The organism is Pseudomonas crudilactis, from assembly GCF_013433315.1.
Classification (GTDB): Bacteria; Pseudomonadota; Gammaproteobacteria; order Pseudomonadales; family Pseudomonadaceae; genus Aquipseudomonas; species Aquipseudomonas crudilactis.
Genome location: NZ_WXVV01000014.1, coordinates 1 through 56,165, shown reverse-complemented (window position 1 = coordinate 56,165; position 56,165 = coordinate 1). Strand labels below are relative to the sequence as shown.

Sequence of the window (56,165 nt, the reverse complement as noted above, 5' to 3'; positions counted from 1 at the left end):
GCACCTCCGGCCGCTCGACATCGACCCAGACAAATTTATGCGGATCCAGACGGGTTTCCTGATCCAGACGATAGGCGACCAGCTTGCCGTAGAGCACCGCGCTGTAATCCAGGCACGCGAGGTTCGGGCGGATCGGCGCCGGTTTGCCGCTGCGCCAGTAATGGCCTACGAACAGCAACGGCTCGTCGACGCCGTAGCGCAGCAGGTTGTTTTTTTCGCTGGACGTGAGCGGCTTCTGCGCCACCGGGTCTGGCAGTGCATCCGGCTGGAAAACGATATCGCCGTAGGTTTTCGGATCGTCTTCCCAGAACTTGGTGCGGAAGAACGAACGCACCAGACCGTCGCCGCTGGTCATGGTCAGACCATCCGGCAGGCGCATGTCGGTGCCGCGCAGCAAGCGGTCGAACACGGTGCAGGCAAAGCTGTCCGGTACAGCTGAAGCCTGCAGGAAGTGTTCGTCGATGCAGCCATTGGGGAACAACGCGCGCAATGGCTCGATCAGGCCGGCATCCCAACAGGCATGCACGACACGGAAACGTCCGGCATCGACAAACAACGGCAATTCGTAGAACCAGCGCTGGAAATCGTGCCAGTCGCCGGGATGGTCTTCGAATTGAGTCAGGGTCTCGTGCAGCAGGCGCGCATGGCGCGGCGTGTGTTCGCGGACGAACTGCTTGCCGCTACCTGGCGGCGCCGGCGTGCTCCAGCCCAGCGCGTTGAATTCATGGTTGCCCATGATGCACAAGGCCTGACCGGCCTCGACCATGTCATGGACGATGTGCAGCGCCTCGCGAATCCGTGGGCCACGGTCGATGATGTCGCCGACGAACACGGCCATGCGCGATGGATGCCGCCAGACCCCGCCCTGCTTGTGATAACCGAGGCGGTCAAGCAAGTGTTCGAGGGTCAGGGCGCATCCGTGCACGTCACCAATCAGGTCATAACTGCGCGCGGGATCGAGCATCAGTCGCCTCCACCGCCCAGCTTGCTGCCCCAGCCGAGCTTGGTGCGGCAGACTTCGTAATAGTTGTGATCCAGAGGATGAATCAGCCGCAGCTTCTGCGCTTTTTTGCTGACGGTGATGGTGTCGCCCGGCGCGCAGGTGAAATGGTTCTGCCCGTCGCAGGAGACTTGCGGGTAAATCTGCATGTTTTTCGACACGACGATTTTCAGCTCACTGTTGCCATCGACCACAATTGGCCTGCTCGACAACATATGGGGGTACATCGGCACGATCACAATGGCATCGAGCTTGGGATGCATGATCGGCCCGCCGGCAGACAGCGCGTACGCGGTTGAACCGGTCGGCGTCGCGACGATCAGGCCGTCGGCCTTCTGGCTGCAAACGAACTGGCCGTCGATGTACAACTCGAACTCAATCATCCGCGTCGATTTGCCGGGGTGCAGCACCACGTCATTGAGCGCATCGCCCTGGCCGATGGCCTCGGCATGCCGGCGCACTTCGGCTTGCAGCAGGAAGCGGTTTTCCACCAGATAGTGGCCGTCGAGCACCTTGGCGACTTCGACTTCCAGCTCGTCCGGGCGAATATCGGTGAGGAAGCCGAGGCTGCCACGGTTGATCCCCAGCACCGGAATATTGTGTTTGGCCAGCGCCCGCGCGGCGCCGAGCAGGCTGCCGTCACCGCCGACGACGATGACCATGTCGCAGACTTCACCGAGCATCTTGCGCGACGAAGTTTGCAGGCCGTGGCCCGGCAGGACTTCGGCGATGGTGTCTTCGAGGATCACATGCAGGTGACGATCGAGCAGAAACCGTTTCAGTCGGCGGACGGTATCCAGCACCTGGGAACTGCCCAGGCGACCGATGATGCCGATATTGCGAAATTGCTCCATGAGACCTCTGCGGACAATCGAAAACGCGAAAAACCCGATTATGGGCGAAAGCGCCGGTTAGACAAAATCCTTTCAGCCTCAAGGGTGCGCTCGTGTTTACGGCTATGCTCGCAAGATGATCCTATTTCCCGACTTGCTCCAGTTGCCCCACCAATTACGCCACCCGGAAGTGCGCGATCTGGCGTGGGTGATCCTCGCCCCGCCGATGCTCGCCAGCACGCCGTGGCCGGAGCGCCATCCGCTGGCCGGCAGCGATTGGGTGCACGATCCCGAACGCCTGGAACACTGGTTGCGCCAGCTCGACCGCGACAGTTATGGCCTGCTGCATTGGTTGTCGCAGGCGCGCACGCGGCGCCTGGGTCTGTATTACGAGCGGCTGTGGCAGTTTGCCGTGGAGCATGCGCCGGGGATTGAACTGATCGCGGCCAATCTGCCTATCCGCCGCGAGGGCCACACCCTCGGTGAACTGGACATGTTGCTGCGTGACCGCGATGGCGTGCATCACCTCGAACTGGCGATCAAGCTTTACCTCGGCCCGCAGAATGGCGATGGCCGTGATTCGGCGCAGTGGCTGGGGCCGGGTTGTCATGATCGGCTCGATCGTAAACTGGCGCACCTGGCCGAGCATCAGTTGCCGATCTCGGCGCGTCCGGAAAGTCGCGAAGTGCTCGCGGCGCTGGATATCGAGGTGTTCAGCGCGCAGCTGTGGCTGGGCGGATATCTGCTCTACCCGTGGCCGGGGCAGTCCGAGTCACCGAGCGGTGCGCATCCGCAGCATTTGCGCGGTAGCTGGTTGCATCAAAAGGATTGGCAGGCGTTTGTCGCGCAACGCCCGGCCGGACGCTGGCAACCCCTGCCCCGCCACGCCTGGCTGGCGCCGGCGCATTATCCGGCGGATCAGACGTGGACTTTGGAGCATTTACGGATGTGGCTGGAAGACCTGGAGCCGCTGGCACCGGCACAGCTGATGGTGCGCCTGATCGAGAATGCGCAGGGGGAATGGGAAGAGGCTGAGCGGTTGTTTCTGGTCTCGGACCTTTGGCCGAATGTGCCCGGCCAGGCCTGAGATTTTTGGCGTTTGATATGACCCCTTCGCGAGCAAGCTCGCTCCCACATTTGGACTGCATTTCAAATGTAGGGAGATGAGATGCATTCCCCTGTGGGAGCGAGCTTGCTCGCGAAGGGGGCGACTCGGTTTAAAGTGAAAGCCGCACAGCCAATGCCGCCAACGTCACCAACAACACCGGCACCGTCAACACAATCCCGACCCGGAAGTAATACCCCCAGCCAATGTGAATGCCCTTGCGCTCCAGCACATGCAGCCACAACAAAGTGGCCAGACTGCCAATCGGCGTAATCTTCGGCCCCAGATCACTGCCAATCACGTTGGCATAGATCATCGCCTCCTTGACCACTCCGCTGGCCTGACTGGCATCGATCGACAACAAGCCGATCAACACCGTCGGCAAGTTATTCATGATCGACGACAGCAACGCCGTCAGCACCCCGGTGCCCATCGCAGCGCCCCACACACCATGACCGGCGAAGACATCCAGCCAACCGGCCAGATACCCGGTCAGCCCGGCATTGCGCAGGCCATAGACCACCAGGTACATGCCCAGCGAGAAAATCACGATCTGCCACGGCGCTTCTTTCATCACCTTGCGCGTGGAAATCTTGTGGCCACGGGCGGCGATGCCCAGCAGCAGCGCGGCGCACACGGCGGAAATCGCACTGATCGGAATGCCCAATGGTTCCAGCGCAAAGCAACCGATCAGCAGGATCACCAGCACCGCCCAACCGGCATAAAACGTGGCTTTGTCGTGGATCGCCGTCTCTGGATGTTCGAGTTGTTCGGGGTCGTAAGCCGCCGGAATGTCACGGCGGAAAAACCATAGCAACATGCCCAGCGTCGCCGCCACGCTGACGAAGTTCACCGGCACCATCACCGCCGCGTAGCGGTTGAAGCCGATGTGAAAGAAATCCGCCGAGACGATGTTGACCAGGTTCGACACCACCAGCGGCAGGCTCGCGGTATCGGCGATGAAGCCTGCGCCCATGACGAAGGCCAATGTCGCCGCCGGAGAAAAGCGCAGTGCCAGCAGCATCGAAATCACGATCGGCGTGAGAATCAATGCCGCGCCGTCGTTGGCAAACAGTGCCGACACCAGCGCGCCGAGCAGCACCATAAAGGCAAACAGCTTGCGCCCACTGCCCCGTCCCCAGCGCGCCACGTGCAGCGCGGCCCAGTTGAAGAACCCGGCTTCGTCAAGCAGCAGGCTGATGATGATCAGCGCGACAAAGGTGCCGGTGGCGTTCCAGATGATTTGCCATACCAGCGGGATATCGCTGAGATGAACGACGCCGAAAATCAGCGCCAATACGGCGCCAAGCGTCGCACTCCAGCCGACGCCAAGGCCTTTGGGTTGCCAGATGACAAGGGTGATGGTCAGCAGGAAAATCAGTGACGCAGCGAGCATCCGCGACAGCCTTAAATTAAGTAGAAGAGATAAACACTAAAACCTGTGGGAGCGAGCTTGCTCGCGAAGGCGGACTGTCAGTCACCCATGATGTGTGACTGATGGCCCCTTCGCGAGCAAGCTCGCTCCCACAGGATCTCTGTTGTGCCAGGGATTTGGGTGAGCTTACTTCTTGTGTTGCTCTACGAATTGTCCGTAAGCATTGATAAAACTCTGCAGAAAAGGTTTCACCGACTCACTCAACTTGCCCGCCTCATCAAACGCCGAACCCGCCCCGCCCAGATACGCCTCCGGCTGCTGCATGCACGGCACATTGAGAAACACGAACGACTGCCGCAGATGCTGATTCGCGCCGAAACCACCGATGGCGCCGGGCGATACACTGATCACCGCCCCCGGTTTGCCACTCCAGACAGCTTTGCCGTAAGGCCGCGAGCCGACATCGATGGCATTCTTCAACGGCGCCGGCACCGAACGGTTGTATTCGGGCGTGACAAACAGCACCGCGTCGGATGAACCCACTTTTTCCCGGAAAGTGCTGTAGGCTGCCGGCGGTGAATCACCGTCGATATCTTCGTTATAAAGTGGCAGATCGCCAATTTCGACAATCTCAAGCTTGAGGTTCGCCGGCGCCAGCTCCGCCAGTGCCAGGGCGACTTTGCGATTGATCGATGCTTTACGCAGGCTACCGACCACTACAGCGACGTTGTAGACATTGCTCATGGAAGACTCTCGATGGTCCGTGGGAGGAGCCCGTAGTTATAGATGATCCGGTGACGATTCCACCAGCACACAATGGGAAATTCCCGCGCGCTGATTATTTTTTTCCTGTAGGAAAACTTACAGGCCTTGATGGCGGTCTACCAAGCCGCAAATCAAGCGTTTTATCTCCAGAGGTTCTAAGCAGATGGCAGCAGTACTGGTCGGTCAGTTCCATGCAAGAGATGCGGAAGGCCGCGTTTATTCCGTGCATGAGTTCCAGGAATCCAACCCGTCGGCAGACGGTTCCACTGGCTCGGAGCCCATTTACAAACTGGCCATTGGCGATCGCGTCAACAAGGTCAACGACAACGAGTTTCTTCTGGTTCAGTCAGGCATCACCCTGATCCGCGAGCCTGAGCCAACCGTCGCTTCATAACTGACCGTTATGAGCAGAAGTCATATGCGCAGACTTGGGGTAGGATTCAGCCACTGACCCCACCTGCTGAACATGGACTTCACGCATGCGTTTACGTCATATCGAAGTGATTCAGGCGCTCTTGCAGACCGGTCACCTGGGCACCGCCGCCGAATGGTTGCAGTTGCCGGTGGCCGAGGTCGAAGAGCGTTTGCGCGAAGCCGAGAGTCAGTTGGGGTTCATGCTGTTCGCCAGCGTGCGCGGACGCCTGCAATCGACGCCGGAAGCACGAGCGTTGCAGGTGGAAATCGCCCACGTTTATGAAGCGCTGGAGCCGGTGCAACGCCTGGCCAGCAGCCTCAAGCAATACCTCGCCCCGCCACTGCGCATCATCGGCACACCGCCGCTGGCGCAACAATTACTCCCGCAAAGTCTCGCCGCCCTGCGCCGACGCCTGCCCGATGCACCGTGCAGCCTGCTCAGCGCGCCGACCCGCGATATCGTCCGCAGCCTGTTGTTGCGCGAAAGCGATCTGGGCTTGAGCCTGCACGATCCCGAACACCCCGACATTGATTGCCGGCCACTTTCCCAGGGCAAGCTGCAACTGCTCGCACCCCACGGCTGGCTGCAACCAAAACAGAAATACATTTCCCTGCAGGACCTGGCCGGTCAGACGATGGTCGGCCTCGAAGGCCAGGACCCGCTGAGCCCGGCGCTGGAAAACAAACTCCAGGCGTTGCGCCCGGCAGCGAGCATCCAGACTCGCGTGCAAACCCATCAGATGATGCGCAGCATGGTCGAGGCCGGCGAAGGCCTGGCCATCGTCGACCCGTTCACCGCACTGGGCGCACGCTCTGCCGGGCTGGATGTCTGCCCGCTGTCACCGGCCGTACCGATCAGCCTCTACGCCCTGACCTTCAAGCACGCCGCGCCGTCAGCGGCGATTCAGACTCTGCTCACCATCGTCACGGAACAAGCCGAGGCGATGCTGGCGAGCTGAGCGAATTCTCCAGCGGATTATCGAACAATCGATACCAGAACAGCGCTACTTCGGCGGTGTTCGGATCAATGCCGCGATAACGCAACTGGTCCACGCCACCAATCACGTAGCCGCAACGCTCATACAACCGACAAGCGCCAAGGTTGTTGTTCTGGGTTTCGAGCATGATCCCCGGCAGTTTTTTCTTGCGGCTCCAGAACTGCGCGACATCCAGCAACGCCTTGGCCACACCATGGCGCCGGGCCGGCGCATGCACCGCCAGCTCATCGATATGCGCGAAGCCGTTCCAGTTGGTGCTGATCACCAGATGGCCAACCGGCTCATCGTCGAGATAGGCCATGAAAATCGCGCTGTCCGGCGCGTTGTGGAAAGCGCTGAATTCCTCCGGATCGATGCCGTAGCACTTGCGGTACGGCACGATCGGCGTCACCCGCCATTGCTCGACAGGCTGGCCGATCACGGCGGCGCCATAGGCGGCAACCTCGAAACTGAAGTCGCTGCCCCAGATATACGGCGCAAAGCCTTCATCGGCAACCCGCACCGACAGCCCTGGGTATTTCGGATTCATGACCGGTTGCATACTGGGAAAAGTCCTCATTCCTTGACGCAATCGACGGTGTATTGCCGTCCATTGCCCTCGTCTTCGTGCTGCAATCCATGCACATCCGCGACAAAACCGGGGAAGCTGCTATCGAACGTGCGAGCGAATTTCAGATAATCAATGATCGAGCGGGTCGATTCGGTAAAGCGTTCGCCGGGCATGATCAGCGGAATCCCCGGCGGATACGGCACCAGCATCACCGCGGCGATGCGTCCTTCCAGATCATCGATCGGCACCGCTTCGACTTCGCCGCGCACCAGATGATCGTAGGCGTGGGCCGGTTTCATGGCAATTTCCGGCAGCACGGTGTACATGCGCTTGAGGTGTTTGGCCGTGGCATTGCTGCGGTAACAGGTGTGCAGTTGATCGCACAAATCACGCAGGCCCATGCCGCGATAACGCGCGGTGTCTTGCTGGGCGACGCACGGCAGGCAACTGTCGAGGCGCACGTTGGCGTCGTAACTGCGCTTGAACTCCAGCAGTTCAGTGAGCAGCGTGCTCCACTTGCCTTTGGTGATGCCCATCGAAAACAACACCAGAAAGGAATACAAGCCTGTTTTTTCGACGACCAACCCACGCTCCCAGAGAAACTTGCTGACCACCGCCGCCGGAATGCCCTTCTCGCTCAGCGCACCGCCAGCGTTCAGCCCTGGCATCACCAGCGTGACCTTGATCGGATCGAGCAAAACGTAATCGTCACTGACCTCACCAAAGCCGTGCCATTCGGCATCCGGTTGCAATAACCAGTCTGCGGTCTGCACGCGGTCGATGCCTTCGACACCCGGCGGCTGCCAGATCGAAAACCACCAGTCATCGGCGGCAATGTGCTGGCGCAGATTGGCCAGCGCGCGGCGAAAGCTCAGGGCTTCATCAAAGGTTTCCTGCAACAGCGAACGACCGGCCGGGCCTTCCATCATCGCCGACGCGACGTCCAGCGAGGCGATGATGCTGTACTGCGGCGACGTCGAGATGTGCATCATGAACGCTTCGTTGAAACGGTCGCGATCCAGCTGCCGCGCACCGCCATCCTGCACATGAATCATCGACGCCTGACTGAACGCAGCGAGCAGCTTGTGCGTGGAATGGGTGGTGAATACCAGCGGGCTGTCTTCGCTACGCGAAGTGGCCATGCCATAGCGCCCGGCGAAAAACTCATGAAACGCCGCGTAGGCGTACCAGGCTTCGTCGAAATGCAGGACCTCGACGCTGTTGCCGAGGCTCTGCTTGATCAGTTCGGCGTTGTAGCAGAGGCCGTCGTAGGTCGAGTTAGTCACCACGGCGAGTTTGACTTTCGGCGCACGGCCCTTGGTCAACGGACTGGCGTCGATCTTCGCTTGAATCGATTCGCGGCTGAATTCGCTCAGCGGAATCGGCCCGATAATGCCCAGCTCATTGCGCTCCGGGCACAGGTACAGCGGAATCGCCCCGGTCATGATGATCGCGTGCAACACCGACTTGTGGCAGTTGCGATCGACCAGCACCAGATCATCGCGCCCGACCATCGAGTGCCAGACAATCTTGTTGGCGGTCGAGGTGCCATTGATCACGAAAAAGGTGTGATCGGCGCCGAAATTGCGCGCAGCACGTGCTTCTGCTTCGGCGAGTGGCCCGGTGTGATCGAGCAGCGAGCCGAGTTCCGGCACCGACACCGACAAATCCGAACGCAGGGTGTTTTCGCCAAAAAACTGGTGAAACGCCTGCCCCACCGGACTCTTGTGATAGGCCACACCGCCTCCATGACCGGGGGTGTGCCAAGAATAATTGGAATCGGCGGTGTGCTGCACCAGCGCCTTGAAAAACGGTGGCAACAAACCATTCAGATACTTGCGCGCGGCCCGTGCTACTTGCCGGGCCAGAAACGGCACGGTGTCTTCGAACAGATAGAGGATGCCACGCAGTTGATTGAGCTCGGCCATGGCATCGGCCGGCGCGTTTTCCAGGGTGACTTGCTCGCCAAGGGCGAAGATCGGCAGATCCGGCGCCCGCACCCGCGCCAGTCCGATCAATTCGGCCATGTTCTGCAAAAGATGCGAGTTGGTGCTGGCGTCCTCGGCGGCGATCAGCATGCACGCGAGGCCATGATGGGTCGACGCCACCAACCGCCCTTCGGCGTAGTCGATGGCCGAAACGATATTGAACCCTTCCTGCTCCAACTCCCGGGCGATGCCACGGATACGGTCACCGGCGACCGTGTCGGCCTTGATGTCGCGATGGACGATCAACACCGGAAACTTCAAATCTTTGTACATGAGGCTCAGTGTCCTGAGGCGGCAGGTTTGCAGCTGCCAATGCACTCAGGGTAGAGGGTTGCAGCGAAAGTGGCGAGGGTGGCCACTTGGCTTCATGCCGCCAAAAGCAAAGATCGCAGCCTGGGCTGCGATCTTTTGATCTTCAGGCTTGGGCGTCGGCTTCGGCGATCTGCGTCCATAACGCCGGGCCACCGGCAGACTTGGCGATAATCTCCAGCCGCACCAGATGCGCCGCCAATTCATCTTCAGTCGCACGAATGATCCGCGCAGGCTGGCGATCGGCCGGCAAGCGACGAATCTCGGTCGCGGAGTTGTCTGCGCCCTCGCCCGAGCCATTACCATCCGACGCATTGCCCGCCAGCGACAGACTCGTCTGGCCACCGGTCATGGTCAGGTAGACGTCGGCGAGAATCTCCGAGTCGAGCAAGGCGCCGTGCAATTCACGGCCGGAGTTGTCGACACCATAACGTTTGCACAACGCATCGAGGCTGTTGCGCTGCCCCGGGTGACGTTCCCGGGCCATCATCAGGGTGTCGAGAATCGAGCAGTGCTGGGTGATGTCGGCGCGATCCTGCCGACCCATCAAGGCGAATTCGTTGTTGATGAAGCCAACGTCGAACGCCGCGTTGTGGATGATCAGCTGCGCGCCTTTGATGAACTCGAAGAACTCATCGGCGACTTCGGCGAAACGCGGCTTGCCGACGAGGAATTCGTTGGTGATGCCGTGAACGCCGATGGCGCCTTCATCACTCTCGCGATCCGGTTGCAGGTAAACGTGAAAATGCCGGCCGGTCAGGCGCCGACCGATCAGTTCGACACAACCAATTTCAATGATCCGGTGACCATCGGTCACCGGCATGCCGGTGGTTTCGGTATCGAGTACAACGGATCTGGTGGCCATCAGTGTTCAGCTCTCAACGGGTCGATCTTGCAAAAAACGCGGATGTTAACACGCTCGGCGGGGTGTTTCAGGCAGACCGTGGCGTCCCATTCGCGAGCAAGCTCGCTCCCACAGTGGATGTGTGTTGTGAACACTATCCAGTGTGGGAGCGAGCTTGCTCGCGAATGGCCGCACCACGGTTCAGAAGCGAAATCAGGACTGCTTGTAACCGCGAACCTCATCTACCCCACGATTCGCCAACTGGTCCGCCCGCTCGTTACCGTGATGGCCAATGTGCCCACGCACCCATTTCCAGGTGACCTTGTGGCGGTTGACCTGCTCGTCCAGCTCTTTCCACAGATCAGCGTTTTTCACCGGCTCTTTCGCTGCGGTTTTCCAGCCACGCTTTTTCCAGTTGGCCATCCACTCGTTGATGCCCTTCATCACGTACTGCGAGTCGGTCACCAACAGCACTTCACACGGTCGCTTCAAGGCTTCGAGGCCGCGAATCGCGCCGAGCAGTTCCATGCGGTTATTGGTGGTGTTGGCTTCGCCACCCCACAGTTCCTTCTCGACGCCCTTGCACACCAGCAAGGCGCCCCAGCCGCCCGGGCCGGGGTTGCCCTTGCAGGCGCCGTCAGTAAACAGCTCTACGGTGTCGACGCTTTCAACGCTTTCGCTCATGCCACTCTATCCAGAATAAATGCCTGTCTTGCCGATCACGGACCGACAATGACCGAGGCCGGGACAAGCCCGGCCACGAATAAAAGAAGGTTTACGGTTCGATGCGCCGACGATTGACCTTGGCCATCGGCAGCGGAATCAGCTTGCCCATCGGCTCGCGACGCTCCTGACGCAGCGGCCGCAGCCCGACCACAATCTTTCGCGCGACCAGTAAATAGAAGCCGCCGCCCGACAGTTGCCAGTCACCAGCCTTGCGTTCCCAGCCGGCCAGTCGGGCCTGCCACTTGGCTGACGCGAGCGGCGGACGATAGCACCCGAAGCGGCGTTTCTCCAGCGCGAAGCCCAGCAGATTGAGCCAGTCGGCGACCCGTGACGGCGAGATGCAGCGCGCCTGACGCAAGGCGTCGTGAGCAAAAACATGGCGCAAGCCCCAAGTGCTCCACGGGTTGATGCCAATGATCAGCAAATGCCCGCCGGGGCGCACGCTGCTTGCCGCTTCACGCAACAAACCGTGGGGTGACAGGCAGAAATCCAGACCGTGCTGCATCACCACCACGTCGGCGGCGTGCTCGCTCAGCGGCCAGGCCTGCTCTTCGCAGACGATCTCGACGCCGGGCAACGGCGCACCAAGACGCACATTGCGCTGCACCTGCGGCGCTGCCGGCGGGGTTTCGGCCGATGGCCCGTAATGCACCAGATAACCGCCAAAGAAGCGGCCCAACTCGTCTTCGAGCATGCGCCGCTCTTCATCGAGCAGAAATTGCCCGAGCGGGCCGGACAGCCATTCACGGGCTGCACCGATCAGGGCCAGCCAGTCAGGATCAGCCTGTGCGAACGCTTTATCACTCATCGCATTCTCCAAAGCGCCAGGAACTACTAAGATGCGCCAATGTTTTCCGCTTGGCGAATTCCGACGATGATACAGATCAGTGCCCTGCCCGCGTTCACCGACAACTACATCTGGTTGTTACAGGATCACCGCACCCAGCGCTGCGCGGTGGTCGACCCGGGCGATGCCGCGCCGGTGCAGGCGTGGCTCGAAGCGCATCCGGGCTGGGTGTTGAGCGATATTCTGATCACTCACCACCATCATGATCACGTCGGCGGCGTCGAACGCCTGAAAGCGCTGAGCGGTGCGAAAGTCTACGGTCCGGCCAGCGAAAGCATTCCGGGGCGCGATGTGGCGCTCAAGGACAACGACACGGTCAGCGTGCTCGGCTGGGATTTCGATGTCTACGCGGTGCCCGGTCACACTTTGGGCCACATTGCCTATTACCACCACGGCCTGCTGTTCTGCGGCGACACGCTGTTCGCTGCCGGTTGCGGACGTTTGTTTGAAGGTACGCCGGAGCAAATGCACCACTCGCTCAGCCGCCTCGCCGCTTTGCCCGAAGATACGCTGGTCTACTGCACCCATGAATACACCCTGAGCAACCTTAAGTTTGCCGCCGCCGTCGAACCGACGAACCCGGACATTGCCGCCCGTCTGGAAAAAGTCAGCCAGCAACGGCAAAACGGTGTGATGACCCTGCCCTCGACTTTGGCCCTGGAAAAGCTCACAAACCCGTTTTTGCGTACCACTGAAACATTAGTTACACAAAAAGTGGACGAACGGGCAGGCGCTCAAAACCGGGCGCCGAGTGAGGTATTTGCGGCTCTGCGGGCCTGGAAAGATACGTTCTAAGTGACCCGCCACTTGGTACAAAAATTCTGAATGGTTGACCTAGGGGGGTGCGCTTTCTAGAATCGCCCGACATTTTTGCCCGGAACTTACTTCCAGCCAATGTCGTCATCCATACGTAAGTCCGTCAATTCAGACGCATTGACCCGCTTGGCGCAAGCCATCGCGGTGGCTGTGTCCGCCACGCTGGCGGGCTGCTCCAGCCATGCTCCGCAGACTGAAGCGACCCATACGCCGAACATTGCTGCGCGAGCCAAGCAGAAGCCGATCTGGCTGACCGAAAAGCCCAGCCCACAGGTTCCTCAGGACATCTGGGAACGCATGCGCCAGGGCTTTCAGCTGCAGGAAGGTCTCGGCGTCAACCCGCGCATCGAGCAACAGCGCCTGTGGTTCGCCAGCAATCCCTCTTTCCTCGAGAACGCCGGTGAACGCGGCAGTCTCTATATTCACTACATCGTCGAACGGCTCGAAGAACGCAACATGCCGCTGGAACTGGCCCTGCTGCCAGTGATTGAAAGCGCCTACAACCCGATGGCCTACTCGCGGGCCGATGCTGTCGGACTGTGGCAATTCATTCCGTCCACCGGGCGTTACTTCAACCTGCGTCAGACCCGCTTTTACGATGGCCGTCGCGATATCACCGCGTCGACCACGGCAGCGATGGACTACCTGACCCGTCTGCACGACATGTTCAACGGTGACTGGCTGCTGGCACTGGCGGCGTACAACGCCGGCGAAGGCACGGTCAGCCGCGCCATCGAGCGTAACGAAAAGCTCGGCCTGCCCACCGACTACTGGAACCTGCCGCTGCCGGCGGAAACCCAAGCGTACGTGCCGAAGCTGCTGGCATTGTCGCAAGTGGTGCTAGCGCCGGAAGCTTACGGGGTGAACCTCAACCCGATCGCCAACGAACCGTACTTCCAGGTTGTCGAAATCAACCAGCGCATGGACCTGTCCAAGGTTGCAGCGGTGGCCAATATCGACGAAGACGAACTGTTCCAGCTCAACCCGGCGTTCAAGCAACGCACCACCATCGACGGCCCCCAGCATTTGCTGGTGCCAACGTCTAAGGCGCAATTGCTGACCGCCAGTTTGCAGACCATGCGACCTGACGAACTGATCAGCCCGCGTTCGCTGAAACCGGTGTTCGAAGGCGCTGACCCATCGGAAGTGGCCAAGCTCAAGCGTGCTTATCGCGTGAAGCGTGGCGACAACCTTGGTTCCATCGCCAAGGCCAACAAGGTCGAAGTCAAGGATCTGCAACGCTGGAACAAGCTGACCGGCAAGAACCTCAAGGTTGGCCAGACGCTGGTGATGCAAGACACCACCAAGCGCGCGCCGGCTCGCAAGTCTGGGCGCGTCAATACAGTGATTGCGGCCAACAGCAAGACCAAAGGCAAGGACGACAGCGCGCAGCAGACTCAGTACAAGGTCAAACGCGGCGACACGCTGTATGTAGTGGCCAAGCGATTCAACGTTGAGATGCAGCATCTCAAGCGCTGGAATCCGGGTGCGGGCAAGGCACTCAAGCCTGGGCAGATGCTCACGGTTTATCAGCCGCACTGACAGAAGAGCCCCTGAGATTTCGGGGGCTTTTTTTTGATCACGTTTTTGTGGTGTGCTTTAGATCCATCCCCCTCACCCCAGCCCTCTCCCCAAGGGGCGAGGGGGAAAGGGAGCCGATCGGGGGCTTTTCAAAATCTGAATTCGACTCGGTAACGCACGTCGGTGCATCCCTCCAATGCACCGCGTTCAGTCCCCTCGCCCTCCGGGAGAGGGTTAGGGTGAGGGGCTTTTCAAAACGTAAGTTCGGCTCGACAGTTCAGGTCGGCGTAGCTCGAAGAAACAACTCGGTCAGTCCCCTCTCCCTCTGGGAGAGGGTTAGGGTGAGGGGCTCTTCGCGCAAACGATTAACCCCGCATTAACCCGCATCTTTTTCCTGTCCAGACAAGCTGTTACTGTACGGCCCACAAAGCCCAAGCCGCCTGGATCAGATCTGACTTGAAGCGTCCCCTCCTCCTGCTCCTGATCAGCCTGGCCTTGAGCTCAACCGCAAGCGCGACGATTACCGAAAGTCACGGTTATGCGCAGTTCGGCACGCTCAAGTACCCGGCCAGATTTACCCACTTCGACTGGGTCAACCCGCAAGCGCCCAAGGGCGGTACGTTGCGGGTGATGGCGTTCGGCACCTTCGATACGGTCAACCCGTACACCTTCAAGGGCACCAGCCCGGTGACCACGGCGAACTTCCTCCAGTACGGCATCAATGAGCTGAACGAGCCGTTGATGGTCGGCACCGGCCAGTATTCGCCGTCCGGCGACGAACCGGCGTCGAGTTACGGCTTGATCGCGCAATCGGTGGAGTACAGCGAAGATCGCAGCTGGGTGGTGTTCAATTTGCGCCCGGAAGCGCGTTTCCACGACGGCACACCGATCACAGCCTATGACGTAGCGTTCTCCTATCGAACGCTGCTCAAGGACGGTCATCCGTTGTACCGCACCGCCCTGCAGGAAGTGCTGCGCGTCGACATTCTCAACAAACAGCGCATTCGCTTCGTGCTCAAGCGCTCGGGCAATCCGCTGTTGATCCTGCGCCTCGGTGAACTGCCGGTGCTGCCGCAGCATTACTGGAAAGACCGCGATTTCAAGGCCACCACCTTCGAACCGCCACTGGGCAGCGGCCCCTATCGCATCACTTCGGTGACGCCGGGCCGGCAGTTGATCTTCGAACGGGTCAAGGATTACTGGGGCAAGGACCTGGCGGTCAATCGCGGCAAGTACAACTTCGATCGCATGGAAGTCGAATTCTATCGCGACAGCGATGTCGCCTTCGAAGCGTTCAAGGCTGGCGAATTCGACATCTACATCGAGCATCAGGCGAAGAACTGGGCCAACGGCTACAACTTCCCCGCCGTGCGCCGTGGCGACGTGATCAAGGCGCAGATCCCGCACCAGATCCCGACTCAGACTCAGGGCCTGTTCATGAACACCCGCCGCGCCACCTTCGCCGACGTGAAGACCCGCGAAGCGCTGGGTCTGATGTTCGACTTCGAGTGGACCAACCGCGCACTGTTCAGCGATGCCTACAAGCGCACCACCAGTTACTACCCCAACAGTGAATTCACAACCACCGGCCTGCCGGTCGGGCATGAATGGCTGATGCTCAAGCCGTACAAGGAGCAACTGCCGGCCAAGCTGTTCACCGAACCGTTCACGTTGCCGCAAACCGACGGTCGCGGCATCCCCCGGGAAACCATGCGCAAGGCACTGGCGCTGCTCGCCGAAGCCGGCTGGAAGCTCAACGGCCAACGCCTGCAAAACGCTGACGGCCAACCGCTGCGGTTCGAGCTGCTGCTGGTCAATCCGAACCTGGAGCGCCTGTACCAGCCTTACATCGAGAACCTCAACAGCATCGGCATCGACGCGCGCCTGCGTACCGTGGATCGTGCGCAGTACAAGCAGCGCCTCGATCAATTTGATTTCGACATGATCTCGATGACGCTCAACCAGACCCTTAGCCCGGGCCTTGAGCAGTGGCAGTACTTCCACTCCAGCCAGGTCGGAGTCAAGGGCAGCAAGAATTACGCGGGCATCGCCAATCCGGTGGTCGATCACCTGCTTGAACAATTGCTCGCCGCACGCACTCGCGACGAGCAGGTCGCCGCCGGCAAGGCGCTCGACCGCGTGCTGCTCTGGCAGCACTACAGCATTCCCAACTGGTACCTCAATTATCACCGTCTGGCCTACCGCAACCGGTTGGCCTTCGTCACCACGCCGCCCTACACCCTGGGCCTGAGCGCGTGGTGGCTGAAGTCTTCGGAGAAAGATCGATGAAACCTATCCGCGCCCTGCTCGTCCAGGCCAGCGGCTTGCTGTTCGCCGGGCTGGCCTTTGCCGCCCCGCAACACGCCGTGACCCTGTACAACGAGCCGCCGAAATACCCTGCCGATTTCAAGCATTTCGATTACGTGAACCCCGACGCGCCCAAGGGCGGCGTGTTCCGTCAGGCCGGATTCGGCGGCTTCGACAGCCTCAACCCGTTTATCAGCAAAGGCGTGCCTGCCGATGACGTCGGGCAAATCTACGACACCCTGACCAAGCACAGCCTCGACGAGCCGTTTACCGAATACGGCCTGATCGCCGGCAAAATCGAAAAAGCCCCGGACAACAGCTGGGTGCGTTTCTACCTGCGTCCCGAAGCTCGCTTTCATGACGGCCACCCGGTGCGCGCCGACGACGTGGTGTTCAGCTTCAATACCCTGACCAAGGAAGGCTCGCCACTGTTTCGCGGCTACTACAACGATGTCGCCGAAGTCGTCGCCGAAGACCCTCTCAAAGTGCTGTTCAAGTTCAAACACACCAACAACCGCGAGTTGCCGCTGATCCTCGGCCAATTGCCGGTGCTGCCGAAACACTGGTGGGCCGATCGCGATTTCAACAAGGGCAATCTCGAGATTCCTTTGGGCAGCGGCCCGTACAAAGTTGCCGAAGTGAAGGCCGGTCGTTCGGTGCGTTACGAGCGGGTCAAGGATTACTGGGGCAAGGACCTGCCGGTCAATCGCGGTTTCTACAACTTCGACACGATGACCACCGATTACTACCGCGACAACACCGTCGCCCTCGAAGCCCTGAAAGCCGGCCAGTTCGATTACTGGCTGGAGATGGCCGCAAAAAACTGGGCCAACGCCTACAACATTCCGGCCGTCACTGAAGGCCGCCTGATCAAGGAACAGATCGCCAACAGCAACCCGACCGGCATGCAGGGGTTCGTCTTCAACCTGCGCCGCCCGGTGTTTCAGGATGTGCGCGTGCGTCAGGCACTGGGCCTGCTGTTCGATTTCGAATGGACCAACAAACAACTGTTCAACGGCGCCTACTTCCGCACCCGCAGCTATTTCGAGAACTCGGAAATGGCCGCCACCGGCCTGCCCGATGCCGATCAACGGGCTATCCTCGACCCGTTTCGCAGCAAGCTGCCGGCGCAAGTGTTCAGCGAAGCGTTCGAAAACCCCAAGACCGACGCCAGCGGCATGATCCGCACCCAGCAGCGCGAGGCCTATCAACTGCTGCAAGAGGCTGGCTGGAAGATCGTCGACGATAAAATGGTCGACGCCACGGGCAAGCCTGTAGTGATTGAATTCCTGCTCGCGCAGACCGAGTTCGAACGGGTTTTGCTGCCGTTCAAGCGCAACCTCAGCGACCTCGGCATCGAACTGGTGATCCGTCGCGTCGACGTCTCGCAGTACATCAACCGCGTGCGTTCGCGGGACTTCGACATGATGGTCGGCAGCTTCCCGCAGTCCAACTCGCCAGGCAACGAGCAGCGCGAATACTGGATGAGCGCCGCTGCCGACAAGGCCAGCAGCCGTAACACCATGGGTCTGAAGGAGCCGATCGTCGATCAACTGGTCGAGAACCTGATCAACGCCGACTCGCGCAAAAGCCTGGTGGCCCACGCCCGCGCCCTGGATCGTGTGCTGCAATGGGGCTATTACGTGATCCCCAACTGGCACATCAAGACTTGGCGCGTGGCTTATTGGAATCACATCGGCCACCCGAAGGTCTCACCGAAATACGACATCGGCATCAACACCTGGTGGGTCAAGCCTGACGCGAAACCGGCGGTAGAAGTCGAAACCAAATTGCAAGCCGACCCTGCGGGCACGGAGTAATCAGATGCTGGCGTATATTTTTCGGCGACTGCTGCTGATCATCCCGACCCTGTTCGGCATCTTGCTGATCAACTTCGTGATCATCCAGGCCGCGCCCGGTGGCCCGGTGGAACAGATGATCGCCAAGCTCGAAGGCTTCGAAGGCGCCACCAGCCGCATTGCCGGCGGCGGTGCCGAAGTGTCGGTGGCCGGCTCCTCCTATCGCGGCGCGCAGGGGCTGGACCCGGCGCTGATCAAGGAAATCGAGCACATGTACGGGTTCGACAAATCGGCCCCGGAACGCCTGTGGATCATGGTCAAGAACTACGCGACCCTGGATTTCGGCGACAGCTTTTTCCGCGACGCCAAGGTCATCGACCTGATCAAGGAAAAGATGCCGGTGTCGATCTCGCTGGGGCTGTGGAGCACGCTGATCATGTACCTGGTGTCGATCCCGCTGGGGATCGCCAAGGCCACGCGGCATGGCAGCCACTTCGACGTCTGGACCAGTTCGGCGATCATCGTCGGCTATGCGATCCCGGCGTTCCTCTTTGCGATCCTGCTGATCGTGGTGTTTGCCGGCGGCAGTTATCTCGACTGGTTCCCGCTGAGAGGACTGACCTCGAACAACTTCGATGAGCTGAGTTTCGGCGGCAAGATTCTTGACTACTTCTGGCACCTCGCGCTGCCAGTGACGGCACTGGTGATCGGTAACTTCGCGACCATGACCCTGCTGACCAAAAACAGCTTCCTCGACGAGATCAACAAACAGTACGTGGTCACCGCCAAAGCCAAAGGCCTGACGCGTCATCGTGTGCTCTACGGCCATGTGTTCCGCAACGCCATGCTGCTGGTGATTGCCGGTTTCCCGTCGGCGTTCATCGGCATCTTCTTCACCGGCTCCTTGCTGGTGGAAGTGATCTTCTCCCTCGACGGTTTGGGCCTGATGAGTTTCGAAGCGGCGATCAACCGCGATTACCCGGTGGTGTTCGGCACCCTGTTCATCTTCACCCTGCTGGGGTTGGTGGTGAAACTGATCGGCGACCTCACCTACACCCTGGTCGATCCGCGCATCGACTTCGAAAGCCGGGAGCATTGAGATGAACCTGTCCCCTCTCAACCGCCGCCGCTTCGAACTGTTCAAGGCCAACAAACGTGGCTGGTGGTCGCTGTGGCTGTTTCTGATTCTGTTCGGCGCAAGCCTCGGCGCCGAGCTGATCGCCAACGACAAGCCGTTGGTGGTGCATTACGACAACAACTGGTACTTCCCGGCGATCAAGCGTTACCCGGAAACCGCTTTCGGCGGCGAATTCCCGCTGGAAGCCAACTACAAGAGCCCGTACATCCGCGAACTGCTCAAGGCCAAGGATGCCTGGGTGCTGTGGGCGCCGATTCCCTACAGCTATCAAAGCATCAACTACGACCTGAAAGTCCCGGCCCCGGCGCCACCGTCGGCGGACAACCTGCTGGGCACAGATGATCAGGGTCGCGATGTGCTGGCGCGGGTGATTTATGGCTTCCGTATTTCGGTGCTGTTCGCGCTGACGCTGACCGTATTGAGTTCGATCATCGGCGTGATTGCCGGCGCCCTTCAAGGCTTCTATGGCGGCTGGGTCGATCTGGCCGGGCAGCGTTTTCTGGAGATCTGGTCGGGTTTGCCGGTGCTGTATCTGCTGATCATCCTCGCCAGTTTCGTCCAGCCGAACTTCTGGTGGCTGCTGGGGATCATGCTGCTGTTCTCGTGGATGAGCCTGGTCGACGTGGTGCGCGCCGAGTTCCTCCGTGGACGTAACCTTGAATACGTGCGTGCGGCGCGGGCGCTGGGCATGCAGAACGGCGCGATCATGTTCCGCCACATCCTGCCCAATGCGATGGTCTCGACCATGACGTTTATGCCGTTCATCCTCACCGGCGCCATCGGCACCCTCACCGCGCTGGACTTCCTCGGTTTCGGTTTGCCGGCCGGCAGTCCGTCGCTGGGCGAACTGGTCGCCCAAGGCAAATCCAACCTGCAAGCGCCGTGGCTGGGCATGAGTGCCTTCGCCGTGCTGGCGTTGATGTTGAGTTTGCTGGTGTTTATCGGCGAGTCCGCTCGCGATGCCTTCGACCCGAGGAAGTGAAATGAATCAGGACAATCTGATCGAAGTGCGTGACCTCGCCGTCGAATTCGGTTTTGGCGAGCGCGTGCACCGGGTCGTCGAAGGCGTGAGTTTCGACATCAAGCGTGGTGAAACCCTCGCGCTGGTCGGCGAATCCGGCTCGGGCAAATCGGTGACCGCGCACTCGATCCTGCGTTTGCTGCCCTACCCGATGGCTCGCCATCCGACCGGAAGCATCAACTATGCCGGGCAAAACCTGCTGGGCCTGAGCGAAAAAACCATTCGCCATATTCGCGGTAACCGCATCGCGATGATTTTTCAGGAGCCGATGACCTCGCTGAATCCGCTGCACTCGATCGAGAAGCAGATCAACGAAGTCCTCGGCATCCACAAAGGCCTGACCGGCAAAGTGGCGACCAAACGCACGCTGGAGCTGCTGGAGATGGTTGGCATCCCTGAGCCGCACAAGCGCCTCAAGGCCCTGCCCCACGAACTCTCTGGCGGTCAGCGCCAGCGCGTGATGATCGCCATGGCCTTGGCCAACGAGCCGGAATTGCTGATTGCCGACGAGCCGACCACCGCGCTGGACGTGACCGTTCAGCTGAAAATTCTCGATTTGCTCAAGGAATTGCAGGCCCGATTGGGCATGTCGCTGTTACTGATCAGTCACGATTTGAACCTGGTGCGAAGAATTGCGCATCGTGTATGTGTCATGCAGCGCGGTTGCATCGTCGAACAGGCATCGTGCGCAGAGCTGTTCCGTTCGCCGCAGCATCCGTACACTCGGGAATTGCTCGGCGCGGAGCCCAGCGGAGGCCCGGCGAGTAATAAAATCGGCGCGCCGCTGCTTGAAGTCGAGGACCTGAAAGTCTGGTTCCCGATCAAGAAAGGCCTGCTCAAACGCACGGTGGATCACGTCAAGGCAGTGGACGGCATCAATTTCAGCCTGCCTCAGGGTCAGACCTTGGGGATTGTGGGGGAAAGCGGTTCCGGCAAATCCACGCTGGGTCTGGCGATTTTGCGGCTGATTGGCAGCAAAGGCGCGATCCGCTTTGAAGGCAAGCAGCTAGACTGCCTGACGCAGAACGAGGTTCGCCCGTTGCGTCGGGAGATGCAGGTGGTGTTTCAGGACCCGTTTGGCAGCCTGAGCCCGCGCATGTGCGTCAGCGATATCGTTGGCGAAGGCCTGCGAATTCACAAGATGGGCACCGCCGAGGAGCAACAGGCGGCGATTATTGCGGCATTGAAGGAGGTAGGTCTGGATCCGGAAACCCGGCACCGCTACCCCCACGAATTTTCCGGTGGGCAACGGCAACGAATCGCCATTGCCCGGGCCTTGGTGCTGAAACCGGCGCTGATCCTGCTGGACGAGCCGACTTCGGCGCTCGACCGGACGGTGCAGCGGCAAGTGGTGGAGCTGTTGCGTTCACTGCAAGCCAAGTACAACCTGACGTATTTGTTTATCAGCCATGACCTGGCTGTCGTCAAAGCGCTGAGCCACCAGTTGATGGTGGTCAAGCATGGCCAAGTGGTCGAACAGGGAGACGCGCAAAGTATTTTTGCCGCCCCCCAACATCCGTATACACAGCAGTTGCTGGAAGCCGCTTTTTTGGCACCAGCCACTGCGCAATAACCTGAAAGAGGAGCAACACATGGGTTTTCTCGCCGGTAAGCGCGTACTGATCGTCGGTGTCGCCAGCAAGCTGTCCATCGCATCCGGCATCGCTGCCGCCATGCATCGCGAGGGCGCTGAGCTTGCCTTCACTTATCAGAACGACAAACTGAAAGGTCGTGTTGAAGAATTCGCCCAAGGCTGGGGTTCGAGCCCTGAGCTGTGCTTCCCGTGCGACGTGGCCAGCGATGAAGAAATCGCCAAGGTCTTCGAAGCACTGAGCAAGAAGTGGGACGGCCTGGACTGCATCGTCCACTCCGTTGGCTTCGCCCCGGGCGACCAACTGGACGGCGACTTCACCGAAGCCACCACCCGTGACGGTTTCCGCATCGCGCACGACATCAGCGCCTACAGCTTCGTGGCCCTGGCCAAAGCCGGCCGCGAAATGATGAAAGGCCGCAACGGCAGCCTGCTGACCCTGTCGTACCTGGGCGCCGAGCGCACCATGCCTAACTACAACGTGATGGGCATGGCCAAGGCTTCGCTGGAAGCTGGCGTGCGTTACCTGGCCGGCTCCCTGGGCCCGGACGGCACCCGCGTCAACTGCGTATCGGCTGGCCCGATCCGTACCCTGGCCGCCTCGGGCATCAAGAACTTCCGCAAGATGCTGGCCGCCAACGAAGCGCAAACCCCGCTGCGTCGCAACGTCACCATCGACGAAGTCGGCAACGCCGGCGCCTTCCTGTGCTCCGACCTGGCGTCGGGCATCAGCGGTGAAATCATGTACGTCGACGGCGGCTTCAACACCACCGCCATGGGCAACATCGAAGAGTGATCTTCGTTTAGCCGATAAAAAAACCCGCCTGTTCAGGCGGGTTTTTTATTGGCCGCAACACTGCCCCCTGTGGGAGTGAGCCTGCTCGCGAAGGCGTCCATTCAGTCACCTGTTCATTGCCTGACCCAGCGCTTTCGCGAGCAAGCTCGCTCCCACATGGATTTGTGGTGAACCGGGATGTTGTGAACACCGCCCCCCCCTGTAGGAGTGAGCCTGCTCGCGATAGCGCTGGGTCAGCCGATGAAGATGTTGAAAGTGTGGACGCTATCGCGAGCAGGCTCACTCCTACAGGGGATCTGCGGTGCATTCACTAACAACCCTTCAACGCCTGCTTATGCGTATACATCGCGCCATCCGCATCCGCCAGCAAGCGATCCACGGTTTCATGGCGTTTCGAATCATATTCAATCTGGCCCACGCTGAAGCGAATCGCATAGCCGCGATGCAGTGTGGCATTTCGCTCTTCGAGGATATCCTTGAGCCGCGCCATGATCGTCGTGGTTTCGACATGGCTGGAGCCGGTCAGCAACGCGACGAACTCATCCCCGCCCAGGCGTCCGACCACATCACTCTCGCGAAAGGCAATGCGCAGCACATCGGCAAAGGTCTTCAGCGCACTGTCACCCTCGGCATGGCCGTAAAGATCGTTGATCTGCTTGAAGTCATTGAGGTCAAAAAACAGCAAGGTCGCCGGGCGCTCCAGCCGTGCGCAGGCGTCCAGTGCATGCTGGGCCAGTTGTTTGAAGCCGCGACGGTTGGACAGCAGCGTCAGTTCATCCATGCTCGCCATCTGCACGGCGGTCAGCTCTTGCTCGGCCATCTCCGCCAGATCACGCAACAGAGCGCGCTCTTCATCGTCGAGATCGCGGGGTTTGGTGTCGATCAGGCACAGCGTGCCCATTTTATTGCCATTGGGCACGGTCAGCGGGTAGCCGGCGTAGAAGCGGATGTTCGGCGCGCCAGTCACCAGCGGATTGTCATGGAAACGCACATCCTCGCGGGCATCGGGCACCAACAGCAGGTCGTTCTGCAAAATCGCGTGTCCGCAGAATGAAACATCCCTCGGCGTTTCAGTGGCATCCAGGCCCACACAGGACTTGAACCACTGCCGATTGGTGTCGACCAGCGTCACCAGTGCAATCGGCACATTGAACAGTCGTTTCGCCAATCGTGTCAGTCGGTCGAAACGCTCTTCAGGGGCGGAATCGAGCAGTTCGAGACCGTGCAGCGCTTGAACTCGCGCCGTTTCATTCGCAGGTTTTCCTGGAACCAGCATCAGCACACTCCATTGGCAACAATGCTTTCAAGCGTAGCGCTAATTTGGCAATGGCTCACATTTGCGCCACCGGACACGGCCCGCCCGCGTCGGCCCAGAGCTTGAATTGCGCCACAAAAATATCGTGCGGCACCGGCACCGGTGCGCGCCCTGCTCCGGGATTCCAGCCCCAGAGCACCAGTTTGTCTTCGCTGACGTGCTTGATCAGCGCAGCAAAATCGCGATCGCCATTGCTCGAACGGTCCTTGATCATCGCGCAGAGCTTGTCCGGCGGCAGGCCGATCCAGGCCATTTTGTGCGCCGCCGGCGGCAGGCTCCAGTGCGGCGCACCCGGCGGTGCATGCGGGCCGTAACTGGCCGGCGGATTGTTTTCCGCATGGCAGGTTGCACAGGGCAAACCGGCCGCGCCCTTGCCGTCCATACCGCGCACCACGTTCATCGCGTGGGGAATGCCGGCGTCGAACTGCAGCGGCGAATCACCGGGAATATGACAGTTCTGGCAGCGCGGACTTTGAAAGACTTTCTGCACCGTGCCGAACGCCTTCAGCGCTTCCTGATCATCGGCAAACAAGTCCGAGGCATAACCGCCCAGCCCCAGCAAAATCACCGTGCCCAACACTAGATGTCGTTTCATCTCACACCCCCGACAGTTGCAGCGGCAACTCGCGCAGGCGCTGCCCGGTCAGGGCGTACACCGCATTGGCCACGGCTGGCGCGGTCGGCGGCACACCGGCCTCGCCGATGCCGCCGGGTTTGTCGCTGCTGGGCACGATGTGCACTTCCACCACCGGCATTTCGTTGAGCCGCAGCACCTGATAATCGTGATAGTTGGACTGCACGACCGCGCCATCCTTGAGTGTCAGTTTGCTGTGCAGCGCCATACCCAGACCGAAGGTGATGCACGACTCCATCTGCGCGGCGATGCTTTGCGGATTCACCGCAATCCCGCAGTCCACCGCACAAACCACGCGGTGCACGCGAATCTTCAGATTGTCCTGTGACACCTCGGCGACCTGCGCCACGTAACTGCCGAATGACTCGTGCACCGCCACGCCGAGGGCATGGCCGTCCGGCAACGGTGCTTTCCAGTTGGCTTTTTCCACCGCCAGATTCAGTACGCCCAAATGCCGAGGATGATCCTTGAGCAGCGTTCGTCGGTACTCGACCGGGTCCTTGCCCGCCGCCGTGGCCATCTCGTCGATCAGCGACTCCATGACGAAACCGGTGTGGCTATGGCCCACCGAGCGCAGCCACAACACATTGATGCCGGTTTGCGGCGAATGCAGATCGACCTGATGATTGGCCAGGCCTTTGACGTAAGGACTGTCGGCAACGCCTTCGACCGAAGTCGGGTCGATACCGTTCTTGACCATCATCGCTTCCATCAGCGTGCCGGTCATGATCGACTGGCCGACCAGCACGTGTTGCCAGCTCGACGGTAAACCATCGGCGCCCAAACCGATCTTGGCTTGATGCAGGAACATCGAACGGTAATAACCGCCACGAATGTCATCCTCGCGCGACCACACGGTTTTCACCGGCATAGCGGCGGCTTTCGCCACTTGCACGGCTTCGGCGACAAAATCTGATGTCGGATTGGCCCGACGGCCAAAACCGCCGCCAAGGAATTCGGTGTGGATTTCGACTTGCTCGGGTTTCAGCCCGGTGATCTTGCCGGCGACCATTTGATCCAGTGTCTGGAATTGTGTGCCGGTCCAGATCTCGCATTTTTCCGCGCTGATCTTCACCGTACAGTTGAGCGGTTCCATCGGCGCGTGGGCGAGATACGGCACGCTGTATTCGACATCGATCTTCTTCGCGGCTTTGCCGAAACTGCCCTTGGCATCGCCGGCCTGACTCGCCGATGTGCCCTGCGTCGCGGCCAGTTTGCGGAAACTTGCCAGCAATTTCTCGCTGCTCAGATCTGCATTCGGCCCCAGATCCCAATCGACCTTCAGCGCATCACGGCCCAATTTAGCCGCCCAGTAATGTTCGGCAATCACCGCCACGCCCGTCGGCACTTGCACCACCTTGTGCACGCCCGGCACTGCCAGCGCTTCAGCGCCTTCAAAGGATTTAACGCTGGCACCGAATACCGGTGGGCGCGCGACCATCGCGGTCATCAGGCCTTCAAACTGCACATCCATGCCGAACTTGGCCCGGCCGGTGATTTTCTCCGGCGTGTCGAGGCGTTTGGTCGGTTTGCCGATGACTTTCCAGTCCTTGGCCTCCTTGAAGGTGATCGACTTCGGATCCGGCACCGGCAGTTGCCCGGCGGCATCCGCCAGCTCGCCGTAAGTGGCGCGTTTGTCGCCTGCGATGACCACGCCCGATTCGGTGCGAATCGCCGATGGCGCCACTTCAAAGCGTTTCGCCGCCGCCTCGACCAACATCTGCCGCGCCGTCGCGCCTGCCAGGCGATAACGGTCGAACTCCATCCACGTCGACGTCGAGCCGCCGGTAATCTGCATGCCGCCAAACCCCGGCATGCCGTAATCCGCCGCCGATGCGGGGGAATGCTCAACGCGGATCTTCGACCAGTCAGCGTCCAGCTCCTCGGCAATCAACATGGTCAGGCCGGTCCAGATGCCCTGGCCCATTTCCGAATGCCCGAGCAGCACCGTGACGCTGTTGTCCGCCGCTATTCGCAAAAATGCGTTCGGCGCAAACACCTTGCCTTCATTCTCGGCCGCATAGGCAAACTTGTGGCCGCCAGGTACAACAAACGCCACCACCAACCCGCCGCCCAACACGGCGCTGCCCTTGAGAAACCCCCGACGTGATACCGGACTGTTCATCGTCTATCTCCCACATCAATCAACCGATTTCGGACGCACGCTTCACAGCTGCGCGGATCCGGGGATAGGTGCCGCAACGGCAGATATTGCCGGAGAGCGCCTGATCGATATCGCTGTCGGTGGGTTTGGGGATTTTCGCCAGCAGTGCCGCCGCAGACATGATCTGCCCCGACTGGCAGTAACCGCACTGCACCACATCGAGCTCGGCCCAGGCTTGCTGCACCGGGTGCGAACCGTCGGTGGACAGGCCTTCGATGGTGAGGATTTTCTGTCCATGCGCCACGGCCGTCGCGGGTGTGATGCAGGCGCGCAACGGCGCCCCGTCAACGTGCACGGTGCAGGCGCCGCACTGGGCCATGCCACAGCCGAATTTGGTACCGGTCAGGTGCGCGACATCGCGCAGGACCCAGAGCAACGGCATGTCCGCAGGGACATCGAGCTCCTGATCCTTGCCATTGATATTCAAGGTCAGCATCGGGGAAATTCCTCAGACTCACGGTGTTCTGAAGGGGCGTCGCTGTGGCCATCGATGCCTACGCGCGCCTCGGCTTATCCCTTTCAGCAAAGCCTAATTTGCGCGTGAAGTCAGACGTTGCGACCACCGGTCATGCAGATGTCGACTTTAATCCTACAGTTGATAACGGCTCTCACCGAGCCTGCGCTGTAGAAAACTCGTCATGAGCGAAACCGGTCCGCGACTACCGCGCGGGTTACCCATCACACTGGTCTGGAGTAGCAAACATGGGATTTGTCACCAGCAAAGACGGCGTCGAGATTTTCTACAAGGACTGGGGCCCGAAAGACGCGCCAGTGATCCATTTCCACCACGGCTGGCCGCTGAGTTCCGATGATTGGGATGCGCAGATGCTGTTTTTTCTCGGCAAAGGCTTCCGGGTGGTTGCCCATGATCGGCGTGGGCATGGGCGTTCGAGTCAGGTCTGGGACGGCCACGATATGGATCATTACGCCGACGATACGCTGGCGGTGGTTAATCATCTGGGCCTGAAGAATGTGGTGCATGTCGGTCACTCGACCGGTGGTGGTGAGGTGATTCATTACATTGCCCGGCATGGTCAGGCCAACGTCGCCAAAGGCGTGCTGATCAGTGCGGTGCCGCCGTTGATGGTGCAGACCGAGAGCAATCCGGGTGGGCTGCCGAAATCGGTGTTCGATGATTTTCAGGCACAACTGGCGGCGAATCGCGCGCAGTTCTACCGGGATATTCCGACCGGTCCGTTTTATGGCTACAACCGACCGGGCGCCACGCCATCGGAAGGGATTATTGCCAACTGGTGGCGTCAGGGCATGATCGGCGGAGCGAAGGCGCATTACGACGGGATCGTCGCGTTTTCGCAGACGGATTTCACCGAGGACTTGAAAAAGGTCACGGTGCCGGTGCTGGTGATGCACGGCGAAGATGATCAGATTGTGCCGTATGCGGATTCGGGGCCCTTGTCGGCCAAGTTGCTGCCGAACGGCACGCTGAAATCGTATCCGGGGTTCCCGCACGGCATGCCGACGACGGAGGCCGAGACGATCAACGCGGATCTGTTGGCCTTTATTCGCGGTGAAGATCTGTAAGTTTATGTACTGCACCCTGTGGGAGCGAGCTTGCTCGCGAAAGCGTCATTACTTTCAATATTGATGTCGACTGACACGACGCCTTCGCGAGCAAGCTCGCTCCCACTGGGACTATGTGACATGCCAAAAATCGTCACTCCATTCCAAGTCCCAGAAGTTTTCTGCCCCCTCTAATCCTCTGTACGCTCCGTGCTCTCGCGATCACGCTCGTAGTGGTGAGCCAGTGGCAGCGCAGGTAGCCATGACTCGCGGCGAATCGTCCAGAGTTCGTAGGTGGGTTTGAACTGACTCAGATCATCCAGCGACCCTACATTGACTTCGACTTCATTTGCCGAACGCGCGAACACCGGAGAGCCGCAGCGCGGACAGAAAAAGCGCCCGTTGTAGTCGCGGGTTTCACCGGTGACTTTCAGCGCATCCTCGGGAAATATGGCCGAGGTGCCGAACAGCGCGCCGTGGCGTTTGCGGCAGTCGAGGCAGTGGCAGATGCCGACGCGGTAGGGCTGACCTGTCACTTCGAAACGGACATCGCCGCACAGGCAACCGCCGGTCAATAGATTCATGTCACACCTCCTCTTCAGAATTTGAAATTACCGACAGCCCTCACCCTAACCCTCTCCCAGAGGGAGAGGGAACTGACCGCGCTGAATGTGCAAGTTGCACCGACTTGAAATACCGAGTCGAACTCTGGCCTGGAAGTACATGGAGATCTGCTCCCTTCCCCCTCGCCCCCTTTGGGGGAGAGGGCTGGGGTGAGGGGGAAAAATCTCACAGACTCACGCAAAACCGAAAGCCGCCACCAACCGGCATTGCTCATGTGTAAACGTCATCCGGTTATCACGTTTAAAGCACACAAACCGTTACGCCATCCTCCCTACAACACCTTGCGTCGTTACCTACGCGTACGCCAGAATCCGCCGGCTTACACGGCTATGGGCCGGGTTATATCGTTGGCCTGTCACTGCAAAACAGTGATCGGGTTTGGTAGCCCGTCTGTAATAGCCGTGTGACAACACCCTGTGCTGTCTCTTTGTGGAGCTCAGTTCAATGGTAGTCATGCGTGGGGCTCACTCGTGAGCGCCGGGTTCCTATTGCAGCCGGTCTACCAACCCGCGTATGGCCACCACCCACTCGTTTGGTAGCGAGAGTGATGGCTCCTTAAACTGCGATAGGAGTTTCATCCATGTTCAAAATCACGCCCAACCCACCGATCACCGATCCAATCCCTCACGACCCCGCGCTCAACCCGCAAAAGGTCAAAGAGGCAACCGACCGCGCCCTCGACTACTACCTGCGACCCGAAGCACTGGGCGCTCCGCCAAGCTCGCCCCCGTTTCGCCCGGTCTATCTGGTCGACCCCACGCTGGATGAAGAAACCCTGTTGGTCGAAGCCTGTGAGTCGCTTTCCTACGCCCACTCCATGGCCGGTAACATCGCCAACTCAATAGGCGGCCCGGAGCGCAAACCGCTGCTGGCGCTGCAACAGGTGATCATGCTGAACGAGCTGTTGGTCAACCGACTGCTGGACAAGCTGCGCGTACCGCAATAATCACCAGACCGAATAAGTGAGGGGTTCCCTGCCCCTCACTTTCGCTTCGCCCCTCCGTCGCTTGATGAGCAAAACCCATCAAGCCATCGTGCTGATCCGCACAGTCACCTTCTTTACTATCCAAATCGCCGTGAGCATTCGTCACTGTTTAGGGTTGCGATTGGTGCGCGTAAGGCTCGCCTGGCGATCAACGTCCATACTGTGGTTTTCGATACTGTGGACACCGCCATGCCCGCCCCCGAATCCAGTCTTTTGCAGAGCTGGCACGACAACGCTGATGCCTGGATCGAAGTGATCCGCAGCGGCGCCATTGAAAGCCGCCAGCAGGTTACCGATCAGGCGATTCTGCTGACGATCATGGGCCGGCAGCCGCAGCGCGTACTTGATCTTGGCTGCGGCGAAGGCTGGTTATTGCGGGCACTGGCGGAACGCGGGATAGATGCCGTCGGCGTGGATGGCGATGCGCGGCTGGTCGAAGCGGCGCGTTTGGCGGGGGCGGCGCGAGTGCATGTCGCGAACTATGACGCGCTGGCCGATGGCAAGATCGACATCGGGCGCGACTATGAGCTGATCTGCGCCAACTTCTCTTTGCTGCATCAGGACATCATCTCGCTGCTGGCGGCGATGAATGCGCTGCTGGTTCCCGGCGGCACGTTGCTCATTCAGACACTGCATCCTTGGTCTGTCGCGGCAGGCGATTACCAGGATGGCTGGCGCGAAGAAACCTTCGCGGGATTCAAAGGCCAGTGGCAGCCGATGCCGTGGTATTTCCGCACGTTGTCGAGTTGGCTGAATGCGCTCGATATGGCCGGGTTCCAATTGGCCGGTTTGCAAGAGCCCCAACACCCGCAAAGTCCAGTGCCGCAGTCATTGCTGATGGTTGCCGAGCGCCGCTGAAATTTCAGTAACACCACCACACGGTGGGAGCGAGCTTGCTCGCGAAAGCGGTGTGTCAGGCAACGCAGATTCCGACTGTGCCGACGCCTTCGCGAGCAAGCTCGCTCCCACAGGGTTTTGCGTTAACCAAATATCCAGGGAACGCTGCTGCCCACTGTGGGAGCGAGCCTGCTCGCGAAAGCGGCGTGTCAGGCCATACAAATGCAGACCGTGCTGACGCCTTCGCGAGCAGGCTCGCTCCCACAGGAATCAAGCAAGGTGGTGGATCACTGGTTATTACGACTACGCCAAGCCAGAATTCGAAACCCTCCGCCTAAAAGCAAACCAATATCATTTGCGCACTCCCCGTCCTTTTGTTTTAATCGCGACCCATTCTTATTTAGACCGGTAACGGTCGTCTTGGACGCTTGCGCAAATGACCGTCGCCGATGCCTCGCTCGTGCAAAATCTCTACCTCAGCCACCACCGTTGGCTGCACGAGCTATTGCGTCGACGCCTGAGCAATGCGATGGATGCCGCCGACCTCGCCCACGACACCTTCGTCCGCGTGCTCAAGCGCCCGCAAACCTTCAATGGTGAAGTCCACGAGCGCTCCCATCTGGCGACCATTGCCAGGGGTTTGTGCGTCGATCACTGGCGCCGTCGGCAACTCGAGCAGACCTGGCTCGACACCCTCGCCAGCCGCCCGCCCGCTGTGCAGCCGTCGCCCGAGCAACGGGCGATCATCGTCGAAACCTTGCACGAAGTGGACGCCATGCTCCAGCGCTTGCCGCAACGGGTCAGCGCGGCATTCATCCTCGCCCAACTGCACGGCATGCCGTACAAACTGATTGCCGAACAGATCGGCGTCAGCGAGCGGATGGTCAAGAAGTACCTGGCGCAGGCGATGATGCATTGCGCCATCCTCGAAGCAGAACTCGACGGCTTGTTGATTGAATAGCCCGGTGAACAAACTCAGCCACGCCAGCCTTGAGCAAGCCGCGAACTGGTACGTGCAATTGCATGACGAACAGCTCGCCGAGCCTGAGCGTCTGCGTTGGCAGGCGTGGCTGGCGCAAAGCCCCGAGCATCAGGCCGCTTGGCGTTATGTCGAACGGGTGGGTCAGCGGTTTGCGCCATTGCAGAACGAAAGCGAAGCCGTCAGCCACGCCCTGCGCAACAGTGCGCGCAACTCGATCAGTCGCCGTCAGTCGCTCAAGGGCTTGTTGATCATCGCCGCTACGGGGCTGGCGGGTTGGGCGGTCGGGCGCAATACGCCGCTGCTGGACTCGGTCGAACGCCTGAACGCGGACCTCTCCACCGGCACCGGGGAAACCCGCGAAGCCACACTAAGCGACGGCAGTCGAATCTGGCTCAACGCCTTGAGCGCCTTGAATGTGCGTTTCGATGCCCGTCAGCGCTTGCTGCAACTGCGCGCCGGCGAAGTGCTGATCGACACCGCGAAAGACCTTGGTCGCGCCTTTTGGGTCGAAACCGGGCAGGGCCGGATGCGTGCGCTGGGTACGCGCTTCAGCGTACGCCAGACGGATCGCAACACGCTGCTGAATGTCTACGAGGGCGCCGTTGAGGCCACTAACCACCAAGGCGAAAGCCAAGTGGTGCAGGCCGGTCAGCAACTGGTATTCAGCGCAGGCCGCTTCCACGCCCCGACCAAAGCGGATCCATCCCGCGAAGCCTGGCGCCGGGGCGTGTTGCTGGCCGATAACCTGCCGCTGGGCGAACTGATCGAACAACTCAGCGAATATCGGCCGGGGCATCTGCATTGCGATCCGACCGTGGCCGCGCTGCCGGTGATGGGTTCATTCCCGCTCAACGACACCGATCAAGCCTTGCGTCTGCTGGAAGCGGCGCTGCCGATCCGCGTCGATAAAACCTTCAGCTGGTGGGTCAGCGTCGGACCCACAGCCTGAGGATTTTTCCCATCAAGGTTCCCTTTTTGCGGGTTCATTCGGTTAACCCTCAGCAGCCCTCATTTCGTTGATCACCCCCGGAAACTCCATGTTGCGCGTCACCCTCGCCCGCTGTCGTTTTGCTCTGGCCATGGCATCTGCCGTGCCGGGGTTGTGCGTGTCGATGGCGCTGGCAGATGTGCAGAAGCAGCATTACGCAGTGGCGCCAGGCTCCTTGGTCGCGGTACTCAACCATTTCGCCGAACAGAGCGGTGTGTTTATCGCCGGTCACAATGATCTGGCAGCGAACAAACACAGTCCCGGCCTGAACGGCGATTACCCCCCGCAACAGGCCCTGCAAATCCTCCTCAAGGGCAGCGGCTTGCAAGCGCAGCGCCTGAGCGGCGGCGGTTATGTCCTGCGCAGCAGCGCCACTGCGGATCCGCTGCAACTGGACGCCACCAACATCAGCGGCAAAACCCTCGGCGCCATCACCGAGGACACTCACGCCTACACCACCGGCCTCAGCGCCTCCGCCACCGGCCTGCCGCTGTCCCTGCGCGAAACCCCGCAATCGGTCACGGTGATCACCCGTCAGCAACTCGACGATCAGGGCGCCAACGGCATCGCCGACGTGTTACGCCGCGCGCCGGGCATCAGCGTGCAGAACTACGACAGCGAGCGTTGGGAGTTTTCCAGCCGTGGCACGCCGATCAGCAATTTCCAGTACGACGGCGTCAGTACCGACTACGACGGCGTCTACGATTACGGCACCACCAGCACCGACATGGCGACCTTCGACCGCGTCGAAATCATCAAGGGCGCCACGGGTTTGATGACCGGCTCGGGCGACCCGTCGGCCACGGTCAACCTGATCCGTAAACGTCCAACGCCCGCCTTTAAAGCCGCACTCAGCGGCAGCGTCGGTTCGTGGGACAACTACCGCAGCGAATTCGACATTTCCGGGCCATTCAACGACAAGCTGCGCGCGCGCTTCGTCGGTGTCCATCAAGAGCGCAGCGCCTACGCCGATCACTACCAGAACAGCAAGGACATCGGCTACGCCATCGTCGAAACCGACCTGACCCCGGACACTCTGTTGACCGTTGGTTTCGATCAACAGAACACTCGCTCACGCGGCGCCACCTGGACCGGTTTTCCGATGTTCTACAGCGACGGCTCGCGGACGAATTTCTCGCGCTCGTTCAATCCGGCAACCGACTGGAGCCGCCGCGATTTCATCAATCAGACTTTGTTTGCCGCCGTCACCCGGCAATTGCAAAACGACTGGGCACTGAAAATCAGCTACGACCGCAAACACCGCGAGCACGACACCTTGCTCGGCTCTGCCAGCGGCGGCAATCCGGACCCGGTGAGCGGCGACGGCATGTTCCTCTACATGGGCAAATTCAAGGGCGACGAGGTGCAGGACAACCTCGATATCAACCTCGGCGGGCCGTTCAACCTGTTCGGTCGCGAGCATCAGTTGCTGGTCGGTTTCATGTCGATGAATACCCGCCAGGACAACCCGGTCTATGGCTCGGTGTATCCACCCCTGAACGGCAGCATTTTCGACTGGCACGGCGAGTTCGCCAAACCGGATATCCCGCAGATCGGCACGGACACCATCCGCCAGCGTCAGACCGGCGCATACGTCTCGACGCGCTTGAGGGCCAGCGACGATCTGGCGCTGATCCTCGGCGCACGGGTCAGCGATTTCAGCGCCAGCGATCACCTCGACTACAGCGACCCGAATACGGCCAATGTCCGCGACGGCTACCGCCAGACCGGTGTGATCACGCCGTATACCGGTGCGGTCTATGACCTCGATGACACCTACTCGCTCTACACCAGTTACACGCGCATTTATCAACCGCAATTGAGCAAGGACGCCGCGCGTCAGGTGCTCGACCCGGTGCAGGGCGACAGCTATGAAGCGGGGATAAAAGCCGAGTATTTCGACGGCCGGGTCAACGCCAGTTTCGCCGTGTTTCGCATCGAGCAGGACAACGTCGCCGAACAGGTCAGCGGCTTCGACAATCAGGCGGTGTACCGCGCCGTGCAAGGTGCGACTACAAAGGGTTTCGAGTTCGAACTGGCCGGTGAAATCGCCGACGGCTGGAACCTCTCCGCCGGCTACGCCTACAACCACACCCGCGATGCCAAGGGTAATCCGGTGTACGCCTCGATCCTGCAAACCACAGCGCCCGAGCAACTGGTGCGGCTGTTCAGCAGCTATCGCCTGCCCGGCGTCTGGCAACACCTGACGCTGGGTGGCGGCGTCAGTTGGCAGAGTGAATTTTTCGGCGACGTATTCCAGCCCGGGGCCAACCAAAACGTGCGCATCAAGCAGGACAGTTACTACCTGGTCGACGCGATGGCCCGTTACCGTTTCAACGAGCACCTGAGCACGTCGCTCAACATCAAGAACCTGTTCGATAAGACCTATTACACCGGTCTGGGCAACTTCGGCACCGGTTTCTACGGCGAACCGCGCAACCTGCAACTGACGGCGCGCTGGGATTTCTGACGCGCATTTTGTCGATCTACGGCACCGGCAATCGACCAAGGACTGACTACGCTGTAAATCCTGCGTGTCTAACCTGCCGAGGACGACTGCCATGCAACGCTTTCAAAAACTCACCCCGTGCCTGTGGTTCGACGATCAGGCCGAAGCCGCCGCGAAGTTCTACTGCTCGATCTTCGATCACTCGAAAATCACCGGCCTGACCCACTACAGCAAGGTCGGCCAGGAATTTCACGGCAAGCCGGAAGGTGCGGTGATGACCGTCAGTTTCGAGCTCGACGGTCAGACCTTCACCGGGCTCAACGGTGGGCCGACGTTCAAATTCAGCGAGGCGATTTCGTTTCAGGTCAATTGTCAGAATCAGGAAGAAGTCGACCATTTCTGGGGCCACCTGTCCGAGGGCGGCCCCGTCGAAGCCCAGCAATGCGGCTGGCTCAAGGACAAGTTCGGCGTGTCGTGGCAGATCGTGCCGGTGGCCTTCATGCACATGATGCTGGACCCGGACACCGCCAAGTCGCAGCGGGCGATGCAGGCCATGTTCCAGATGAAAAAACTCGACATTGCCGAACTCGAACGGGCCTTTGCCGGCCAGAGCTAATACACTGGCGTCCTGGCCTGCCGGGAATAACAACAATGAAACACGTTGCCGCCAAAAACCCTGAAAAAGCCCCGCGTTTCTGGCGCGACGCGGCGCTGCCATTCATTGAAGCGCGGGCCATCGCCGATGGTCGTGAAGTCTGCTACGCGCGGCACTCCCACGCGCACTTTTCCATTGGCGCAATCACCGCCGGGCGCAGCACGTATGTGCATGAGCAGGCGCAGTTCGAGGTCGCGGCGGGCACCGTGGTGCTGATGAACCCCGGCGATGTGCATGCGTGCAATCCGATCGATGATCAGCCCTGGTCGTATGTGATGCTGTATGTCGAAACGCCTTGGCTGACGGATTTGCAGCATCAGTTGGGGTTCAGTGCCGAACTCGAGTTTCGGCGGTTTTCCGACACGCATCTGCAGGACGCAGGATTGTTTCGCGACCTGATCGCGCTTTACGAGGTATTGGTCGACGAGCAACAGGATGTCTTGCGTAAACAAAGCGCGGCAGTGGAATTCTTCAGCGACCTGCAACTGCACCTCAACCCTGCCGGGCCGTCGCTGCGCGAACCGAATTTCAAACTTGAACGCGCGGCTGACTTCATCCGCGAGCACTGCACCGAGCTGCTGAACCTCGACGACATCTGCGCGGCGGCACAACTGTCACCGTCATACCTGATCCGCGCCTTCAAACAGCATTACGGCATGACGCCCCACGCGTTTGTGGTCAACCAGCGCATCCAGTTCGCCCGCGAGCGTTTGCGCGGCGGGCAGTTGATTGCCGATGTAGCGCTTGAGGCAGGGTTTGCCGATCAGGCGCATTTTCAGCGGGCGTTCAAGCAGCATCTGGCGGCAACGCCCGGCCAGTATCGCGGCTGACACCTCATCTGAAACTCCCACAGGGTCAGATGACAAAACTCTGGCCAACACATTCAGATATTGACATATCGGTAAATTCCGATATCGTCGCGGCATGGACCTACTCGAAATCTTCAAAGCCCTCTCGAACCGTACACGCCTGGAAATCCTCAAAGGCCTGAAGGATCCCGAGAAACACTTTCCTCCCCAGGATGAGGGTGACGTACACACGGTGGGCGTTTGCGTCAGCAGTATTCAGGAAGGCGTCGGGCTGTCGCAGTCGACGGTGTCCGACTATCTGGCGACCCTGCAACGCGCCGGCCTGGTGGAAGTCAGGCGCATCGGCCAATGGACCTATTACAAACGCAACGAAGCAGCGATCAGCGCGCTAGCCGCGATCATCGGCAGCGAGCTGTAATTTTTTGCCCTAATATATCGAGAATTCCCGATATCCCTTTTTACCGAAACGAGGAAATGCCATGAAAGCAATGATCCTTACTTCATTTGGCGGCGCGCAATCGTTCGAACTTTGTGAAGCGCCCAAGCCAGTGCCGCAAGCCGGAGAAGTGCTGGTACGGGTGCACGCCACCGCCATCAATCCGCTGGATTATCAGGTTCGCCGTGGCGACTATGCCGATCTGGTGCCCCTCCCCGCCATTACCGGGCACGACGTCTCCGGCGTTGTCGAAGCCGTCGGGCCGGGTGTGACGGCGTTCGTGCCGGGTGACGAAGTCTGGTACACCCCGCAGATTTTCGGCGGGCCAGGCAGTTATGCCGAGTACCACGTCGCGGCCGAAAATATTATCGGCAAGAAGCCGTCCGCACTGAGCCATCTTGAAGCGGCGAGCCTGAGTCTGGTTGGCGGAACGGCGTGGGAAGCGCTGGTCGTGCGAGCCGCGCTCAGAGTCGGCGAAAGCATCCTGATCCACGGCGGCGCAGGCGGTGTCGGCCATGTGGCGATCCAGTTGGCCAAAGCCATTGGTGCGAAGGTCTTCACCACCGTTCGCGAAGGCAATTTCGAGTTCGCACGGCGCATGGGTGCCGATGTGCTGATCGACTACGAAAAGGAGGATTACGTTGATGCGATTCTGCGGGAAACCGATGGCCGCGGTGTCGACGTGGTGTTCGACACCATCGGCGGCGACACCCTGTCGCGCAGTCCCGACGCGCTCGCACAGCTTGGCCGCGTGGTGTCGATTGTCGACCTTGCCCGGCCACAAAACCTGATTCAGGCCTGGGGCAAGAACGCCAGCTACCACTTCGTGTTCACTCGACAGAATCGCGGCAAGCTCGATGAGTTGAGCGCGTTGATCGCCAACGGTCAGTTGCGCCCGCACGTTGGCGCGGTCTATCCGCTGGCCGACATCGGCCTCGCTCATGCCTTGCTGGAGACGCCCAACAACGGCGTCCAAGGGAAGATCGCGATTGCTGTCGCGCCGTCACCCGAACTCGCCAATCGCTGAATTCAGTGCAAGGAGAACACCATGATTTATGAAATCGCTTTACTGCCTGTTCACACAGGGAAAACCGAAGCCTTCCGGCTGGCATTTGCCAAGGTAGAGCCGTTGCTCAGCCGCGCCAAGGGTTACGGCGGGCACCTGCTCGCACAAGGCATCGAGACGCCCGAGGTTTTCAATCTGATCGTGCGCTGGCAATCACTTGAGGATCACACGCCGGGGTTTGAAGCGAGTGAGGACCATCGGCTGTTCATGCTGAGGCTGGAGGAATATTTTGCCGAAGAGCCGAAGGTTTATCACATTGAGGGTGGCGCTTTTCAGCAGCCGTTCGACTAATCTGCGGCAGTGACGCCCGATCAATGTGGGAGCGAGCTTGCTCGCGAATGCGGTGGAACAGTCAGCACATCCATTGACTGACACACCGCTTTCGCGAGCAAGCTCGCTCCCACAGGGTCAAGTGAACAACAAGTAGATTGCGCTCAGTGCCAACAACCCCGCCATGCTCCGATTGAACCAGCGCATCCCCGACGCATTGCTCAGATACCCGCGCAAGAACGTCCCGGCATACACCCAGCAGCCGACCGACAGATAACAGATCACCAGATACACCGCCGCAAACTGCCAGACCAGCCGCGCCTCGCCATCGGCGACAAATGCGCCCATCCCTGCGACGCAGGCCAGCCAGGCTTTAGGGTTGAGCCACTGCATCACCGCGCCGTACAGCATCGACGGCGCCCGTCCTGAATCTCCGGCATTCAACTGCCCGTCATCCATGGCCAGTTTCCACGCCATGAACAGCAGAAACGCGACACCAGCCAGTTGCACCACCCGGGTCATGAACGGCCAGAGTTTCAGCACCTCGTGCAGGCCCAGCCCCATCAGCACCAGCAGCAACACAAATCCTAACGTGGCCCCGGCGACATGCCGCTGACTGGCGCGAAAACCGAACTGCGCCCCGGAACTCAGCGCCACAATGTTCACCGGCCCCGGCGTGATCGACGCCGCCAGCGCAAACGCCGCCATGGAAACAATCAGACTCATCGCACACCTGCTTCAAATCGAGGAACAAGGTGCTCACGGTAGCGAGCACCCGGTCCTCGGTATTGAAGAAAATGCCCCTGACCACACATATCCCTTGTGGGAGCGAGCCTGCTCGCGAATGCGTCAGTTCAGTCAACGCGACTTTGAATGGCCCACCGCTTTCGCGAGCAAGCTCGCTCCCACATAAAAGCTGTGTTCAGTCCAGGCGCGGCACGGTAAAGCGGAATTCGCTGCCCTGCCCCGGCTCGCTCTCGGCGAAGATCCGCCCGCCATGGGCTTCGACGATGCCTTGGGTGATGTACAAACCCAGACCCGTGCCGGTCGGGTTGCCCTCTTTCACCGTCCAGTAACGATCGAACACGTGCGGCAGATGTTCCTTGGGAATGCCTTCGCCACTGTCACGCACGGTGAAGACGATGTCATCGCCGACGGAGGTGGCAAGCACGCCCACCGTGCCCAGGCGCGGGGTGAACTTGATCGCGTTACCGACCAGATTCGACAGCACCTGAAACAACCGTTCCGGGTCGGCATGAATGCGCAGATCAGGATCGGCGTCGAAGGAAATGCTGATGTCCTTGTCCAGTGCCAGGGGCGCGAGCAGCGCCTGCGCCTCCTCGAACATCTGCCCGACGTCGAGTTTCTGCGGGGTGATGGAGTAGCGCCCGGCATCGATTTTCGAGGTATCGAGCAGGTCCTCCAGCAGCGTATTCATGCGGCCGGCGGCCTGTTGCATGGTGTCGATGGCCGTGGAAATCCGCCGCGAAGTGTGCGGACCGTCGGAGCTGAAGGCCTTCTGCATCATGCCGCAGAGCATTGAAATCACGGTCATCGGGTTACGCAGATCGTGCGACACCACCGCCACCAGCTCATCGCGGGCGCGCACCGCTTCCTGTTCACGGCGTACTTGCCGGGCCAGATCGTTTTCCAATGCCGAACGGCGCAGATCATTGGCGGCGAACAAATCACCGTGGCTCCACTTGGTGGAGATCCCGGCCATCTCGACTTTCCAGATTTCAAACGAGGTGCGCGGGCGCAAGCGCAGGCCGGCATCGGAGTTTTCCAGGTCCAGCGGCTTGCGCGGGTCGCCGCTCCAATTGATGTTTTCCTTGACCTCGGGGCGGAACCACAACACGCCGTTGTCGACCGGTTTTGGCAGGCTCATGGCGAGCACGCCGCTGGCCACTGGCTGATACTGCGCGGCCGGCGGGTAGACGCTGGCCAGGTTATGACTGGCGAAAACCGCCTCGCCGCGTTCCTGCAGCCATCTGTGCAAAGCTCGGATCTCTTCCGGTTCCGGGCAGTTGCCGAAGCGATGCAGTTGTTTGTCTTCAATGATCGCGATACCGCCGGCATTGGTCAGAGCCATCAGGGTTTGCGGCTGATTGGCCAGACCGTCGAAGACATTTTGCGGCGAGTCGATCATCGCTTGATTGAGCAACGCCAACGCCTCGACTTTATCTTCGCGCTGACGGCTGATCTCCAACGCTTCCATGGCGCTGATCTGCAGCGACAGCACTTGGCCGATGGTCTGACACGCCGCGCGCAATTCGTGCGGCACGTGCAACGGCTGGCGATTGCCGCAGCTGATCAAGCCCCAGAGCTTGTCGCCCTTGAGCAGGGAAATGCTCATCGAGGACAGCACGCCCATGTTCTTCATGTACTGGCAGTGGATCGGCGACACGCTGCGCAGCGTGGCGAAACTCAGGTCCAGCGGCGTGTCGGTGTCCGGGCGCAACTTCGGCAACAGCGGCACCGGTTGGTAGTCGGCATTGGGGATGATCCGCAGCCAATTGGTGCGATACAGCTCGCGCGCCTGTTCGGGAATATCCGAGGCTGGGAAAAACAGGCCATTGAACACTTCCATCGACGGGTCAGAGGCCTCGGCGATGACCTGACCGTGGCCCTCCTCCTCGAAACGATAGATCAGCACCCGGTCGTAACCGGTCATGGCCTGGATTTCCTTGACGCTGATGTCGTACAGCGCCTGTAACGTGGTGGCCGCTTGCAGACGCTGGAGCATGCGCCCCAGATGGGTCTGGTTGCCGGCGACGTTGCGTGGTTGGAAGTTTTCGACGTGGATTTCCAGCTCCAGAATCAGCACGCCCTGATGCCGATGCAGCAGGCCCTCGAACGCGGTGCCGTTGAGCTTGAAGCGCAGCGGCTGCAAGTCTGACAGCGACGGTTGCAGCAAGGCTTCGCGCACTTGTACCGCTTCGGCGTCGCCGATCAGGCTTTCCAGCGGCTCGCCGATCAGGCTCTGCGGCTCCCGGGCCAGCAGAGGTTCGACGTTGGCGCTGACCTGAATGATCGCCAGTTCAGGCTCACTCAGGGTCAGCAACAATCCGTGGGGCTGGATCGCACCGGGGAAACGAATCGGTTCGTCGGCACAGTTGGCCAGCAGTTCTTCAAAGTCTTGTTTGTCTTGCGGAGTCATGCCAGTACCTCCCGGCTTTCGAGCCAGCGCTCGAAACAGCTGAATGTGGTTTGTGCGGCGGTGACGACAGCGGCGCGCTCGGCGGCGCTCATTGGTCGACTGCCGAGGTATTCGATGAAGTCACGCCAGCGCCGACCCGTGGCGGCGCCGTAGATATCGAGAAAGGCCGCGCCGTTATTGGCTTCCAGGCCTAATCGTGAAGAGATTTCGCGGCGCAGAATCTGCCCGCCGAGCGTCGCGCCTTCGAGGACGTAGAGCACGCCAAGGCAGGCAGCGCTTGAGTCGATGAGCGGCAACTGCTCGCACTGCGGCAGGCTTTGCAGCGCTGCGGCAGATACGCCCAGGGCTAGCAGGTCGGCGCGCAGGGTTGGCGTTTTGAGACGAGGCGTCAGTTCAAAATCGGCAGGAATTGCATCGCTGCGTAGCAAGGCGTTTTCCAGCGGCAGATAGAAGCCGTAATAAGCCTGCATCAGCCGCACAAAAGCCTGCGTATCGAGAGCATCGGAGAAAAAAGGAAGGCGTTTTTCCAGTGCGATGTGCAGTTCGGCAGTGCCGGCTCGCAGATCTTGCAGCACCGGTGGCACATAAACTTCACGGGCCTTTGCTTGCATGTAGATCGCTCTTGGTGGGGCCGCCTGGGGCCAAACGGGGTGAGTGCAACGTCGGCGAAATTTTACACGGCTATCGCCGTTTCTGACCGGATGGATAGTTTTTTCTGACGAAACCATCACCCTATGACTGATACAGAGTGAAGGCATCTGCAAAAAGTTCGACCGCGTTGCCCAACAGCGCCGGGCGCTGTACCGCGACAGCGCTGCGTGACTGTATGGGTCGGGGCGCCTGGGGGCTGTGATAAAAACATCGTTCTCGTTACTGGAGTGCCGTCATGGATCTCGCCACCCTCACCCTGTTTCTTCCGGCCTGTTTCGCCCTGAACATGGCCCCCGGGCCGAACAATCTGCTGTCGGTCAGCAACGCCACGCGTTATGGCTTTCGCCGCGCCTGCACGGCGGGCATCGGGCGGATTCTGGCGTTCGCCGGGATGATTGCGCTGGCCGGTGCGGGCCTGTCAGTGGTGCTGCAGACCTCGGCATGGCTGTTCCATGCGATCAAGATCATTGGCGCGGCGTATCTGTTGTATCTGGCCTGGCAGTTGTGGCGGGCCAATCCTGAGGCCGAGCAGCAGGTAACGGGCACAAGCGTTGGCTTCTTTGCGTTGGCGCGGCAGGAGTTTCTGGTGGCGGCGGGCAATCCGAAGGCAATCCTGTTGTTTACTGCGTTTCTGCCGCAGTTCGTCGACCCGGCGCGGCCGGTGCCGGCGCAATTTGCGGTGCTGGGCGTGCTGTTTCTGCTGCTGGAGTGGATCGCCATCAGCGCCTACGCCTGGATGGGCCTGCACATGCGCCGCTGGTTCGCCGAGCCGCGCGGCAAACGGATCTTCAATCGTTGCTGCGCAGGCCTTCTCTCGGCGGCGGCTTCGGTGTTGTTGATGGCCAAACGCGCTTAAGCCTCGGACGGGCCTTTGAGTTCGACCTGATTGCCGTCCGGGTCGAAGCAATACAGTGACAAGCCTTTGCCCTCGGCGCCGAAGCGTGACTCGGCTTTTGCCACGCTCAGGCCGAACGCTTGCAGATGTGCAATCAGCGCTGCTTCATCGAACGGTTCGATGCGCAGGCAGAAGTGATCGACGTTACGCCGCTCGGCCCCGGCCGCCCCGCCGCCCTTGCGGCCAAGTTCGCCTTGCAGGTCGACGAGGTCGATCATCGAAGTGCCAGCGCGCAGGTGTATCAGGCCCAGCGGTTCGTTGCGCTTGACCACTTCGGCGCCGAAGACCCGGCCGTAGAATTCGATGCTGCGTTGCAGATCGGCGACGCGCAGGACGATGTGATCGATATGTTGGATCGTGAAGGGATGCATGGGTTGGTTCCTCACATTCAGCGACCCGGTCATTGTGGTGCAGAATCGAAAAAATTCACTGTCGATTTTTCGGTGGAGCCATCGACAAACTGGTTTTACTCTCAGCCCATGAACATACAAACCGCTGTCCTGCCGCCCCACGCCGAGATGGTTCGCGCCATGCTAGAACGCGACACTGCCTATGAAGGCGTGTTCTTCACGGCCGTGAAAACCACCGGGATCTTCTGCCGCCCCAGCTGCACGGCGCGCAAGCCGAAACCGCAGAACGTCGAGTTTTTCGCCCATGCCGACGAATGCCTGTCGGCCGGATATCGCGCCTGCCTGCGCTGCAAACCGCTGGACGCCGCCGCCATTGCGCCGGACTGGGTGCAGCGTTTGCTCAAAGCCGTGGAGACCGACCCGGAGCTGCGCTGGAGCGATGCGCAACTGCGCGCCGAAGGTATCGAGCCGCTGAAGCTGCGGCGCTGGTTCAAGCAACATTTCGGCATGACCTTCCACGCCTGGTTGCGCACGCGCCGGCTGGGCATGGCACTGGGCGGGATCAAGCAAGGCACCTCGATTGATCACGCTGCGTTCGATTCGGGTTATGAGTCGCTCAGCGGGTTTCGCGATGCCTTTCAGAAGTCTTTTCACATCACCCCCGGCCGCGTCGCGCAGAGTGAACCGCTGCTGTTCACCCGGTTGACCACACCGCTGGGGCCGATGATCGCCATGGCCGAGCGCCGTGGGCTGGTATTGCTGGAGTTTCTCGATCGCCCGGCGCTGACCCGCGAAGTCGAGGAGCTGCAAAACCGCTACGGCTACGCAGTCGCGCCGGGGCACAACGCGCATTTGCAGCAGATCGAACAGCAATTGACGGCGTATTTCGCCGGTAAACTCAGCGAGTTCAGCGTGCCACTGCACTTGCCCGGCAGCGAATTTGCACGGCAGGTCTGGTCAGCGTTGCTGCAAATCCCCTACGGCCACACCAGTACATACGGCGCCATCGCCGCCGGTTTGGGCAAACCTGGCGCCAGTCGTGCGGTCGGTCTGGCCAACGGACACAATCGGCTGTCGATCGTGGTGCCCTGCCATCGGGTGATCGGCGCAGACGGCTCGCTGACCGGCTATGGTGGTGGGCAGCCGCGCAAGGCGTTTCTGCTACGGCTGGAAAACGCCGCCGTGCAGCTCACCCAACCATTGGCTTTCTGACCAACCCGATCAACTGACAAGAAGGATTTTTGATGAACGCGCTCGCTACGCAGTTTCACCAGTTGCACCAGCAAGGCCTGTTGATTCTGACCAATGTCGCCGACGCCACCGGTGCGCGACTGGTCGAGCACCTGGGCGGTAAAGCCGTGGCCACCAGCAGTGCGGCGGTGGCCTGGGCCCACGGTTATCCGGACGGCAACACCCTGCCCCTTGAACGGCTGGTGTCGACGGTGGAATCGATTGCGCGGGTGATCAGCATTCCGTTGACCGTGGACGTCGAGGCCGGTTACTCCGATGACCTCGGGCGCGTGGCGGAAGTGCTGGATGCGGTGATCGCGGCGGGTGCCGTGGGGATCAATATCGAGGACGGCTCTGCGGATCCGGAGTTGCTCGCGCGCAAGATCGAAGTGGCGCGACAGGTTGCCGGCAAACGCGATGTCCAGTTGTTCATCAATGCGCGCACCGATGTCTATCTGAAAAGCCTGGTGCCGGCCGAAGATCGCGTCGCCGAAACCCTGCGCCGCGCGGCGCTGTATCAAGCGGCCGGCGCCGATGGTTTGTTCGCGGCGGGCGCCACGTCGGCCTATGAAATCGAGGCCATCTGCAAGGGTACTGCGCTGCCAGTCAACGTGCTTGGCTTTGCTTGCCTGCCTTCGCCGCAAGAGCTGCAAGCGCTGGGCGTGCGCCGCTTGAGCGCGGGTTCCGGCATCGCCGAATTCCTCTATGGCGCCATGGGCGGGCTGGTGAAAAGCTTTCTGGCCAGCGGCAAACTCGATACCCATGACCTCAAGGCCTTCACCTATGGCGAAGTCAACGGCTTGCTGAAATAACATGCCTGACGCTTATCAGGCAGCCAGCGCGTTTCTGGCCGCGCTTGATCCGCACTGGCAGCGCCATATCGCAGCGATCGGCCCGTGCCTGCATCAACCGCATCCGGCGCGTGATCCGTACGAGTCGCTGGTGCGGGCGATTGCTTATCAGCAACTGCATGCCAAGGCCGGAGATGCGATTGTCGGGCGGCTGGTGGGGTTGTTTCCCGGGCAGTCGTTTCCGCGTCCCGAGCAGATTCTGGCGACGGAGTTTGATCGCATGCGCGGTTGCGGGTTTTCGGCGAGCAAGATTGCGACGATTCAGGGGATTGCTCAGGCGACGCTGGCGGGTGTGGTGCCGGATTACGCTACGGCGTTGGCGATGGATGACGAGGCGCTGATTGAGCGTTTGATCAGTTTGCGCGGGGTCGGTCGCTGGACGGTGGAGATGTTGCTGATCTACAGCCTGGAGCGCATGGATATTTTGCCGGCGGATGATTTTGGTGTGCGTGAGGGGTATCGGCGGTTGAAGGGGCTGGAGGTGCAGCCGACGCGCAGGCAGATGGTCGAGATTGGTTTGGCGTGGCGGCCGTATCGGACGGTGGCGGCGTGGTATTTGTGGCGGGTGCCGAAACTGTTGCCCTCACCCTAGCCCTCTCCCAGAGGGAGAGGGAACTGATTGGGGGATATTGGAGATTTACGCCGACTTGAAATAGCGCCTGTGAATCCATGAACGCCAAGACTTAGATCCATAATCGACTCGGTTTTTCAGGTCGATGTATAACGCCAGACACCTCGGTCGGCCCCCTCTCCCGGAGGGAGAGGGTACTGATTGGGGGAGATTGGAGATTTACGTCGACCTGAAATAGCGCCTCTGAATTTATGATCGCCAAGACTTAAATCCATAATCGACCCGGTTTTTCAGGTCGATGTATAACGCCAGACACCTCGGTCGGCCCCCTCTCCCTCCGGGAGAGGGCTGGGGTGAGGGTCAGCTTTTCACAGCCCGGATTTCAACCGGCTGAACGCCCGGATCAACGCCCGATTGAACGCCTTGCCATTGTCATTCTTGCTGTACAGCGTGGCCCTGACGTCGGCCGACGGATACGTCCCCGGATCATTGCGAATCGACGCGTCCACCAAACCATCCGCCGCCGTAATAGCGTTGGCGTAATGAATGGTGTCAGTGATCGGCGCAATCACCTCCGGCGTCATCAAATAATCCATCAATGCCAACCCCGCCTGCGGATGCGGCGCGTCCTTGGGCACGACCATGGCATCGAACCAGATCAACGTGCCCTCTTTCGGAATCCGGTAACTCAACTTGAACGGCTTCTGCGCCGCTTCCGCCTGCCCCGCCGCGATCGCCACATTGCCGTTCCACGACATCGCCAGGCAAGTATTGCCGTTGGCCAGATCGCTGATATTCAGGTCATTGTCAAAGTAGCGAATGTACGGCCGGATCTTCGCCAGTTGCTGCTCGGCGAGTTTCAAGTCATCGAGGTTCTGTCGGTTTATATCCAGCCCCATGTACTTCATGACAGCAGCGAACACCTCGTTCGGATCGTTGAGCAGACTCACCCCGCAATCGGCGAATTTAGCCACCACCGCCGGATCGAACAACATCGCCCAACTGTCCGTCGGCGCATCCGGCAAACGCTGCTTGATCGCCTGCTCCTGATAGCCGACGCCAGTGGTACCCCAGGCGTAAATCCCGGCGTAACGATTGCCTGGATCGAACACCGCCATGTGCTGGCGAAACTCCTCGCCAACCCCGGCAAAGTGCGGGACTCGGGCCTTGTCCAGCGGCTGGATCGCGCCGCTTTCGATGGCCCGCGACAGATGCTGGCCGGCGGTCAACACCAGGTCGTACCCGCTGCGCCCGGTGAGCAGTTTGGTCTCGACAGTTTCCAGCGAATCGAAGTGATCAGCGACCACATGAATACCAGTCTTCGCCTCGAAACTCTTCAGCGTATCCGGCGCCAGGTACTCGCCCCAGATGTACAGATTAACCACCGGTTTCGCGCTGTCGGCGGCCTGCACACACAAGGGTGCAAGCACCAGCAATAACGCTTGAGTCAGTTGGTGCAGGCGCATGGTCAGGCTCCTTTTTTCGAGCCGGCGTATTGCGGCATGGTGATGCACGCGACGTTGCCGCCGCCAAGGAGAATTTCCCGGGAGTTTTCGATGCCGACGATTTTGTGCTGCGGGAACAGTTCGGCCAGCGTCGCCAGCGCCACTTGATCGTTGCGATCACCAAACAGCGGCACCACGATCGAGCTGTTGCCGGCGTAATAGTTGATGTACGACGCGCAGATTTTCGTGCCGGCCTGACGGGTGTGGGTGCTGTCCTGCTGATCGAGGCCGTCAGCTTCTTCGGCCGTCCACTCGAGCACGTCCGGTTGCGGCAATTTGTGCACGATCAGCTCACGACCACGGCTGTCGCGGGTGCTGCGCAGGATGTCGTAGGCTTCCTGATAGATTTCCCACTGCGGATCGTCACGATTGTCGGTCCATTGCAGCACCACTTCGCCGGGACGGACGAAACAGGCGAGGTCATCGACATGGCCGTCGGTTTCGTCGAACTTGCAGCCGCGTGGCAGCCAGATCACTTGCTCGGCACCGAGGTAATCGGTCAGACGCCGGGTCACTTCGTCCTTGCCCAGATGCTGGTTGCGATTGCGGTTGAGCAGGCATTGTTCGGTGGTGAGGATGCTGCCCTGGCCGTCGCTCTGGATGCCGCCCAACTCGGCAATCAGCGGCGCGCGGTAGCGGTCGAAACGCTCGATCTCGAGGATCTTGCTGGCGATCTGATCGTCCTTGTCCCACGGGTAATACAGCCCGCCGTCGAGGCCACCGTAGGCGTTGAATTCGAAGTCGACGCCACGCACTTCACCGCTCTGGTCGTTAACCACAAAACACGGGCCACTGTCGCGGAACCAGGTGTCGTTGCAGGTCATCTCGACCACGCGCACTTGCGGCGGCAACTGCCGACGCGCCGTGGCGAATTGCGCGGCCGATGCGCAGACGGTGACCGGCTCACTTTGGGAGATGGCGGTGACGATCTGCACCCAGACTTTCTGCGCCGGTTTCGCGCCGTTGCGCCAGACGTCGGTGCGCTCCGGCCAGCCCAGCCAGCAGCCGGACTTGGCCTCGAATTCGCCGGGCAAACGGAAGCCGTCGTGTTTGGGGGTGGAGTCGAGCAAGCGTGCCATGGTCAAACCTCGTCTTCGCGATAGGAATGGAATGACCACAGGCTAAGGGCGCAAGCCATGCGCCCGCCAACGATGATTATTGCGGAACAGTTGAATTCAACTCATCAATCGGCCAGTTGATCGTTGAACCATTCGAGCATCTGCGCCACCGCCGGACGCTCCAGCCGCAGCCGTTCACAGACCAGCGCGTATTGGCCAAGGGCGGTCATACTGGATACGAAGGGCCGCACCAGCCGGCCACTCTGCAGATCTTCCTGCGCGGTGAGGTTGTCGCCCATGGCCACGCCCTGCCCTTGCGCCGCCGCTTCCAGCGCCAGACCGGCGTGGGCGAAATACAACTGACGCTGCGGGCGCAGATCACCGGCGTGGCTGGTCAGCCAAGCGGTCCAGGTCTTGCCGTCCTGATCGTCGTGCAGCAGGCAGTGGCGAACCAGATCTTTGGGTGTTTTCAAGGTGCCTTGGTTGAACAGGCCGGGGCTGCATACCGGGAAGAACTGCAGGGCTGGCAGCGGCCGCACGAAGTAGGCGCTGCTGTCCACCGGGCCGGTGCCGTAGGTGATGGCCAGATCAATGTCTTCGCCGGGGCCCGTGGCGTCGATCGGTTGTTCGTAGAGGTGCAAGGTGATGTGCGGGTAGCGTGCATAGAAATCGGTGAGGCGGCTCATCAACCATTTCTGCGCGAGTTCGGCGGTGACGGCCAGCCTGAGCACGGCTAGCGAGGATGGATCGCGCAATTCATCGCAGGCCTCGCCGATCAGTTCGAAGGCCTGTTGCAGGCTTTGCATCAGGCGGCCGGCGGCGATGGTCGGGCGGATTTGTCGGCCTTCGCGGATGAACAGCGAGACGCCGAGTTGTTCTTCGAGCTGGCGGATCTGATGGCTGACGGCGCTGTCGGTGACACAGAGTTCGGCGGCTGCCCGGCCGAAATGCGCGTGGCGGGCGGCGCATTCGAAGGTGCGCAGGGCGGACAGTGAGGGGAGTCGTCGCATGTGGGGTGGTCCATTTTTTTAGGTCATGCTGACTGGGCTGTGGGTCTGCGTCCAGCCCTGTTGCCCTCACCCCAGCCCTCTCCCAGAGGTAGAGGGAGCCGACCGAGGTGTCTGGCGTCATCCATCGACCTGAAAGACTGAGTCGATTATGGATTCAGAAGAAAACTCTCACGTCGGCGTACCTCTTCAATATCCCGCGGTCAGTCCCCTCTCCCTCGGGGAGAGGGTTAGGGTGAGGGGCTTTTGACTGTATCGCACTGTATACCCCGAAGCCGTAGACACACCAAAAGCACAATCCGCCACCCCGCAGACACATCCCCGATACACCCCGACGCTGAAATACCCCGGTCGATTCAACTTGCCCAATCCACCGGAGACGCATCATGACCACCACCCTTTCCACCGCCGTCAAAGGCCTGTACCTGAACCTCGACCGCGCCGGTACCTGGCTCGCCCCTCTGACCCTGCGCCTGTTCATCGCCTGGGAATTCTTCGAGTCGGGGCTGGAGAAATTCAACGGGCAGAACTGGTTCGAAGACATTCAGGACCGATTCCCCTTCCCGTTCGACCATCTGCCGGCAACGCTGAACTGGGAACTGTCGATGTGGGCCGAGCTGATTTGCGCCCTGGCGATCCTGGTCGGTGTCGGCACACGAATCTCGGCGATCTCGCTGATCGTGGTCACCGTCGTCGCCACCGCCGCGGTGCACTGGCCCGCCGACTGGTCGTCGCTGAGCGAGCTGGCACAGGGTTATGCGATCACCAACAAAGGCTTCGGCAACTTCAAGCTGCCGGCGATTTACCTGGCGGCGCTGATTCCGCTGGTGTTCGCCGGCGCTGGCAAGTTGAGTATCGATGCGTGGCTGGCGCGGGTGTTCTGGCACCGCCATGCTCGCTGAGGCTCAATGCGCTCGATCGAGCCCCACCAGCAACGCGCTGTCGCGACTGTAGATGTCCGGCGAATAGCGCACATGGCCAGCGCTATCGACCTGCGCGGTCCAGTAGGTCATCAGGATCGGGACCGGCGCCGACAAGCGGAATTCATGGGTCGTACCCGTGGCGAGCAAGGTGTCGGTACGGGCTTTTTCCGCAGGGGTCAGCAGCAGATCGCGCAGCTGCATCGGGTGCTCGACGCGCACGCAACCGGAGCTGAAGGCGCGTGGACCTTTTTCGAACAGCGCCTTGCTCGGCGTGTCGTGCAGGTACACCGAGAACGGGTTGGGGAAGCGGATGACCATTTGTCCCAACGGATTACGCGGCCCGGCATCCTGACGCAGCATGATGTTGCCGGGGTTGTCCCAATCGATATCCGCTGCCGCCAGCGGCTGACCGTTGGCGTCGAGCACTTGCAGGTTCTGCCGGCTGAGGAAGGTCTGGTCCTTGCGAATTTCCGGTAACTTGTCTTCCTTCCAGATGGTCGGCGGCACGGTCCAGGTCGGGTTCAGGGTCAGGCGCGTAACCCGCGATTTCAGTAGCGGCGTCTGACGTTCGGCGCGGCCCACCTGAGTACGCGTCTGCCACACCGGCACGCCGCCCTGATACAGCGTCAGCTCGGCAGCGGCGACGTTGACCAGCAGGCCATCGGGTTCCATGTCCTGGGCCATCCAGCGGAAGCGCTCAAGGTTCACGCGCAATTGTTCACGGCGGGTCAGCGGACTGATGTTGAGCTCGGCAATCGTCCCCGGCCCGACCACACCGTCGGCCTGCAAGGAATGGTTGGCCTGAAAACTCTTCACGGCATCGACCAGCACGCCGTCATACGCATTGCCGGGCGTACCAATGATCTGAGTCAGATAGCCTTCGCTGTACAGCCGCTGAGCCAGTTCCGGCACACGTTTGTCTTCCATGGCGGGGCGCAGCAATGGCCCGCTGCCCACCGATTGCCATTGCGGCAAGGCTTTGAGCCGTTGCGCCGCGTAGAGCTGTCGCAGGTCCTGATATTGCGCCAGGCGCGGACGGGCCAGGTCAAACGCGCCGGGAATGTCATGCATGCCCGGTACGGCGATGGCCAACAATTCCGCCTGACGGTCACGCGGGGTGGCGTCGGCATGCCACAGCGGTTCGAAGTGCGATTGCAGCAGGCGACCGTAATGCAAATCCTGCAGCGCTTGCAGGTAGTAGCGACTGATGTCGATGTCGGCGCACAACTCACCATCCTGCGGCGCGCTGATCGCGATCGGATAGCGTTTTGGATTAAGCCCATCATCGGCCAACAGCTGCAATTGCGCCTGCAAAACCGGCAATCGCGCAGACTCACTCGCCCACACCGGCATCCAGTCCTGCTGCTGGTAGAAGGCCTGCAATTGCGTCAGCGCCGGGCCGTTGAGCTGTGCAGCAATCGCCGGGCATGACTGCGCCAGACTGATCAACACAGCCTGCAACGGACTTTGCGGCTCGACCGGCATCTCGGCTGGTGGCGTCGGCAATGTCTCCAGCGGCGGCAGCGGCTCATCGGCACAAGCGACAAACGGCGCAGCGAGCAAACAAATGCTCAAGTAGCATGCGTACTTTTTGAACAACTGCTTTACTCCAATCCATGGCCGTCCAGATGATGGCCAACCTTACATCAGGTGCGCTGAACAGTCAGGCTCGATCGACGGGCTTGCGGGTATTGACTGGGAGTCAGGAGCCGAAGTGCCAAATAAGTAGCAAGTGAGGACACTTTATAAAATGTTGACGTTTTTGCGCCGACTTCTGCTGACTGCCACCGCTATCGTCGTGACCAGTCCAGTTTTTGCCGCCGGCAAACCATCGCCGGTTCTCTACACCAGCCTCGCGCACGCCGCGCCAGAACTCAATCCCCAAGCGCTGAAAGGTGCTTTGAACGCCATGCAATGCGCGGTCAACAACGGTGCGAAACCGTCCCGCCATCTGGCGATCATCGACTATTCGCAACCGTCCACCGAACGCCGACTGTGGATTTTCGACCTCAGTAAAAAGAGGTTGGTGCTGCGCGATCTGGTCGCCCACGGCTCCAATTCCGGGGAAAACTTCGCCACGCAGTTTTCCAATGTCGAAGGCAGTTACCAGTCCAGCCTCGGCCTGTTCCGCACGCAAGAAAGCTACAGCGGCACCCACGGTTATTCGCTGCGCATGGACGGTCTGGAGCCGGGTTTCAATGACATGGCCCGTGATCGTGCGATCGTCATTCATGCGGCCAGTTATGTGAATCCGCTGTGGAGCAAGAAACAGGGGCGCATCGGCCGCAGCCAGGGTTGCCCGGCGGTTCGACCACAGATTGCCAAGCAGGTGATCGACCGGTTGAAGAATGGCCAGTTCATGTTTTCCTGGTACCCGGATCAGCGCTGGTTGAGGTCTTCGCCGTACCTGAACTGCCAGCCGCAGCAGGTGGCGAGCATTCTGAACACGCATGCGAGCTGAAGATCTCAACTTCACACAACTCACTGTGGGAGCGAGCTTGCTCGCGAAGAGGCCGGCACATTCAACATTGATGTCGCCTGAGCTGACGCTTTCGCGAGCAAGCTCGCTCCCACAGGAGATCGTGTTGAATTCGCAAAATACGCGCACCCCGTTTCATTACAACTTTGTCATTCAGCTGTCGGTTTGCCGTGCGGATCGCTCGGTAGCCTGAAGTTGTCCCGGCGCCAATGCCGATCAACTTTGACCACTGAGTGACTGACCATGAAAAGCCTCCTGCTCGCCTTCACCGCCCTCCTCGCCATCGGCAGCGTGTTCGCCGCGAACATGCCCGACACCGCCGTGATTCATGACAAATCCGGCTTCTACGTCAATCTGGATGTCGACAAAGTCCTGTCCAGCACCGATATTTCACAAGCGTGTGGCGTGGTCCCGGCGCAATTGAATTACCTCGACCATCAGGGCCGCGAGCATGTGCTGAACTATGACGTACAAGGCAGCGGCTGCATCAATGACCATTGAGACTGATCGATGAATATTCTGGTTGTCGAAGACGAACCCAAGGCGGGCAACTACCTGCTCAACGGTTTGCAGGAACTGGGTTACAGCGTCAGCCTCGCCCGCGACGGTGCCGACGGCTTGCACCTGGCGCTGGAACACAGCTTCGATGTGATCGTGCTCGATGTGATGATGCCCAGGATGGATGGCTGGGAAGTCCTGCGCCGGTTGCGCAAGGAAGCTGACACGCCGGTGCTGTTCCTCACCGCCCGCGATGACATCGCCGACCGCGTCAAAGGCCTCGAACTGGGCGCCGACGATTACCTGATCAAGCCGTTTTCATTCGCCGAACTGGTGGCGCGTCTGCGCACCCTGACCCGGCGCGGGCCGATCCATGAAGACGAACAATTGCAAGTCGCCGACCTGCAGATTGACGTGCTGAAACGCCGCGTGAGCCGCGCCGGGGTGCGCATCAACCTGACCAACAAGGAGTTCGCGTTGCTGCAGTTGTTCGCCACGCATACCGGGCAGGTGTTGGCGCGTTCGCTGATCGCCTCACGGGTGTGGGACATGAATTTCGACAGCGACACCAATGTGGTCGATGTCGCCGTGCGCCGCTTGCGGGCGAAGATCGATGACCCGTTCCAGCTCAAGCTGATCCACAGCGTGCGCGGCATCGGCTATCGCTTCGATACGCAGCCATGAGTGCCCATCGTCCGCATTCGCTGACCCTGCGTCTGGCGCTGGTGTTCGCCCTGCTCGCCTTCGCCTCACTGGCTGGTCTCGGGGCCGCGCTGTACAACGAACTGGAGGAGCAACTGATCCGCCGCGATGACACTGCGCTGGTCAGCCGCGTCGATCAGTTGCGCAGCTTTCTCAACGACAGCAACACCCTTGAGTTGATCAAGAACAAACCGGCGCTGTTCCAGAACATGCTCGGCAACCGCGAAGCGCTGTTGACCATCGGCACGCCGGGGCAACCGCCGCTGCTGGTGGTCAACCCGGGCAACCTGAACACACCGACGTTGCCGGCGGTACCCATCGACCAGGCGATGACGCTGAAAGATGTGCAGCATCTGCCGAGCGTCGACGGTGTGCCGTTTTCGGCAGTGGCGGCGAGCATCGATTCCGGCGAGCTGGGCAATCTGCAAGTCACCACCGGGCGCCTGATGAGCGAGCGCACGGCGATGCTCGCCAATTACCGTTTGAGTGTTTATGGACTCGCCTCGCTGGCGGCGCTGTTGCTGGCGGTGGTCGGTTGTCTGCTGGTGTATCGCGGTCTGCTGCCGTTGCGACGACTGGCGAAACACGCCCACGGCATCGGTGTCGGCAACCTTGGTGAACGCCTTGCCAGCAGCGGTGCGCCGCGCGAATTACAGCCGATGATTGAAGCGTTCAATGCCATGCTCGACCGCCTCGCCAAGGGCTTTGCACAGTTGAGTCAGGTGTCCACCGACATGGCCCACGAGTTGCGCACGCCGATCAACAATCTGCTTGGCGAAACCCAGGTCGCGCTGCAGCAGAACCGCAGCATTGAGGCCTATCAACAATTGCTCGCCTCCAACGTCGAAGAACTGGAGCGCCTGACGCGTATGCTCGACAACATGCTGTTTCTGGCGCGCACCGATCCGGCCAGTGCCTTGAGTCAGCGCCAGGAGCTGGATGCGGCGGATGAGATGCAGCGCATTGCCGATTATTTTGAAGGGCTGGCGGCGGATGTCGGCGTGTGCATCGAGGCACGCGGCAGCGGCGTGATCTGGGCTGAACCGATGTTGTTAAGACGCGCGCTGGCCAACCTGTGCGCCAACGCAATCAAGTACGGTGCGGCGGATTCGAAGGTGCAGGTGGAAGCGATTGCCGAGCCGGACGGCAGTTATCTGCGGGTGCGCAACCAAGGCGCGACCATTGCCCCTGAACATCTGGCGCGACTGTTCGAACGCTTCTACCGCGTTGATCAGTCCCGCGAGCGTTCGGCGCAATCCAATGGTCTGGGCCTGTCGATTGTCGCGACCATCATGCAATTGCATCAGGGCCGCTATAGCGTCAGCAGTGCCGATGGCATCACCTGCTTCGAACTGTTTTTCCCCACCCGGCAACCAACATAAATCGCCAACACACCACAAATCCCTGTGGGAGCGAGCTTGCTCGCGAAAGCGGTGTGTCAGTCTCTGGAGATGTTGGCTGTACCGACCTCTTCGCGAGCAGGCTCGCTCCCACATTTGATCCCGGTTCGGCCGAAAATCTACTGATCAACCCGCTCCCACATTTGATCCCGGTTCGGCCGAAGATCTACTGATCAACCCGATCCCACATTTGGTCCCTGATCGGCTGAAGATCTACTGATCAACCCGATCCCCTGTGGGAGCGAGCCTGCTCGCGAAAGCGGTGTATCAATCACTGGAGATGTTGCCTGTACCGACCTCTTCGCGAGCAGGCTCGCTTGTATGGTAGGACTTGAAGGGAGGAGGAGGGACAAGGCTCGATTCTGACTGTTAGCGCAGTACAGACCGTGGGAGATTTCACCCTCCTC

At 60.4% G+C, this 56,165-nt stretch carries 53 protein-coding genes (1 of these 53 running past the window's edge); 31 read left to right on the top strand and 22 right to left on the bottom strand.

What is annotated here, in order from left to right; translation table 11 throughout:
* A protein-coding gene (locus GTU76_RS16830; protein ID WP_093430727.1) for a metallophosphoesterase crosses the window boundary here: on the bottom strand, positions 1-964 show its 5' portion. Its footprint begins 8 nt before the window's first position; only the first 964 of its 972 coding nucleotides appear in the window; the start codon lies at positions 962-964; its stop codon lies off the left edge, out of view.
* Positions 964-1,854, bottom strand: coding sequence for an NAD(+) kinase (locus GTU76_RS16825; protein WP_003224174.1), 891 nt, complete (start codon positions 1,852-1,854; stop codon positions 964-966). Before GTU76_RS16825 ends, GTU76_RS16830 begins: the two co-directional genes overlap by 1 nt.
* A 115-nt stretch (positions 1,855-1,969) precedes the next feature.
* Between GTU76_RS16825 and GTU76_RS16820 the strand changes: the two genes are divergently transcribed.
* Positions 1,970-2,920, top strand: a complete 951-nt coding sequence (locus GTU76_RS16820) for a DUF1853 family protein (protein WP_180699120.1) — start codon at positions 1,970-1,972, stop codon at positions 2,918-2,920.
* A 130-nt stretch (positions 2,921-3,050) separates the two neighbouring features.
* On the opposite strand, the gene GTU76_RS16815 is transcribed toward GTU76_RS16820, so the two are convergent.
* Both GTU76_RS16815 and GTU76_RS16810 read right to left on the bottom strand, forming a co-directional pair.
* A complete protein-coding gene (locus tag GTU76_RS16815; protein ID WP_116029626.1) occupies positions 3,051-4,334 on the bottom strand; it encodes an arsenic transporter in 1,284 nt (427 codons plus the stop codon).
* A gap of 165 nt (positions 4,335-4,499) precedes the next feature.
* A complete protein-coding gene (locus tag GTU76_RS16810; RefSeq protein WP_007910565.1) occupies positions 4,500-5,057 on the bottom strand; it encodes an NADPH-dependent FMN reductase in 558 nt (185 codons plus the stop codon).
* Positions 5,058-5,241: 184 nt separating this feature from the next.
* Between GTU76_RS16810 and GTU76_RS16805 the strand changes: the two genes are divergently transcribed.
* Entirely contained in the window at positions 5,242-5,472 is a 231-nt protein-coding gene (locus GTU76_RS16805) for a hypothetical protein (protein ID WP_016987131.1), read from the top strand.
* Between the two features lie 85 nt (positions 5,473-5,557).
* Entirely contained in the window at positions 5,558-6,451 is an 894-nt protein-coding gene (locus GTU76_RS16800; RefSeq protein ID WP_180699119.1) for a LysR family transcriptional regulator, read from the top strand.
* On the opposite strand, the gene GTU76_RS16795 is transcribed toward GTU76_RS16800, so the two are convergent.
* The 5 genes from GTU76_RS16795 to GTU76_RS16775 form a co-directional block, all read right to left on the bottom strand.
* Positions 6,417-7,031, bottom strand: a complete 615-nt coding sequence (locus GTU76_RS16795; RefSeq protein ID WP_102899182.1) for a GNAT family N-acetyltransferase — start codon at positions 7,029-7,031, stop codon at positions 6,417-6,419. The genes GTU76_RS16800 and GTU76_RS16795 overlap by 35 nt on opposite strands.
* Before the next feature lie 14 nt (positions 7,032-7,045).
* A complete protein-coding gene (locus GTU76_RS16790; RefSeq protein WP_180699118.1) occupies positions 7,046-9,301 on the bottom strand; it encodes an Orn/Lys/Arg family decarboxylase in 2,256 nt (751 codons plus the stop codon).
* Between the two features lie 142 nt (positions 9,302-9,443).
* Positions 9,444-10,202 (bottom strand): DNA polymerase III subunit epsilon, encoded by a 759-nt coding sequence (gene dnaQ, locus GTU76_RS16785; protein ID WP_016987127.1) that lies wholly within the window; start codon positions 10,200-10,202, stop codon positions 9,444-9,446.
* Between the two features lie 192 nt (positions 10,203-10,394).
* Complete coding sequence (gene rnhA, locus GTU76_RS16780; RefSeq protein ID WP_007910572.1) at positions 10,395-10,865, bottom strand: ribonuclease HI; 471 nt, start codon at positions 10,863-10,865, stop codon at positions 10,395-10,397.
* Positions 10,866-10,956: 91 nt separating this feature from the next.
* Entirely contained in the window at positions 10,957-11,715 is a 759-nt protein-coding gene (locus tag GTU76_RS16775; RefSeq protein WP_016987126.1) for a class I SAM-dependent methyltransferase, read from the bottom strand.
* Between the two features lie 66 nt (positions 11,716-11,781).
* Here GTU76_RS16775 and gloB point away from each other — a divergent pair, with 66 nt between their 5' ends.
* The 8 genes from gloB to fabI all read left to right on the top strand — a co-directional run bounded on the left by gloB (position 11,782) and on the right by fabI (position 22,743).
* Complete coding sequence (gloB, locus tag GTU76_RS16770) at positions 11,782-12,549, top strand: hydroxyacylglutathione hydrolase (protein ID WP_180699117.1); 768 nt, start codon at positions 11,782-11,784, stop codon at positions 12,547-12,549.
* 99 nt (positions 12,550-12,648) lie between these two features.
* Complete coding sequence (locus tag GTU76_RS16765) at positions 12,649-14,112, top strand: transglycosylase SLT domain-containing protein (protein ID WP_134178184.1); 1,464 nt, start codon at positions 12,649-12,651, stop codon at positions 14,110-14,112.
* A 435-nt stretch (positions 14,113-14,547) separates the two neighbouring features.
* The gene (locus GTU76_RS16760) at positions 14,548-16,380 is read left to right on the top strand and encodes an extracellular solute-binding protein (protein ID WP_180699116.1); all 1,833 of its coding nucleotides are present in this window, start codon (positions 14,548-14,550) and stop codon (positions 16,378-16,380) included.
* Positions 16,377-18,218, top strand: a complete 1,842-nt coding sequence (locus tag GTU76_RS16755) for an extracellular solute-binding protein (protein ID WP_180699115.1) — start codon at positions 16,377-16,379, stop codon at positions 18,216-18,218. The genes GTU76_RS16760 and GTU76_RS16755 overlap by 4 nt, the downstream gene beginning before the upstream one ends.
* A 4-nt stretch (positions 18,219-18,222) precedes the next feature.
* Positions 18,223-19,296 carry a microcin C ABC transporter permease YejB gene (locus GTU76_RS16750; RefSeq protein WP_016987121.1) on the top strand — a complete coding sequence of 358 codons (1,074 nt, stop codon included), beginning with the start codon at positions 18,223-18,225 and terminating at the stop codon, positions 19,294-19,296.
* Between the two features lies 1 nt (position 19,297).
* Positions 19,298-20,317, top strand: a complete 1,020-nt coding sequence (locus GTU76_RS16745; protein ID WP_016987120.1) for an ABC transporter permease — start codon at positions 19,298-19,300, stop codon at positions 20,315-20,317.
* Between the two features lies 1 nt (position 20,318).
* Complete coding sequence (locus tag GTU76_RS16740; protein WP_180699114.1) at positions 20,319-21,929, top strand: ABC transporter ATP-binding protein; 1,611 nt, start codon at positions 20,319-20,321, stop codon at positions 21,927-21,929.
* 19 nt (positions 21,930-21,948) lie between these two features.
* Positions 21,949-22,743, top strand: a complete 795-nt coding sequence (gene fabI / locus GTU76_RS16735; protein WP_007910591.1) for an enoyl-ACP reductase FabI — start codon at positions 21,949-21,951, stop codon at positions 22,741-22,743.
* Positions 22,744-23,053: 310 nt separating this feature from the next.
* Here the strand turns inward: fabI and GTU76_RS16730 are convergent, their stop codons facing one another.
* The 4 genes from GTU76_RS16730 to GTU76_RS16715 are packed head-to-tail and all read right to left on the bottom strand — an operon-like array spanning position 23,054 to position 27,292.
* A complete protein-coding gene (locus tag GTU76_RS16730) occupies positions 23,054-24,019 on the bottom strand; it encodes a sensor domain-containing diguanylate cyclase (RefSeq protein ID WP_180699113.1) in 966 nt (321 codons plus the stop codon).
* Positions 24,020-24,074: 55 nt separating this feature from the next.
* Positions 24,075-24,653 (bottom strand): hypothetical protein, encoded by a 579-nt coding sequence (locus tag GTU76_RS16725; RefSeq protein ID WP_016986541.1) that lies wholly within the window; start codon positions 24,651-24,653, stop codon positions 24,075-24,077.
* Between the two features lies 1 nt (position 24,654).
* A complete protein-coding gene (locus GTU76_RS16720) occupies positions 24,655-26,817 on the bottom strand; it encodes a xanthine dehydrogenase family protein molybdopterin-binding subunit (protein ID WP_175554013.1) in 2,163 nt (720 codons plus the stop codon).
* Positions 26,818-26,836: 19 nt separating this feature from the next.
* A complete protein-coding gene (locus GTU76_RS16715) occupies positions 26,837-27,292 on the bottom strand; it encodes a (2Fe-2S)-binding protein (protein WP_003224136.1) in 456 nt (151 codons plus the stop codon).
* A 266-nt stretch (positions 27,293-27,558) separates the two neighbouring features.
* Here GTU76_RS16715 and GTU76_RS16710 point away from each other — a divergent pair, with 266 nt between their 5' ends.
* The gene (locus tag GTU76_RS16710) at positions 27,559-28,398 is read left to right on the top strand and encodes an alpha/beta fold hydrolase (protein WP_180699112.1); all 840 of its coding nucleotides are present in this window, start codon (positions 27,559-27,561) and stop codon (positions 28,396-28,398) included.
* A gap of 170 nt (positions 28,399-28,568) precedes the next feature.
* On the opposite strand, the gene GTU76_RS16705 is transcribed toward GTU76_RS16710, so the two are convergent.
* Positions 28,569-28,961 carry a GFA family protein gene (locus GTU76_RS16705; protein WP_180699111.1) on the bottom strand — a complete coding sequence of 131 codons (393 nt, stop codon included), beginning with the start codon at positions 28,959-28,961 and terminating at the stop codon, positions 28,569-28,571.
* 620 nt (positions 28,962-29,581) lie between these two features.
* On the opposite strand from GTU76_RS16705, the gene GTU76_RS16700 reads away from it, so the two are divergent.
* From GTU76_RS16700 to GTU76_RS16655, 10 genes are all read left to right on the top strand, one after another.
* Positions 29,582-29,947: a DUF6124 family protein gene (locus GTU76_RS16700; RefSeq protein WP_016982909.1), complete on the top strand. Its 366-nt coding sequence runs from the start codon at positions 29,582-29,584 to the stop codon at positions 29,945-29,947.
* 228 nt (positions 29,948-30,175) lie between these two features.
* Complete coding sequence (locus GTU76_RS16695; RefSeq protein ID WP_180699110.1) at positions 30,176-30,844, top strand: class I SAM-dependent methyltransferase; 669 nt, start codon at positions 30,176-30,178, stop codon at positions 30,842-30,844.
* Positions 30,845-31,259: 415 nt separating this feature from the next.
* A complete protein-coding gene (locus GTU76_RS16690) occupies positions 31,260-31,784 on the top strand; it encodes a sigma-70 family RNA polymerase sigma factor (RefSeq protein ID WP_180699109.1) in 525 nt (174 codons plus the stop codon).
* Between the two features lie 4 nt (positions 31,785-31,788).
* The gene (locus GTU76_RS16685) at positions 31,789-32,754 is read left to right on the top strand and encodes a FecR domain-containing protein (RefSeq protein WP_180699108.1); all 966 of its coding nucleotides are present in this window, start codon (positions 31,789-31,791) and stop codon (positions 32,752-32,754) included.
* 88 nt (positions 32,755-32,842) lie between these two features.
* Positions 32,843-35,263 carry a TonB-dependent siderophore receptor gene (locus GTU76_RS16680; protein ID WP_180699107.1) on the top strand — a complete coding sequence of 807 codons (2,421 nt, stop codon included), beginning with the start codon at positions 32,843-32,845 and terminating at the stop codon, positions 35,261-35,263.
* A gap of 91 nt (positions 35,264-35,354) precedes the next feature.
* On the top strand, positions 35,355-35,858 hold the full coding sequence (locus GTU76_RS16675; protein WP_180699106.1) for a VOC family protein: 504 nt from the start codon (positions 35,355-35,357) through the stop codon (positions 35,856-35,858).
* Positions 35,859-35,893: 35 nt separating this feature from the next.
* Positions 35,894-36,727, top strand: a complete 834-nt coding sequence (locus GTU76_RS16670) for a helix-turn-helix transcriptional regulator (protein ID WP_180699105.1) — start codon at positions 35,894-35,896, stop codon at positions 36,725-36,727.
* 94 nt (positions 36,728-36,821) lie between these two features.
* Positions 36,822-37,124, top strand: coding sequence for an ArsR/SmtB family transcription factor (locus GTU76_RS16665; protein WP_180699104.1), 303 nt, complete (start codon positions 36,822-36,824; stop codon positions 37,122-37,124).
* 61 nt (positions 37,125-37,185) lie between these two features.
* Positions 37,186-38,169, top strand: coding sequence for a zinc-dependent alcohol dehydrogenase family protein (locus GTU76_RS16660; protein ID WP_180699103.1), 984 nt, complete (start codon positions 37,186-37,188; stop codon positions 38,167-38,169).
* Between the two features lie 21 nt (positions 38,170-38,190).
* Complete coding sequence (locus tag GTU76_RS16655) at positions 38,191-38,499, top strand: antibiotic biosynthesis monooxygenase family protein (protein WP_180699102.1); 309 nt, start codon at positions 38,191-38,193, stop codon at positions 38,497-38,499.
* A gap of 117 nt (positions 38,500-38,616) precedes the next feature.
* Here the strand turns inward: GTU76_RS16655 and GTU76_RS16650 are convergent, their stop codons facing one another.
* From GTU76_RS16650 to GTU76_RS16640, 3 genes are all read right to left on the bottom strand, one after another.
* A complete protein-coding gene (locus GTU76_RS16650) occupies positions 38,617-39,204 on the bottom strand; it encodes a LysE family translocator (RefSeq protein ID WP_180699101.1) in 588 nt (195 codons plus the stop codon).
* A gap of 196 nt (positions 39,205-39,400) precedes the next feature.
* Positions 39,401-41,638 carry an ATP-binding protein gene (locus GTU76_RS16645; RefSeq protein ID WP_180699100.1) on the bottom strand — a complete coding sequence of 746 codons (2,238 nt, stop codon included), beginning with the start codon at positions 41,636-41,638 and terminating at the stop codon, positions 39,401-39,403.
* Positions 41,635-42,249, bottom strand: a complete 615-nt coding sequence (locus GTU76_RS16640; RefSeq protein ID WP_016985530.1) for a biliverdin-producing heme oxygenase — start codon at positions 42,247-42,249, stop codon at positions 41,635-41,637. Before GTU76_RS16640 ends, GTU76_RS16645 begins: the two co-directional genes overlap by 4 nt.
* A gap of 275 nt (positions 42,250-42,524) precedes the next feature.
* Here GTU76_RS16640 and GTU76_RS16635 point away from each other — a divergent pair, with 275 nt between their 5' ends.
* A complete protein-coding gene (locus GTU76_RS16635; protein WP_180699099.1) occupies positions 42,525-43,145 on the top strand; it encodes a LysE family translocator in 621 nt (206 codons plus the stop codon).
* On the opposite strand, the gene GTU76_RS16630 is transcribed toward GTU76_RS16635, so the two are convergent.
* The gene (locus tag GTU76_RS16630) at positions 43,142-43,555 is read right to left on the bottom strand and encodes a VOC family protein (protein ID WP_180699098.1); all 414 of its coding nucleotides are present in this window, start codon (positions 43,553-43,555) and stop codon (positions 43,142-43,144) included. The two genes, GTU76_RS16635 and GTU76_RS16630, sit on opposite strands and share 4 nt — an antisense overlap.
* 108 nt (positions 43,556-43,663) lie before the next feature.
* On the opposite strand from GTU76_RS16630, the gene GTU76_RS16625 reads away from it, so the two are divergent.
* The 3 genes from GTU76_RS16625 to GTU76_RS16615 are packed head-to-tail and all read left to right on the top strand — an operon-like array spanning position 43,664 to position 46,207.
* Positions 43,664-44,746 (top strand): bifunctional transcriptional activator/DNA repair enzyme AdaA, encoded by a 1,083-nt coding sequence (locus GTU76_RS16625; RefSeq protein ID WP_180699097.1) that lies wholly within the window; start codon positions 43,664-43,666, stop codon positions 44,744-44,746.
* A gap of 32 nt (positions 44,747-44,778) precedes the next feature.
* Positions 44,779-45,576 (top strand): isocitrate lyase/PEP mutase family protein, encoded by a 798-nt coding sequence (locus tag GTU76_RS16620; protein ID WP_180699096.1) that lies wholly within the window; start codon positions 44,779-44,781, stop codon positions 45,574-45,576.
* A 1-nt stretch (position 45,577) separates the two neighbouring features.
* Positions 45,578-46,207: a DNA-3-methyladenine glycosylase family protein gene (locus tag GTU76_RS16615; protein ID WP_180699095.1), complete on the top strand. Its 630-nt coding sequence runs from the start codon at positions 45,578-45,580 to the stop codon at positions 46,205-46,207.
* A 347-nt stretch (positions 46,208-46,554) separates the two neighbouring features.
* Here GTU76_RS16615 and GTU76_RS16610 read toward each other — a convergent pair whose 3' ends face one another.
* The 3 genes from GTU76_RS16610 to GTU76_RS16600 all read right to left on the bottom strand — a co-directional run bounded on the left by GTU76_RS16610 (position 46,555) and on the right by GTU76_RS16600 (position 49,759).
* Positions 46,555-47,652 carry an extracellular solute-binding protein gene (locus tag GTU76_RS16610; RefSeq protein ID WP_180699094.1) on the bottom strand — a complete coding sequence of 366 codons (1,098 nt, stop codon included), beginning with the start codon at positions 47,650-47,652 and terminating at the stop codon, positions 46,555-46,557.
* Between the two features lie 2 nt (positions 47,653-47,654).
* Complete coding sequence (aguA, locus tag GTU76_RS16605; RefSeq protein WP_180699093.1) at positions 47,655-48,770, bottom strand: agmatine deiminase; 1,116 nt, start codon at positions 48,768-48,770, stop codon at positions 47,655-47,657.
* 104 nt (positions 48,771-48,874) lie between these two features.
* Positions 48,875-49,759 carry a LysR substrate-binding domain-containing protein gene (locus tag GTU76_RS16600; protein WP_180699092.1) on the bottom strand — a complete coding sequence of 295 codons (885 nt, stop codon included), beginning with the start codon at positions 49,757-49,759 and terminating at the stop codon, positions 48,875-48,877.
* 383 nt (positions 49,760-50,142) lie between these two features.
* On the opposite strand from GTU76_RS16600, the gene GTU76_RS16595 reads away from it, so the two are divergent.
* Positions 50,143-50,658 carry an HvfX family Cu-binding RiPP maturation protein gene (locus GTU76_RS16595; RefSeq protein ID WP_180699091.1) on the top strand — a complete coding sequence of 172 codons (516 nt, stop codon included), beginning with the start codon at positions 50,143-50,145 and terminating at the stop codon, positions 50,656-50,658.
* A gap of 3 nt (positions 50,659-50,661) precedes the next feature.
* Here the strand turns inward: GTU76_RS16595 and GTU76_RS16590 are convergent, their stop codons facing one another.
* Complete coding sequence (locus GTU76_RS16590; RefSeq protein ID WP_180699090.1) at positions 50,662-52,278, bottom strand: L,D-transpeptidase family protein; 1,617 nt, start codon at positions 52,276-52,278, stop codon at positions 50,662-50,664.
* Positions 52,279-52,429: 151 nt separating this feature from the next.
* On the opposite strand from GTU76_RS16590, the gene GTU76_RS16585 reads away from it, so the two are divergent.
* The 4 genes from GTU76_RS16585 to GTU76_RS16570 all read left to right on the top strand — a co-directional run bounded on the left by GTU76_RS16585 (position 52,430) and on the right by GTU76_RS16570 (position 55,740).
* Positions 52,430-53,140, top strand: a complete 711-nt coding sequence (locus tag GTU76_RS16585; protein WP_175553996.1) for a murein L,D-transpeptidase catalytic domain family protein — start codon at positions 52,430-52,432, stop codon at positions 53,138-53,140.
* A gap of 261 nt (positions 53,141-53,401) precedes the next feature.
* Complete coding sequence (locus GTU76_RS16580; protein WP_180699089.1) at positions 53,402-53,659, top strand: DUF2790 domain-containing protein; 258 nt, start codon at positions 53,402-53,404, stop codon at positions 53,657-53,659.
* A 9-nt stretch (positions 53,660-53,668) separates the two neighbouring features.
* The gene (locus GTU76_RS16575) at positions 53,669-54,340 is read left to right on the top strand and encodes a heavy metal response regulator transcription factor (RefSeq protein ID WP_180699088.1); all 672 of its coding nucleotides are present in this window, start codon (positions 53,669-53,671) and stop codon (positions 54,338-54,340) included.
* Positions 54,337-55,740, top strand: a complete 1,404-nt coding sequence (locus GTU76_RS16570; RefSeq protein ID WP_180699087.1) for a heavy metal sensor histidine kinase — start codon at positions 54,337-54,339, stop codon at positions 55,738-55,740. The genes GTU76_RS16575 and GTU76_RS16570 overlap by 4 nt, the downstream gene beginning before the upstream one ends.
* Positions 55,741-56,165: the final 425 nt, after the last annotated feature.

Bases quoted from the DNA above. Each gene is read 5' to 3' on its own strand.
- GTU76_RS16765 (WP_134178184.1), top strand. From the start codon at position 12,649: ATGTCGTCATCCATACGTAAGTCCGTCAATTCAGACGCATTGACCCGC.
- GTU76_RS16710 (WP_180699112.1), top strand. From the start codon at position 27,559: ATGGGATTTGTCACCAGCAAAGACGGCGTCGAGATTTTCTACAAGGAC.
- GTU76_RS16740 (WP_180699114.1), top strand. From the start codon at position 20,319: ATGAATCAGGACAATCTGATCGAAGTGCGTGACCTCGCCGTCGAATTC.
- GTU76_RS16690 (WP_180699109.1), top strand. From the start codon at position 31,260: ATGACCGTCGCCGATGCCTCGCTCGTGCAAAATCTCTACCTCAGCCAC.
- GTU76_RS16805 (WP_016987131.1), top strand. From the start codon at position 5,242: ATGGCAGCAGTACTGGTCGGTCAGTTCCATGCAAGAGATGCGGAAGGC.
- GTU76_RS16745 (WP_016987120.1), top strand. From the start codon at position 19,298: ATGAACCTGTCCCCTCTCAACCGCCGCCGCTTCGAACTGTTCAAGGCC.
- GTU76_RS16620 (WP_180699096.1), top strand. From the start codon at position 44,779: ATGAACGCGCTCGCTACGCAGTTTCACCAGTTGCACCAGCAAGGCCTG.
- GTU76_RS16695 (WP_180699110.1), top strand. From the start codon at position 30,176: ATGCCCGCCCCCGAATCCAGTCTTTTGCAGAGCTGGCACGACAACGCT.
- GTU76_RS16660 (WP_180699103.1), top strand. From the start codon at position 37,186: ATGAAAGCAATGATCCTTACTTCATTTGGCGGCGCGCAATCGTTCGAA.
- GTU76_RS16665 (WP_180699104.1), top strand. From the start codon at position 36,822: ATGGACCTACTCGAAATCTTCAAAGCCCTCTCGAACCGTACACGCCTG.
- GTU76_RS16775 (WP_016987126.1), bottom strand. From the start codon at position 11,715: ATGAGTGATAAAGCGTTCGCACAGGCTGATCCTGACTGGCTGGCCCTG.
- GTU76_RS16725 (WP_016986541.1), bottom strand. From the start codon at position 24,653: ATGAAACGACATCTAGTGTTGGGCACGGTGATTTTGCTGGGGCTGGGC.
- GTU76_RS16635 (WP_180699099.1), top strand. From the start codon at position 42,525: ATGGATCTCGCCACCCTCACCCTGTTTCTTCCGGCCTGTTTCGCCCTG.
- GTU76_RS16600 (WP_180699092.1), bottom strand. From the start codon at position 49,759: ATGCGACGACTCCCCTCACTGTCCGCCCTGCGCACCTTCGAATGCGCC.
- GTU76_RS16795 (WP_102899182.1), bottom strand. From the start codon at position 7,031: ATGCAACCGGTCATGAATCCGAAATACCCAGGGCTGTCGGTGCGGGTT.
- GTU76_RS16640 (WP_016985530.1), bottom strand. From the start codon at position 42,249: ATGCAAGCAAAGGCCCGTGAAGTTTATGTGCCACCGGTGCTGCAAGAT.
- GTU76_RS16720 (WP_175554013.1), bottom strand. From the start codon at position 26,817: ATGAACAGTCCGGTATCACGTCGGGGGTTTCTCAAGGGCAGCGCCGTG.
- GTU76_RS16630 (WP_180699098.1), bottom strand. From the start codon at position 43,555: ATGCATCCCTTCACGATCCAACATATCGATCACATCGTCCTGCGCGTC.
- GTU76_RS16615 (WP_180699095.1), top strand. From the start codon at position 45,578: ATGCCTGACGCTTATCAGGCAGCCAGCGCGTTTCTGGCCGCGCTTGAT.
- GTU76_RS16625 (WP_180699097.1), top strand. From the start codon at position 43,664: ATGAACATACAAACCGCTGTCCTGCCGCCCCACGCCGAGATGGTTCGC.
- GTU76_RS16820 (WP_180699120.1), top strand. From the start codon at position 1,970: ATGATCCTATTTCCCGACTTGCTCCAGTTGCCCCACCAATTACGCCAC.
- GTU76_RS16585 (WP_175553996.1), top strand. From the start codon at position 52,430: ATGTTGACGTTTTTGCGCCGACTTCTGCTGACTGCCACCGCTATCGTC.
- fabI (WP_007910591.1), top strand. From the start codon at position 21,949: ATGGGTTTTCTCGCCGGTAAGCGCGTACTGATCGTCGGTGTCGCCAGC.
- GTU76_RS16810 (WP_007910565.1), bottom strand. From the start codon at position 5,057: ATGAGCAATGTCTACAACGTCGCTGTAGTGGTCGGTAGCCTGCGTAAA.
- aguA (WP_180699093.1), bottom strand. From the start codon at position 48,770: ATGGCACGCTTGCTCGACTCCACCCCCAAACACGACGGCTTCCGTTTG.
- GTU76_RS16790 (WP_180699118.1), bottom strand. From the start codon at position 9,301: ATGTACAAAGATTTGAAGTTTCCGGTGTTGATCGTCCATCGCGACATC.
- GTU76_RS16825 (WP_003224174.1), bottom strand. From the start codon at position 1,854: ATGGAGCAATTTCGCAATATCGGCATCATCGGTCGCCTGGGCAGTTCC.
- GTU76_RS16700 (WP_016982909.1), top strand. From the start codon at position 29,582: ATGTTCAAAATCACGCCCAACCCACCGATCACCGATCCAATCCCTCAC.
- GTU76_RS16575 (WP_180699088.1), top strand. From the start codon at position 53,669: ATGAATATTCTGGTTGTCGAAGACGAACCCAAGGCGGGCAACTACCTG.
- GTU76_RS16815 (WP_116029626.1), bottom strand. From the start codon at position 4,334: ATGCTCGCTGCGTCACTGATTTTCCTGCTGACCATCACCCTTGTCATC.
- GTU76_RS16670 (WP_180699105.1), top strand. From the start codon at position 35,894: ATGAAACACGTTGCCGCCAAAAACCCTGAAAAAGCCCCGCGTTTCTGG.
- GTU76_RS16800 (WP_180699119.1), top strand. From the start codon at position 5,558: ATGCGTTTACGTCATATCGAAGTGATTCAGGCGCTCTTGCAGACCGGT.
- GTU76_RS16705 (WP_180699111.1), bottom strand. From the start codon at position 28,961: ATGAATCTATTGACCGGCGGTTGCCTGTGCGGCGATGTCCGTTTCGAA.
- GTU76_RS16755 (WP_180699115.1), top strand. From the start codon at position 16,377: ATGAAACCTATCCGCGCCCTGCTCGTCCAGGCCAGCGGCTTGCTGTTC.
- GTU76_RS16580 (WP_180699089.1), top strand. From the start codon at position 53,402: ATGAAAAGCCTCCTGCTCGCCTTCACCGCCCTCCTCGCCATCGGCAGC.
- GTU76_RS16680 (WP_180699107.1), top strand. From the start codon at position 32,843: ATGTTGCGCGTCACCCTCGCCCGCTGTCGTTTTGCTCTGGCCATGGCA.
- GTU76_RS16645 (WP_180699100.1), bottom strand. From the start codon at position 41,638: ATGACTCCGCAAGACAAACAAGACTTTGAAGAACTGCTGGCCAACTGT.
- GTU76_RS16595 (WP_180699091.1), top strand. From the start codon at position 50,143: ATGACCACCACCCTTTCCACCGCCGTCAAAGGCCTGTACCTGAACCTC.
- dnaQ (WP_016987127.1), bottom strand. From the start codon at position 10,202: ATGGCCACCAGATCCGTTGTACTCGATACCGAAACCACCGGCATGCCG.
- gloB (WP_180699117.1), top strand. From the start codon at position 11,782: ATGATACAGATCAGTGCCCTGCCCGCGTTCACCGACAACTACATCTGG.
- GTU76_RS16750 (WP_016987121.1), top strand. From the start codon at position 18,223: ATGCTGGCGTATATTTTTCGGCGACTGCTGCTGATCATCCCGACCCTG.
- GTU76_RS16655 (WP_180699102.1), top strand. From the start codon at position 38,191: ATGATTTATGAAATCGCTTTACTGCCTGTTCACACAGGGAAAACCGAA.
- GTU76_RS16610 (WP_180699094.1), bottom strand. From the start codon at position 47,652: ATGCGCCTGCACCAACTGACTCAAGCGTTATTGCTGGTGCTTGCACCC.
- GTU76_RS16730 (WP_180699113.1), bottom strand. From the start codon at position 24,019: ATGCTGGTTCCAGGAAAACCTGCGAATGAAACGGCGCGAGTTCAAGCG.
- rnhA (WP_007910572.1), bottom strand. From the start codon at position 10,865: ATGAGCGAAAGCGTTGAAAGCGTCGACACCGTAGAGCTGTTTACTGAC.
- GTU76_RS16715 (WP_003224136.1), bottom strand. From the start codon at position 27,292: ATGCTGACCTTGAATATCAATGGCAAGGATCAGGAGCTCGATGTCCCT.
- GTU76_RS16675 (WP_180699106.1), top strand. From the start codon at position 35,355: ATGCAACGCTTTCAAAAACTCACCCCGTGCCTGTGGTTCGACGATCAG.
- GTU76_RS16650 (WP_180699101.1), bottom strand. From the start codon at position 39,204: ATGAGTCTGATTGTTTCCATGGCGGCGTTTGCGCTGGCGGCGTCGATC.
- GTU76_RS16570 (WP_180699087.1), top strand. From the start codon at position 54,337: ATGAGTGCCCATCGTCCGCATTCGCTGACCCTGCGTCTGGCGCTGGTG.